Source organism: Pseudomonas sp. NFACC43 (assembly GCF_900119645.1).
Taxonomy (GTDB): Bacteria; Pseudomonadota; Gammaproteobacteria; order Pseudomonadales; family Pseudomonadaceae; genus Aquipseudomonas.
In genome coordinates, this window is record NZ_FPKK01000023.1 from 1 (window position 1) to 55138 (window position 55138).

Below are 55138 nucleotides of genomic sequence, written 5' to 3' on the forward strand. Positions count from 1 at the left end.
AATCTGTTGACTAGCAGTCTGACTCCACAAGCACCCACACGAATTGCTTGATTCAGTTGTTAAAGAGCGGTGGGTTGAGCCTTTCGTCTCAACCGAGGCGCGCATTCTACAGCGCCCCGCACATCTGTCAAGTGGTTATTTTCAGAAGTTTTCAAAGTTTCCTTTGCAACTTCAACCACTTGCGCTTTCGATCTCTCGTCAGCGGGAGGCGAATTCTACAGCGTTAGCCGCTGCTGTCAACACCTCTTTTCCAGCGTCTTCGATCGTGAAGATCGAAGTGCCGACGGGACTTGACTGCAACCCCTGCCGACCCCTTCCGGACTTCGATGATTTGAAGTCCTGCACACCCGAAAACTTCATAACTTATTGAATCGCAAGAAGTTTTCCGTTTCGACTGCGCCGGAAGTGGGGCGAATTATAGAGACTCAGAATCTGCCGTCAACCTTTATTTTCTTTTTTAATCAATGCGTTGCAACAGCGAGCGAAAACGCATCCCAAACCACCTTCTTATAATAGAAGAGAAGTCAAACGACACCGGCTTCTCTAAAGGCCGCCACCGCCGCCTCATCCAACCCCAACACTCGTCGCAGCACCTCAAGCGTATGCTCGCCTAATAAAGGAGGCGCGCTTCGGTATTCCACTGGCGTCTCGGACAGCCGAATCGGACTGGCGACCTGTGGCACCTTACCGGCCAACCCGTGAGGCAACTCGATCGCCAGCCCACGAGCCTGAACCTGCGGATCAGCGAACACCTGAGCCAAGTCGTTGATCGGTCCGCAGGGGACGCCAGCACACTCCAACTGAGCGACCCATTCGGCGGTAGTCTTGAATACCGTCGCCTGACGAATCAGTGGGATCAATATCGACCTGTTCGCCACTCGCTGCTTGTTTGTCGCAAAACGGGGGTCGTCAGCCCAGCGTGGCTGGCCGGCGACCTCGGCAAATTTGCGGAACTGACCATCGTTGCCCACGGTGAGAATGAAATCGCCATCGGCGGTAGGAAAATCCTGATAAGGCACGATATTCGGATGAGCGTTGCCCAAGCGCTTCGGCGCATGACCTGTCGTGAGGTAGTTCATTGCCTGGTTAGCCAGGCAAGCTACCTGTACGTCCAGCAAAGCCATGTCGATGTGCTGTCCGCCACCGGCGTGATCGCGGTGGGCCAACGCCGCCAGGATGGCGGCGATGGAATAGAGTCCGGTCAGGATATCCGTCAGCGCGACACCGACCTTCACCGGCCCCGCGCCCTCCTCGCCTTCGGGGCGCCCAGTGAGGCTCATCAGCCCCCCCAACCCCTGGATCATGAAGTCATACCCGGCACGCTTGGCATAAGGACCAGTCTGACCAAATCCAGTAATCGAGCAGTAGATCAACCGTGGGTTGATTGCCTTCAGCGAATCGTAATCCAGGCCATAGGCAGCAAGCCCACCCACCTTGAAGTTTTCAATCAAAATATCGGACTTGGCCGCCAGCTCCCGCACGAGCTTTTGCCCCTCGGGATGCGTAAAGTCGATGGTGACCGATTGCTTGTTGCGATTGGCGGACAGGTAATAAGCCGCCTCGGTCGTATTCTCACCATTCGCATCCTTCAAGAAGGGCGGCCCCCAGGCACGCGTATCGTCGCCATTGCCGGGGCGTTCGACCTTGATAACCTCAGCCCCCAGGTCCGCCAGGATCTGTCCGGCCCACGGCCCGGCCAGCACCCTCGATAAATCCAGTACCCTCAGGTGCGAAAGCGCGCCCATGGCCGTCTCCTTATCAATAGAACGCCTGGATACCGGTTTGCGCACGCCCCAGAATCAGAGCGTGAACATCGTGCGTACCTTCATAAGTGTTCACCACTTCCAGATTCACCAGATGACGAGCGACCCCGAACTCATCGGATATGCCATTGCCGCCCAGCATGTCCCGCGCCATGCGGGCAATCTCCAGCGACTTGCCACAGGAGTTGCGTTTCATGATCGAGGTGATCTCCACCGCAGCCGTACCCTCATCCTTCATGCGACCCAGGCGCAGACAGCCTTGCAAGGCAAGAGTGATTTCGGTCTGCATATCGGCCAGCTTCTTCTGGATCAGCTGATTAGCCGCAAGAGGACGGCCAAACTGCTGACGATCCAGCGTGTATTGGCGAGCGGTGTGCCAGCAGAATTCAGCGGCCCCCAAGGCGCCCCAGGCAATCCCGTACCGCGCCGAGTTGAGGCAGGTGAAAGGCCCCTTCAAGCCCCGCACATCAGGAAAGATGTTCTCTTCCGGAACGAATACGTTATCCATGACGATTTCACCGGTGATCGAAGCTCGCAACCCGACCTTGCCATGAATGGCCGGCGCGCTCAGCCCCTTCCAGCCCTTCTCCAGCACAAAACCACGGATATCGCCGGCGTCGTCCTTGCCCCAGACGACGAATACGTCGGCGATCGGACTGTTGGTAATCCACATCTTGCTGCCCGTCAGGCTGTAGCCGCCTTCGACTTTGCGCGCACGAGTAATCATCGCGCCCGGGTCGGAGCCGTGATTTGGCTCAGTCAGACCGAAGCAACCGATCCACTCGCCGGAGGCCAGCTTCGGCAGATACTTCTGCTTTTGCGCCTCGGTACCAAACTCATTGATCGGCACCATGACTAGCGAGGACTGCACACTCATCATCGAGCGATAACCGGAATCGACACGCTCCACTTCGCGAGCGATCAGGCCATAGCTGACGTAATTCAGCCCACTGCCACCGTATTGCTCGGGGATCGTCGCGCCGAGCAACCCCATGTCACCCATCTCACGAAAGATCGCCGGGTCGGTTTTTTCATGACGGAACGCCTCCAAGACCCGCGGCGCAAGCTTCTGCTGGGCAAACTGCTCGGCAGTGTCGCGAATCATGCGTTCTTCTTCAGTGAGTTGCTGGTCCAGCAACAATGGATCGATCCAGTTGAAGCTCGCTTTAACGGCCATGACAAAACCTCGCCAATCGAGTGAGAAATCGTGGATTGATCCTAGGCGCGGTTTCCTACCAGAGCAAACGAGGATTCCGCATGCTGTTGTGCTAATTTCTCACTCCGTAAACGCCAAAGACCTCGTTTACAACAACCATCAGTGAGGTGAGCGTATATGCGTCGGAAGATCCCCAGCACTGCCGCCTTGGTCAGCTTCGAGGCGGCCGCACGTCATGAAAGCTTCACCAAGGCCGCGCAAGAGCTTTCTCTTACCCAAGGGGCCATATGTCGACAGATCGCCAGCCTGGAGGATTTCCTAGGAGTGGAGCTGTTCCGGCGATCTCGCCGCGGCGTCAAACTCACCGAAGCCGGTATTTCCTATAGCCGTCGGATCGCTACCCAACTGGACGCAGTCGAGCGCGACACGCTTTCGGTGATGGGGCACACCGGCGCGAATGTAATCGAGCTGGCGGTAGTGCCGACATTCGGCACTCAATGGCTACTACCGCGCCTGAAGGACTTCCAGCAGCAACACCCGGAAGTCACCGTCAACCTGACTAACCGCACCCGTCCATTTCTCTTTGCGGACACCGAATTCGACGCGGCTATCTATTTCGGCGATGCAGACTGGTCCGGTACCGAGTCCCACAAGCTCATGGGTGAAAATCCGATGCCGGTTTGCAGCCCCGCTCAGCTGGGTAATCAGACTCACCTGACAGCGGAAGCAATCGCCGAGCTGCCGCTCCTCCAACAAACCACCCGCCCATACGCATGGCGCCAATGGTTCAATGCCCAGGGCCTCAACGTCGCCCGAGACCTGACAGGACCGCGTTATGAACTATTCTCCATGCTTGCCCAAGCAGCCATGCACGACATGGGGATAGCCTTGATTCCACCCTTTCTCATACAGCGCGAGCTGGCGGAAAAACGCCTGGTCGTGGCCAATCCCAACGCGCTGTCGAGCCTCAAGGCGTATTACTTGATGATCCCCGAACGAAAAGTGGAATCGGCATCCTTGCGTGCTTTTCGGGATTGGCTGGTCAAACAAGCGAGGAGCTATCAGCTTGATATACAAGGAAAAGTGATATAACCGAGTCCGGTAGTAAGCTAACCAAAAGCGCTACAGATATAAGTTTTTGTCGCATACAGTCAATCTGTTATGAAATCGGTACAGTAGTCTCAGAACCGTTCAAATACGTGGCTTTGAGCCATATTGCGCAACCCATGTGTGCTCATTCATCCAGCTAATGGGAAGTTTTATCGATTTGCGCCTGAATCCTTGAAAAGCACGGCCTGCACGGGATCAAGCCTAGTGATTGCGACATTCAGTCACAGGGTGACTTGTAGTTAATTTTTCGTCACCAGTCATAATCCCTTGATGGGCTGAATTTTCGCCTGCAAAATGCCGCGCCCCGCCTGATTCGGCGGGATCGTGCTGATCCGCCGCCCCAGCAGCACCATCCGAAGTGCCTGGGCTTACTCAATAAGATCACGCAGGAGATTTGACGTGCACATTGGTGTTCCTCTCGAAACCCAAACGGGTGAAACACGGGTTGCTGCTACCCCGGAAACCATCAAGAAGTTGATCGGCCAGGGTCATAAAGTCACTGTTCAAAGTGGCGCGGGCGTCAAAGCCAGCGTTATCGACAGTGCCTACGAAGCAGCAGGCGCGACCATTGGCAGCGCCAATGACGCATTCGGGGCCGAACTGATTCTCAAGGTGGTCGCTCCCAGCGACAGCGAGCTGATGCTGATCAAGAGCGGCACCGTTCTGGTGGGTATGCTCAATCCATTCAACAACGACATCATTGCCAAGATGGCCGAACGCGGCATTACCGCTTTCGCCCTAGAGGCCGCGCCACGGACCTCCCGCGCCCAAAGCCTGGATGTGCTGTCGTCCCAGGCGAATATCGCTGGCTATAAAGCGGTGTTACTGGCGGCTCATTACTATCCACGCTTCATGCCGATGCTCATGACCGCCGCAGGCACCGTGAAAGCGGCGCGGGTGCTGATCCTGGGCGCCGGCGTGGCCGGGTTGCAGGCGATCGCCACCGCAAAGCGTCTGGGCGCGGTGATCGAGGCTTCGGACGTAAGGCCTGCGGTCAAGGAACAGATCGAATCCCTCGGCGCCAAGTTCGTCGATGTGCCTTATGAAACTGATGAAGAGCGTGAATGCGCAGTCGGTGTTGGCGGCTATGCCCGCCCCATGCCGGCGAGCTGGATGCAGCGCCAGGCCCAGGCCGTGCACGAGCGCGCCAAACAGGCCGACATCGTCATCACCACCGCACTGATCCCGGGCCGCAAGGCACCGACCCTGCTGAGCGCGGAAACAGTCGCACAGATGAAACCCGGCTCGGTGGTCATCGACCTCGCCGCAGCCCAGGGTGGCAACTGCCCGCTGACGGTGGCTGACCAGGTAGTCGTCGAACATGGCGTGACCATCGTCGGTCCGACCAACCTGGCCGGTGAAGTCGCGGCTGACGCTTCGGCGCTGTACGCCCGCAACCTGCTGGACTTCCTGAAGCTGGTCTTCACCAAGGAAGGTCAGTTCGACGTGAACCTGGAAGACGACATCGTCGCCGCGTGCCTGATGTGCCGCAATGGCCAAGTCATCCGTAAAAACGCCTAAGCAGGGATTCAGACAATGGAAGAGCTTATCTCCCCCGGTATCTACAACCTGATCATCTTCGTGCTGGCGATCTATGTCGGTTACCACGTGGTCTGGAACGTTACACCCGCGCTGCACACGCCATTGATGGCAGTCACCAATGCCATCTCGGCCATCGTGATCGTCGGCGCCATGCTCGCCGCTGCGCTGACCGTCACACCACTTGGCAAGACCATGGGCACCCTTGCCGTGGCCCTGGCCGCAGTTAACGTGTTCGGTGGTTTCCTGGTCACGCGCCGGATGCTCGAGATGTTCAAGAAAAAAGCCCCGAAAGCCGTAAAAGAAGAGGCGCCCAAGTAATGAGCATGAACCTGGTAACGACGCTCTACCTGATCGCGTCCGTTTGCTTCATCCAAGCCCTCAAAGGCCTGTCGCACCCCACCACGTCCCGCCGCGGCAACCTGTTCGGCATGCTCGGCATGGCCTTGGCGGTACTGACCACTGTCGGGCTTATCTATAAGTTGGGCGCCGAGCTCGCAACCGCAGGCATCGGTTACGTCATCGTCGGTCTGTTGGTGGGTGGCACCGCCGGTTCCATCATGGCCAAGCGTGTCGAGATGACCAAGATGCCGGAACTGGTGGCGTTCATGCACAGCATGATCGGCCTGGCAGCGGTGTTCATTGCCATCGCAGCTGTCGTCGAGCCTCAGTCTCTGGGCATCGTCAAGCAGTTGGGCGATTCGATTCCGGCCGGTAACCGCCTGGAGCTGTTCCTGGGTGCAGCCATTGGTGCAATCACCTTCTCCGGTTCGGTGATCGCCTTCGGCAAGCTGTCGGGTAAATACAAGTTTCGCCTGTTCCAGGGCGCACCGGTACAGTTTGGCGGCCAGCACAAGCTCAACCTTATCCTGGGCCTCGCTACGCTGGGCCTGGGCCTGACCTTCATGTTCACTGGCAACCTGGGCGCCTTCGCCCTGATGCTGGCCCTGGCATTCGTGCTGGGCGTGCTGATCATCATCCCGATCGGCGGCGCGGACATGCCGGTAGTGGTGTCGATGCTCAACAGCTATTCGGGCTGGGCAGCGGCGGGGATCGGCTTCTCCCTGAACAACTCGATGCTGATCATCGCCGGCTCCCTGGTGGGCTCCAGTGGCGCGATCCTGTCGTACATCATGTGCAAGGCCATGAACCGTTCGTTCTTCAACGTGCTGCTCGGTGGCTTTGGCAACAGCGCCGATGCCGGCGGCCCGGCGGGCTCGAAAGAGGCGCGCCCGGTGAAATCCGGTTCTGCCGACGATGCCACGTTCCTGCTGACCAACGCCGATACGGTCATTATCGTCCCGGGTTACGGCCTTGCGGTGGCTCGCGCGCAACACGCACTGAAAGAGCTGACCGAGAAGCTGACCCATCATGGAGTGACCGTGAAATACGCAATCCACCCGGTAGCCGGACGCATGCCCGGACACATGAACGTCCTGCTGGCCGAGGCCGAAGTGCCCTATGACCAGGTGTTCGAGATGGAGGACATCAACTCCGAGTTCGGCCAGGCAGACGTGGTGCTGGTGCTGGGCGCCAACGACGTCGTCAACCCGGCGGCGAAGAACGATCCGAAGTCGCCTATCGCCGGCATGCCGATCCTCGAGGCGTTCAAGGCCAAGACCATCATCGTCAACAAGCGCTCGATGGCCAGCGGGTACGCTGGCCTGGATAACGAGCTGTTCTACCTGGACAAGACCATGATGGTGTTTGGCGACGCCAAGAAAGTCATCGAAGACATGGTCAAGGCAGTCGAATAAAACCTGCGCGATCCACCCAAAACGCCCCGACTTGTCGGGGCGTTTTGATTTGTATCAAGCCCATTCGTTACCGATCCGGTAATAATGTTTTGCCTGAAACGCCCGTAATAGACGCCTCAAATGCGACTTTTGTAGCGGGACGGGCACGGAGTGAATTCACTAGACTGCGCATCCTGCTTCCAGCCCGAGATAGCCCCCCATGTACCAAGATCGCATCCGCCTGCCTTCGTTGTCGAATAAAGTGATGAGCGCTGCTGACGCAGCTTTGTTGATCGAGGACGGCATGACCGTAGGCATGAGCGGCTTTACTCGCGCTGGCGAAGCGAAGGCCGTGCCTCACGCCCTCGCCGAGCGTGCCCGGATCTCGCCGCTCAAAATCAGCCTGATGACCGGAGCGAGCCTGGGCAACGACCTGGATAAACAACTCACCGAGGCCGGTGTACTGGCGCGACGCATGCCCTTCCAGGTCGATAGCACCTTGCGCAAGGCGATCAATGCCGGCGAGGTAATGTTCATCGACCAACATCTTTCCGAAACCGTCGAGCAACTTCGCAACGCTCAGCTCAAACTGCCCGATATCGCCGTTATCGAAGCGGTGGCTATCACCGAACAGGGCCATATCGTACCAACGACGTCAGTAGGCAATTCGGCCAGCTTTGCCATCTTCGCCAAACAGGTAATTGTCGAGATCAACATGGCCCACAACCCGAACCTGGAAGGGTTGCACGACATCTATATCCCGACCTATCGCCCAAGCCGCACCCCCATCCCCTTGGTAAAGGTCGATGATCGTATCGGCAGCACCGCCATTCCGATCCCGCCCGAAAAAATCGTTGCCATCGTCATCACCAATCAACCGGACTCGCCTTCCACCGTTCTGCCACCGGACAGCGACACCCAGGCCATTGCCGATCACTTGATCGATTTTTTCAAGCGGGAAGTTGCCGCCGGACGCATGACCAACCGGCTCGGACCGTTGCAGGCCGGGATCGGCAACATCGCCAATGCGGTGATGTGCGGCTTGATCGACTCCCCGTTCGAAGAACTGACCATGTATTCCGAAGTGCTGCAGGACTCTACGTTCGACCTGATCGACGCCGGCAAGCTGAGCTTCGCATCGGGCAGCTCCATCACCCTGTCCAGCCGTCGCAATGCCGATGTGTTCAGCAACCTCGAGAGATACAAGGACAAGCTGGTCCTGCGACCGCAAGAGATTTCCAACCATCCGGAAGTGGTACGCCGCCTGGGCATCATCGGCATCAATACCGCGCTGGAGTTCGACCTGTACGGCAACGTCAACTCCACCCATGTCTGTGGCACCCGGATGATGAACGGTATTGGCGGATCGGGTGATTTCGCCCGCAACGCACACTTGGCGATCTTCGTCACGAAGTCGATCGCCAAAGGAGGGGCAATCTCCAGCGTCGTGCCGATGGTCAGTCACGTGGACCATACCGAGCATGACGTCGATATCCTGGTCACCGAGATTGGTTTGGCCGACCTGCGGGGCCTTGCGCCACGGGAGCGGGCACGGCAGATCATCGACAATTGTGTGCATCCCTCCTATCGTCAGGCCTTGAACGAATACTTCGAAGCTGCCTGTGCCCTGGGTGGGCATACGCCACACATCCTGCGTGATGCACTGCGCTGGCACCTGAACCTGGAAGAAACCGGGCGCATGTTGGCGGTTTGATACAGCTGGAATACCGGTGTCGCGAGTACAGTTTTTGCTGGCCATGAAATTCAATGCAGTCCTGGCAAAATCTGTACTGCTGTACCGGTGTTTTCCTACAAGGTATTCCTACCAGAGCGCCGAAAATGACCAAAAACGCACCAAATAAGTGCGAACAAGTACAGTTGCCTCAATATTGACCAGCACACCCCTATTTAACAGTTAACTGGTCTCGCACAATACAGATGAACTGTATCTACAGAGACTGGCCAAACGAGAGGATCATGGGCACCAGTCAAGCCACTACCTGATCCCGCCAAAAGCGGAAGGATGTCAACCATGGAACGTACACTCAGTTCCGAGCTGTTTTTTGAAGACAAAGCTGCAAAAAACCAGGCTTCCCTGCCTCTTCGCGTTATCGCCAACCTGATGCTGTGGCAGCGTCGCATTGCCAGCCGCCATCAACTGGCTCGTCTGGATTCGCGCCTGCTGGCCGATGCCGGTATCAGCGAAGCACAACGCTACGAAGAGCTGAGCAAGCCGTTCTGGCGCTAACTCAGCGTCGCTGGCCCTGACCCGTCGGGTCCACCGCCAGCATCGAATTGAACAAACAAAACCCGTCGCGGGAAACCGCGACGGGTTTTGTCGTTTAAAGGCGTTTAGATTCACTGAGACCTCGAACAAAACAGTTTTAATAAATTGCACGACAGACCAGTACAGTCAGAAGAGTGGAAGATTAAAGCATCCAAATCTTTTGAGAGCTGCCATCTCTCCCGTTCTGACTTAATATCTGGTTGACCGTGGCGAAGCGAGCCGAGCCTGCGTCTGCTCAGGTACCTGCATCGGCGTCACCCCATAACACAAGGAGTTTCATCATGATCCGTCTTCGCCTGCTCAGCGCCGCGACCCTGCTGGCCATAGCCGCCCAAGCCAATGCCAGCAGTTTCATCGTCACCACCGATTCCATCGTAGGCGCCCTCAAGGCCACGTCCGACGTGACCTCCGATGCCACCTCCTCGCTGCGAGACAACAAAGTCGTTCAGGCGGCCCGTGACGACGCTGCCAGCTTCGTGGCCAGCGAAGGCGCAATCCGCGGCGTCAAGCTGGAAAGCGCGCTGGATTACATCCGTCAGCAAGCCCCACAGTTGAAAGCCACCGACGCGCAATTGGCCCAAGCCATATTGGTGATCTGAGCTACATGAAACATCGGGACGCCAAAGGTGTTCCGATGTTTCAGCGCTGGCTCTGGCCCGCCGGTTTGCGCTAGCCTTCAGGTTCGTCATCAACCGTCGAGTCCCATGCGTTTCCATTCGAATCTGTTCGTCACCGCTGTCTTCACCACTGTCTGCTGGTCCGTTCCGGCCCATGCCCTGGATGTCTCCACCCAACAATTGGTCGCCAGCGGCTACGCCACGAGCATGGTGACCTCAGCGCCCTTCGACCATAAAATAGTCGCCGCCGCCCGCGACGACGCCGCGGCATTCATAGCCAGCGACGGGCAATTGCGAGGTGCACGACTGGAATCGGCCCTGGGTTACCTGCGCCAGAACCAGCCAAAACTTCATGCCAGCGACCTTGAACTGGCACAGGCAATTCTCGTCCAATAGTCATCCTTATCTTTCGGAGTCGTTCCATGCGTAGCCCGCTGATTGCTGCCGCCCTTGGCCTGTTGGTATTGGCCGATATGGCCCAGGCGCATACCCTGGTAGCCACCAGTAACATCATCGTCCGCGCCTCCCAGCGCTCGATCGATTTCACCTCCGATACCACCACTTCCATCCGTGACTCGAAAATCGTGCGCGAAGCCCATGACGATGCCGCCAGCTTCGTTGCCAGCAACGGTGAGATCCGTGGCGCACACCTCGAGGCCGCTTTCGATACCCTGCGTGCCCGCGTGCCGGAAGCCCGCGACGCCAGTGACCAGGTTCTCGCCGAAGCCATCCTCGCATTGTGAGGCGGCTCGCCGCCTGGTTGACGACCGGGGTGCTGCTGCTCATGGGCAGCACCGCCCAGGCCGGCCTGCAACTGCACCTCAATACTGAAGGCTTGAGCCCGGCAGAGCAGCAGGCCAGCCAGGCGCTGCTCGATGAAGCCATGCAGGCCTTGCCGCCGCGCTTCATTGAACAGTTGGATCGACGCATCGATGTCGGCTGGACCGACCAGATGCCAGCCAATGCCTATGGCCAGGCCGCGCTGGTGTCGCAGCTCGACCTCAACAGCAATTTGCTCGAAAGCCTCACTGACGGCAGCGCTGCCACGCAGAAGACCCACCGTCCCCACGGCACCGTTAGGCGGGAATTGCTCGCCACCGTCCTGCATGAGCTGACTCATATCTACGACCGCGCGCGCTTGTGGCCCGATGCCGAACGCACGCAGATCCAGCGCTGTACCCGTCGCACCGCAAGTTCCGGGCTGATCGGCCTGCCTGACAATTGCCGAGGCCAGAACGACCGTCGCTTTACCCTCAGCGATGATCCGCGCCTGCTGGATCTCGCCGGCTGGCCGCAATATGTCGGTCGTCGCGGCGAACGCGAACAGCACAACCGCCAGGTCGCCCGCAGCCCGGATCTCTACGAGACCAGCAGCCCCAAGGAATTTGTCGCGGTCAACATGGAGTACTTCCTCCTGGACCCAAGCTACGCCTGCCGCCGGCCCGCCCTGTATCGCTATTACCAGCAGCATTTCGGCTGGGCTCCTGCCGCCAGGGATACCTGCGCCAAATCGTTCGCGTTTCTCAACGCCGGCAATGATTTCGCCAGGACGCCGCTGGGCAAGGTCGATCCGGAACGCGTCTACGCCGTCGACTACCTGCTGGCCGAAGCCAACCAGAACTGGGTCAGCCGTTGGGGGCACAGCATGCTCCGGCTGGTGATCTGCGCACCGGATCGCCCCCGTGGGCCGGATTGCCGGTTGGATCTGGACCAGCATCTGGTGCTGTCGTACCGGGCGTTCGTGGGCGACGTACAACTGTCGAGCTGGGATGGACTGGTGGGCAAGTACCCTTCGCGCCTGTTCGTGCTGCCGCTGGCCCAGGTGATCGATGAATACACCAAGACTGAACTGCGCAGCCTGGCATCGGTGCCCTTGAACCTGTCGCGTACCGAAATCGAGGAAGTAGTCGAGCATGCCGCCGAAATGCACTGGAGCTACGACGGCAACTATTACTTCCTGTCCAACAACTGCGCCGTGGAAAGCCTGAAACTGCTGCGCAGCGGAAGCGACAACGAGCAACTCAAGGGGCTGGACAGCATCATGCCCAACGGCTTGCTCGAAGTGCTCAAGGGTCGCGGGCTTGCCGACACCAGCGTGCTCGACGACCCCAAGGAAGCGTTGCGGCTGGGTTACCGCTTCGACTCATTCCGCGAACGCTACCAGGCCATGTTCGAAGTGTTGAAAAAGCACTTGCCCATCAAGCAACAGACGGTGGAGGACTGGCTGGCCCTGGACGCCGCAGAGCGTCGCGTGTGGTTCGAAAAGGCCGACCTGCGTACCAGCGCAGCGTTGCTGCTATTGGAACAGGCCAGCTATCGTCGTCAGTTGCTGCTGGCTCAGGATGAAGTCAAGCAGCGTTACCTGGGTGCCCGCGAACTTCAGAACGGCGGTATGGAAAGGGCCAACGCTACGCTGCAACAGATCCTCGCCAATAGCGGCTTCCTCAGTCGTCCTGCAGAACTGCTGGGCAGCAGCGGCTATGGCTTGCCACAACCCAGCGAATGGCAGCGGCTGGAATCGGAAAGCAGCCTGCGTCAAAAGCAGCTTCAGACACTGACCGGGGATCTGGACAAGGAAGTCAGGGCCTTGCTCGAGCCAGGTCGGGCCGCAGAAATCAACGCGAACGAAGCCAACGTCAAGGCCATCGGCGAGCATCTGCGCAAACTGCACAAGGCCGGCGGCGGGCTGGAGTTGCCCTGATTATGTGACGCTCTGAAAGGCGTCGAATCTCAGGCTAAGCCAGTCATCTGTCCGTGCTTATGAAAAAAGGGTTCAGAACCAGGTCCTGAACCCTTTTTTCATGACCAAAAACCGCTCCAATCAGCTGAGGCGTGCTTTCTGCACTCCGTCGGCCAGGGCGGCACACAAACTCAATACGCCATCAATCGCCTGCTCCGGGGTGTCGGCGCTGGCGATATGGTCGATCAGTGCGGAGCCCACCACGACACCATCAGCCAACCGCGCAATAGCGGCGGCTTGCTCAGGCGTACGAATGCCGAAGCCGATGCTGATTGGCAAGTCGGTGTGCCGCCGCAGACGTGTGACGGCCTCTTCCACATGCTCCAGCGTCGCGGCACCAGCGCCGGTCACGCCCGCCACCGATACGTAGTACACGAAGCCCGAACTACCGTTGAGCACCGTAGGCAAGCGCACATCGTCAGTAGTCGGCGTGGTCAGGCGGATGAAATCCAGCCCAGCCGCCTGGGCCGGCTCGCACAGCTCGCTGTTGTGCTCGGGCGGCATGTCCACAACGATCAGGCCGTCGACCCCACTGTCCAGTGCCTCGCCGATGAAACGCTGCACGCCATAACGATGGATCGGGTTGAAATAACCCATCAGCACCAGAGGGGTCTGGGTGTTGTCCTTGCGGAACTCGCGAACCATCTGCAAGGTTTTGGCCAGATCCTGCCGAGCCCCCAGCGCACGGATGTTCGCCAACTGAATAGCCGGGCCGTCGGCCATTGGATCGGTGAAGGGCATGCCCAGCTCGATCACATCAGCGCCGGCCGCAGGCAGGCCCTTGAGAATTGCCAGCGAGGTGTCGTAGTCCGGGTCTCCGGCGGTGACGAAGGTCACCAGGGCGGCACGGTTCTGTTCCTTGAGTTCGGCAAAACGGGTTTGCAGGCGGCTCATCAGTGTTTCTCCTGCTGGGACTGTTCCATGTGGTGCATTACGGTTTGCATGTCTTTGTCGCCACGACCGGAAAGGTTGACCACCATCAGGTGGTCTTTCGGCAGGTTCGGCGCGCGTTTGAACACTTCCGCCAGGGCATGGGAGCTTTCCAGGGCCGGAATGATCCCCTCCAGGCGGCAGCACTTATGGAACGCATCAAGGGCTTCGGCATCGGTGATCGAGGTGTACTGGACACGGCCGATGTCGTGCAACCAGGCGTGTTCAGGGCCGATGCCCGGGTAGTCGAGGCCGGCGGAGATCGAATGGGCGTCGATGATCTGGCCGTCTTCGTCCTGCAGCAGGAACGTGCGGTTGCCGTGCAACACGCCGGGGACACCGCCGTTCAGGCTCGCCGCGTGCTTGCCGGTCTCGATGCCGTAGCCCGCCGCTTCGACGCCGATGATTTCGACGCTCTTATCGTCCAGGAATGGATGGAACAGGCCCATGGCGTTGGAGCCGCCGCCGATGCAAGCCACCAGGCTATCCGGCAGACGGCCTTCCTGGGCTTGCAGCTGATCGCGGGTTTCCTTGCCGATCACTGCCTGGAAGTCACGAACCATGGCCGGGTACGGGTGCGGGCCGGCCACGGTGCCGATCAGGTAAAACGTGCTATCGACGTTGGTGACCCAATCGCGCAGGGCCTCGTTCATCGCATCCTTCAGCGTGCCGGTGCCGGCGACCACCGGGATCACCTCGGCGCCGAGCAGCTTCATGCGAAACACGTTGGCCTGCTGGCGTTCGATGTCGGTGGTGCCCATGTAGATCACGCAGTCCAGACCGAAACGCGCGGCCACGGTAGCGGTCGCCACGCCGTGCATGCCAGCGCCTGTCTCGGCGATGATGCGTTTCTTGCCCATGCGCCGCGCCAGCAGGATCTGGCCGATGCAGTTGTTGATCTTGTGGGCGCCGGTGTGATTCAGCTCTTCGCGCTTGAGATAGATTTTTGCGCCACCGCAGTATTCGGTCAGGCGTTCGGCAAAATAGAGGGGACTTGGACGACCGACATAGTCACGCTGGAAGTAGGCCAGTTCCTCGAGGAACGCAGGATCCTGCTTTGCCACTTCATATTCGCGGGCCAGATCCAGGATCAGCGGCATCAGGGTTTCGGCCACATAACGGCCACCGAAGGCACCGAACAGGCCGTTGGCGTCGGGGCCGCTGCGAAGGTTGAAAGGGGTCGTAGGCTGGGTCATCGGGGCGCTCCAGGCAATGCGTAGAAGAACAATGAGCCCACTCTACCCCTGACATGCCACGCTGAAAACCGATAAGATCGCCACAACCTGTCAGGAAATCTCACATATCAAATGAGTCATGACCTTCCTCCACTCAATGCCCTCAGGGCGTTCGAAGCCACCGCCCGCTTGAACAGCGTAAGCCAGGCGGCCGAGCAGCTTCACGTTACCCATGGGGCCGTCAGTCGGCAACTGAAGGTGCTGGAGGAGCATCTGGGCGTCAGCCTTTTCGTCAAGGAAGGGCGCGGCCTTAAACTCACAGATTCCGGCGTTCGCCTACGCGACGCCAGCGCCGAAGCCTTCGAGCGGCTACGTACCGTTTGCGCCGAACTGACGCGAAGCACGGCGGATGCGCCTTTCGTATTGGGATGTTCGGGCAGCCTGCTGGCGCGCTGGTTCATTCCGCGGCTGGGCCGGCTCAATGCCGACCTGCCGGACTTGCGCCTGCATCTGTCCGCTGGCGAGGGCGACCTGGACCCCAGGCGGCCGGGACTGGATGCCTTGCTGGTGTTCGCCGAGCCACCCTGGCCAGTGGACATGCAGGTGTATGAACTGGTCAGCGAGCGGATCGGCCCGGTGATGAGCCCCCGTTATGCCGGCTTCGCTCGTTTACAGGCCGCACCGCCAAGGGCCCTGTCGGACGAGCCGTTACTGCATACCACCTCACGCCCCCAAGCCTGGCCGACCTGGGCACGACAAAACGGCCTCGACCCACAAACCCTGAGGTTGGGCCAAGGTTTCGAGCATCTCTATTATCTTCTGGAAGCTGCTGTCGCAGGGCTGGGCGTGGCAATCGCTCCCGAGCCGCTGGTCGCCGAAGATGTGCGCGCCGGACGCCTGGTCGCGCCATGGGGCTTCGATGAAACCCCGGCGCGACTGGCGTTATGGCTACCCAAGCGGGCGGCGGATGGCCGGGCGCGGCAATTGGCCCAGTGGCTCAGGCACGAGTTGAATCAACCGGCTCAGTGACCGCGTTTGCACAGCAGATAGGCGGCGAGCAAACCAATCGCCCCCACCGCGACACCTGCCGTGGTCCATGGGTGCTCCTGGGCGTAGTCACGGGTAGCGAGCCCGGTTTCACGGGTTTTCACCTTGACTTCCTCGTAGGCGTCGCTGAGCAGATGACGAGAATGTTTCAGCGCATTTTCGGCATTGGCCTTCAACGACTTGAGGGTCTTACGCGACTCGTCCGAAGCGTCGTCCTTCAGGGTCTCCAACGACTTGAGCAGACTCTCGATCTCCGCTTCCATGCTTTGCAACGAGGCTTTACGTAATGAAGTGCTGGCCATGGTGGCTCTCTCCTGCAGTGGTTGAGTGCGTGTGAAGTTGGGACTGCGAGGGTTTGTGAAAGTGCAGTAAATCTGAACTTCGAAGCGTAAACGGCACCACACGTAAGGCGAAAAATCGCTGCTAGGCTGTTAAAGACAACCAAGGAGAACGTCATGAGTGATCATCACACCTATAAGAAAGTCGAGCTGGTCGGCTCGTCTGCTACCAGCATCGAAGATGCCATCAACAATGCCCTGGCCGAAGCCAGCAAGAGCCTCAAGCACCTGGAATGGTTCGAAGTCACGGAAACCCGTGGTCATATCGAAAACGGCCGGGCCGCGCATTTTCAGGTGACACTCAAAGTCGGGTTCCGGATTGCAAATAGCTGATGAAGCTGTGAACTTGCACGCTGGCGGAGTGCCATAGGGAATGGCGATGCGCTATCCGACAAGCGCATCCGCTTTCTCGATACCAGCCCAGTCTGATCCGACCAAGGAGTGCGAGCGATGAAAAAGTTGATGGTGGCCCTGGGGTTACTGAGCCTTGCAGGTTCTGCGTTTGCGGCCGGTAAACCCTGCGAAGAGCTCAAGGGCGAAATCGCGGCGAAGCTTGATGGTAAAGGCGTGTCAGGTTATTCGCTGGAGATCGTTGATAAAGGCACAGCGTCCGATGGGGAAGTCGTCGGCAGCTGCGAAGGTGGTACAAAGGAAATCGTCTATAAACGTTGATTTCGCGTGTATGCAAAGCCGACGCATTGCGTCGGCTTTTTCATGGGCGCGATTCAGCCTTTCATGACCTGGGCCAGCACTTCATAGGAACGCAGGCGGTCGGCATGTTCATACAGGTCGCTGGTGAAGATCAGTTCGTCTGCCTGGGTCTGCTCGATCAGCACCTCCAGTCTGGCGCGGATCTTCTGCGGTCCACCCACCATGGCCAGGCCCAGGAAGTCGCCCACCGCTTCCTTCTCGTGGGGCAGCCACAGACCATTCATGGTTTCCACCGGAGGGCGCTGCACCAGGCTCTGGCCACGGATCAACGCCAGGATGCGCTGGTACACCGAGGTCGCCAGGTAATCGGCCTGTTCGTCAGTGTCCGCCGCCACTAACGGTACGCCAAGCATCACGTACGGCTTGTCGAGCGTCGCCGACGGCTTGAAATGGTTACGGTAGATGCGAATCGCCTCGTGCATGAAGCGCGGTGCGAAATGGGATGCGAAGGCGTAGGGCAAACCGCGTTCACCGGCCAGCTGCGCACTGAACAGGCTCGAACCCAACAGCCATACCGGCACGTTGGTGCCGGTACCGGGCATGGCGATGATCCGCTGATCGGGAGTGCGTGGGCCGAGGTAGCGCATCAGTTCGGCGACGTCATCCGGAAAGTCATCCGCACTGCCGGAGCGTTCGCGGCGCAAGGCCCGGGCGGTCATCTGGTCGGAGCCTGGCGCGCGCCCCAGGCCCAGGTCGATCCGGCCAGGAAAAAGGCTCTCCAGCGTGCCGAACTGTTCGGCGATGACCAACGGCGCATGGTTGGGCAACATCACTCCGCCGGAGCCGACGCGAATGGTCGAGGTACCCCCTGCCAGATAACTCAGCAGCACCGCTGTCGCTGAACTGGCGATGCCATCCATGTTGTGATGCTCGGCCACCCAGAAGCGTGTATAGCCGAACTTTTCCACGTGCTGCGCCAAATCCAGGGAGTTGCGCAAGGACTGGCCGGCGTTGCCGTCCGCACGGACAGGGACCAGGTCGAGGGTTGAGAATTTCACGTCGGACAGCTGTTTCATGGGCCAGGATCTCCAACGGCGCTGGGGCTTTTCCACGGGCAAAAGCCTGCCGTTTACTAAAGGTGTGTTCCATGCAATGTGGGCATATACCCGAGTTTCAATAGCTGGATCGAATTTTCCTACTAAATTGGTCAGCTAATCGACAGGATGAACTTTATCGACCGGTCTATCCTCACAACCCTGACAACGGAAAACACCCTGGCGCGAATTCCTCGCGCCGGTTCTTGAGGAGGCAAACATGGCTATCGTTAAGAAAGCATCGGCACACTGGGAAGGTGACCTGAAAACCGGCATCGGCTCCATCTCGACGGAAACCGGCGTGTTGCGCGAAGCCCCTTATGGCTTCAAGGCGCGCTTCGAAGGCGGCAAGGGCACCAACCCTGAAGAATTGATCGGCGCGGCCCATGCGGGCTGCTTCTCCATGGCGTTTTCGATGATCCTGGGGGATGCCGGGCTCAAGGCCGACAGTATCGACACCAATGCCGAAGTGACCCTGGACCAGGTCGATGGCGGCTTTGCGATCACGGCGGTCAAGCTGATTCTCAAGGCGAAGATCCCCGGCGCGAGCCAGCAGCAGTTCGAAGAACTGAGCAACAAGGCCAAGGAAGGATGCCCGGTCTCCAAGGTGCTTAACGCCAAGATCACCCTGGACGCGACGCTGGTGGGCTGACGCGTGGAAACGGTCGCAGCCTTCAGGCGATAAAGGCTGCGACCTTGCAGGGTATCTGTCAGCCCCGCTCAAATTGTGGTCGAATGCACGCCAGCAGTTTCAGCGCCCAGGCAGTGCGCGCTGCAATGAGGAATTCGAGCATGAAACGACTTGCCCTGATGGTCATCGGTTGCGCATTGGCCTCATCGGCGCTCGCCGCACCCAGGTCCTGCGAAGAACTGAAGGTGAAAATCGAAGCGAAGATCCAGGCCAACAACGTGTCGTCCTACACCCTGGAAATCGTCGCCAACGAAGAAGTCCACGACGAGAACATGGTGGTGGGCAGTTGCGAAAATGGCACCAAGAAAATCATCTACCAGAAGAACGACCGTTAGAACACTTCAGGGGATACAACGGGCCTGGCGATCCTCGGCCACGATTTCCCGCCTGGCGTTATAGAGCCGGGCGCTTGGGGTGTAGGCCAGGTTACGCGCTTCCAGGCGATAGCGCTGGCCCGCCTCGAAATGATCGTACCGCACGGTCAGGTAGCACAACCGTTCTTGCGGCTCGCTCAGCATTCCCAGGCCACCGCCGCTGAACACTTCAAAATCGAAGCGCGCTTCCAGTTCGTGACTGCCCGGCGAAACCTGGAAGAAGCGTCCGTCCTGCAGTCGCTGACCATCCAGCTTCTCGGCCATCAGCACCTTGCCACCTGGCATGGGCGTCGAAAAATCGATCCAGGCCATGTTCGGATCAACCGCAGGCAACGGGCTCGTGGCGCAACCGCCCAGAGCAGCGAGGGCGAATAACAGCATATGAATGCGCATGATCCAGGCTCTGTTCGAAAGTCTTGAGACGAAGGTCAAGCAAGGCCGAAACAGCCGAGCAAGCGCAGTGTAGTGGAGTCCATGAGCATTGCGAGGCAGTTTTCAACGCAGCATGAACGAGTGTCAGGGCTTTGCGTACAGAGCCGGGACCTGGGCAGTCAGGCCCTGGGCACAGCGCCGATCAGCTTTGTTGGCAGCCCGCCGGCGTACCTTGACCTACCACTTTGCGCTGTTGGTCATAAAGCTTGGCCCAGGGCCGAAATCCAATGTTGCCGGCCTGCAATTGATAGCGCTGGCCTGCGTTGAAATCCTCGAATTTCACATTCAGACGGCAATCGCGCCACAACGGCTCGGCATCCGGGCCGATGTTGCCGGGCTCGACGGCGAACTGATAACGCACCGTCAGCTCATGGCTGCCGGGCTGCACTTCGAAATAGCGTCGGTCGACGGATGTCATGTCATCGACCTCCAGAGCCTGCAATGCGGTGTTCTGCTGGTTTCCCAGGTCGATCCAGGCTTGGGACGGATCAGGGTCAGGCAGACCGGCACAGCCGGTCAGCAACAACAGGCCACTTGTCAGCATCAAGACGCGCATAGCGAAGCTCCGGGCAGGCGGGATAGTCTTGTTAGTCAGACTTTTCCCAAGGTGATTCCAATTGATCAGGCCGCGTTCAAGCCATCGGTTACTCGACCGCGTTTTCCGGATTTTGTTTCCAGGCCTCCTGCTTTTGTTACTCAACGGTTGCTCCAGCGCCGGTTACTACAGCCAGCTCGTCGGTGGACAGCTGCGGCTGCTGCAGGCCCGCGAGCCTATCGACCAGGTCATCGCCGACCCGGCGCGCGATCCCCAACTACGGGCGCATCTGGTCCAGGCCCGGGCAGCCCGGGAGTTCGCCAGTTCGCACCTGCACCTGCCCGAGAACCAAAGCTATCGCCTGTATGCAGACATTGGCCGGCCATTCGTAGTCTGGAATGTCTTCGCCACGCCTGAATTTTCCCTGGCACCGCAAACCCACTGCTTCCCCATCGCCGGTTGCGTGGCGTATCGCGGTTACTACAGCCAGGGCGCCGCCCGTGGCGAGGCCGCGCTGCAGCGCCTGAAGGGCATGGACGTGGCGATTGGCGGTGTAGAGGCCTATTCGACGCTAGGCTGGTTCGACGACCCGATCCTCAGTTCGATGATGCACTGGGGCGATGAGCGCCTGGCAACGCTGATCTTTCACGAATTGGCACACCAGCGCTTCTACATAAAGGACGACACGGAATTCAACGAGTCCTTCGCCACCTTCGTCGAACAGGAAGGCACTCGCCAATGGCGGGCGAGCCGCGGGCTGGCGCCGGACACCGGTAAACGAATGCGTCAGCGCGATCAATTCATCCAACTGGTCCTCGACACACGTCAGCGGCTCGAACAGCTCTACACCCAACCTCTACCGGCCGAGCAGATGCGCCAGCGCAAGGCCCAGGAGTTCCAGCGCCTGCGCACCCACTATGAACACCTGCGCGACAGCCAATGGGCGGGTGACAAATACTTCGACGCGTGGGTCTATGCGCCGCTGAACAACGCGCGACTGTTGCCGTTCGGATTGTATAGCCGATGGGTGCCGGCTTTTGCGGCATTATTCAAGCAGGTAGACGGCGATTGGCTAGCGTTTTATACCGAGGTCGAAAAGCTGGGCAGGCTTGGGGCTGAAGAACGCAAAGCGGCACTGGAGGCGCTGATGGAGCAGGCCACTTCGCGAGCGAGCTGACTTCGCATTCGGTTGTTGGCAGTCATGCTTTGGGCTTATAGCCAAGCCTTTGTAGACCAGATGACTGGCGAGAACAGACCCGCCAAATGCGGTCATTGCCGAACCAGCATCCCGGCTCATTGAACATAAATGCAGACGGGCACAGTGCAAGCGCCATGCTCGCCCGTTACGGTGATGTATTTGATAAGGCTGTTTTCCGGAATCCTTATGCTGATAGGAGCCTGGGGATAACTCACGCTGTCATAGCCGCGCGTGGGTTCAATGGACACCGGTGAACGGCCTTTCTGGCTGACTTCAATGGGTACTTTGCTTCTGTTCCAGACCTGCGCCGTCACCGGCTTCGTGACATCCGGAGGCTGGACAGTAGCCGCAGGCGTTTCGCCTTCGGGTAGGCCGGCGGGTGCAACCGTTGTATCAGCATGGGTAGGTTGCAGGTATGACGCAAAGAGCAGGACCACCCAGCAGTGTCTTTTGACGTCCATTTCCGGTTCCCTTGATCAGGTTGGAAAGTGCACAAAGCCAACGCGCATCATGGCCTCGATTAAACAATCCGTTTGACCGGCCGTCACCTGTAAGAACTAACAGGGCCTCTAGCGGAAAACGCGATCTTTCCAGGGTCTGGAAACCCTGAAGCTCCAAATGGAAAACCTGCACGTAGCTGGCGTGCAGGTGCACATTGCAAAGACCTGAGCTTGGCAACACCCAGGTCGTAGCCGGTCCTATGCCGTTTTCACGTTCATGGTGATCTTCGCGGTAAACACCTTCACATTCCCTTCATCAAAGATATCCACAGGAACGATCTTGTCTCCGGCTGTCTCCCAATCGATGCCATTGCCATCCGCAACGGCGCGAACATCTGATTTAGCTTTCGCCAGGTATTGCACCGTCATGCCCTTGGGAATCCATCTGGCGCCCGAAGGGATGGAGGCGTCGGTCATCATCCCGCCCGCCAATTCGGCGGCGTTGCACAGCGCGATGGCGTGTACCGAGCCCAGGTGGTTGGTGATTTCCTTGCGAAAGGGAACATTCACCACCGCATGCCCCTGGCTCAGCTCGGAAATTTCGGGCGCGATAGTGCTGAAGTAGGGCGCCATCTGACACGCCAGCTGACTGAACGCAGCGGGACCAACGCTGTTAAACATGCTTAGAGCCTGGCTCATAGGATTTTCCTTTTGTTAGTTATAGAATAATATTCTGTAACGGAACAATATTCCGCATTTTCCAGGCTTGTCAAGCATCACTTTCCTCGCCAATCGATGTACCTTTACGCCTCTGGCAACCCGGCATTTTCTTTATGCATTCAAACGATCTGATCGAACGCGCCTTCCCCGGCAGGCGAGGCGAGCTCAAGCGCAGCATTCTGCGCCAGGCACTGGCCTGCTTTAACGAGACAGGTATCGAAGCGACAAATATCGAAACGATCCGCGCGAAATGCGAAACGAGCGTGGGGGCGATCTATCACCATTTCGGTAATAAAGAGGGCATTGTCGCCACTCTGTTTTTCACAGCCCTGGAGGATCAAGGCGCCCTGCGCGACAGCTATCTGCAAAAGGCACAAACCGCTCAAGAGGGTGTCGTTGCCCTGGTTCACAGCTACGTCGAGTGGGTAGATGAGCATCCAGACATGGCGCGCTTCGTGTTCCAGAGCCGTTTTGCCGTTTCAAGCGGCCCGTTCCAGCAGCAATTGCTTTCGCGTAACAAACAGCGCAATAAGCAGCTACTGGAATGGATAAATGTGGAAGGTCGTAAAGAGTATTTCCGCCATATTCCCGCCGAGCTCTTGCCGTCGCTCATCATCGGTGCTGCAGAAAACTATTCGCGGGCCTGGCTTTCCGGAAGGGTCAGCAAGAGCCCTCGTGAATACAAGGATCTTCTGGCAGAAGCAGCCTGCAGAGCCATCATCTGATCTGCAGGCTTGCCTGCGCCTGCTCGGCAATCTGGTTTCTTTCCGTTGTTGCCTGGCCGTGTCACGCGGTGACGGACGAGCACCTGAGGAGCATGCCTGTCACCCGCGCATGAATGCCTGGTGCAACGCTTCCAAGGTCTGGAAGTGGAACGCCGGGTTTTGCGCGCTCAACTCTTCATGGCTTCCAAACCCATACCCCACCGCTGCCGCATCCAGCCCATTGCTGCGGGCACCAATCAAATCGTGCTTGCGGTCACCGATCATCAGGGTATTGGCCGGATCCAGGCCTTCCTCAGCCATCAAGTGAGCAATCAACTCGACTTTATTGGTACGGGTGCCGTCCAGCTCACTGCCGTAGATCACCTTGAAATGCCGGGCAAAGTCGAAGTGCCGGGCGATTTCCCGGGCGAAGACCCAGGGTTTGGAGGTGGCGATGTACAGCTGCCGGCCCTGCTCGCCCAGGGTTTGCAGTAAGGGCATCACGCCGTCGAAGACCCGGTTTTCGTACAGCCCGGTGACCTTGAAGCGCTCGCGGTAGAAGTTGACCGCTTCCCAGGCCCTGGCTTCGTCGAAGTCATAGAACTGCATGAATGCCTGCAGCAGCGGTGGACCGATGAAATGTTCCAGGCGAGAGAGGTCGGGCTCGTCGATGCCCAGTTTGCCCAGGGCGAACTGGATCGAACGGGTAATGCCCTCGCGCGGGTCGGTGAGGGTGCCGTCGAGGTCGAAGAGTACGGTCTGGTAATGCATGGCAATTCCTGGGGCAGCGTCACGATGTTTGCGAGAGCAGGCGCCCTCGCCACAATGGAAGGTTCGAACGACTCAGGCCTGGTCGTAGCCTTCGGCCAGGTGCAGATCCTTGAGTTTTACGTAGTTGGCTGCGCTGTAGGTGAAAAAGGCGCGCTCCTTGTCCGTGAGTGGCCGGGCCTGCTTGACCGGGCTGCCCACGTACAGAAAGCCGCTTTCCAGGCGTTTGCCCGGCGGTACGAGGCTGCCGGCGCCGATAATCACGTCGTCTTCGACAACCGCACCGTCCATGACGATGCTGCCCATGCCGATCAGCACCCGGCTGCCCACCGAGCAACCATGGAGCATGACTTTGTGGGCGATGGTCACATCATCGCCCACCAGCAAGGGGAAGCCATCGGGGTTGAAGGGGCCGGCGTGGGTGATGTGCAGCACGCAGCCGTCCTGGACGCTGGTGCGGGCACCGATACGGATGCGGTGCATGTCGCCGCGAATGACCGTCAGCGGCCAGACGGAGCTGTCTTCGCCGATTTCGACGTCGCCGATCACCACCGCGGTGCTGTCGACAAAAGCGCCACGGGCGAGCCGCGGGGTGTGATTCTGGTACGTGCGGAGGGTCACGATAGGCTCTCTCTTCTGTATTGATAGCTGCGGTGAGGGGCGATTGTAATTAAGATGGGGCCATGTTTCTTCCAGCCAAGGTGCCCACCGTGAGCGTGAACAACCCTCTTTTGCAGCCCTACGACCTGCCGCCATTCTCGGCGATCCGTGCCGAACATGTGCAACCGGCCATCGAACGGATCCTGGCTGACAACCGTGCCGCCATCGCTGAAATTCTCAAGACCCAGGGCAGCCAGCCTACCTGGGCCGGCCTGGTACTGGCCATGGACGAGCTCAACGATCGCCTGGGCGCGGCCTGGAGCCCGGTGAGCCATTTGAATGCCGTTCGCAACAGCCCGGAACTGCGCGAGGCCTATGAGGCCTGCCTGCCGGCATTGAGTGCCTACTCCACGGAACTGGGTCAGAACCGCGAGTTGTTCCAGGCCTACGAGGCGCTGGCCAACAGCCCCGAAGCCGCCAGCTTCGACGTGGCACAGAAAACCATCCTGGAACATTCCCTGCGTGACTTCCGCCTGTCGGGCATCGACCTGCCGCCCGAACAGCAGAAGCGCTACGCCGAAGTACAAAGCAAACTGTCCGAACTGGGCAGCCGTTTCTCCAACCAACTGCTGGATGCCACCCAGGCCTGGACCAAGCACATCACCGAGGAAGCCGCCCTCGCCGGCCTGACCGACTCGGCCAAGGTGCAAATGGCCGCCGCAGCCCAGGCCAAGGAGCTGGACGGCTGGCTGATCACACTGGAATTCCCCAGCTATTACGCGGTGATGACCTACGCCGAAGACCGCGCCTTGCGCGAAGAGGTCTACGCCGCGTACTGCACCCGGGCGTCCGACCAGGGCCCCAACGCCGGCCAGCACGACAACGGCCCGGTGATGGAGCAGATCCTCGACCTGCGCCAGGAACTGGCCCAACTGCTGGGCTTCGCCAATTTCGCGGAGTTGAGCCTGGCGACCAAGATGGCCGAGTCCAGCGATCAGGTCCTGGGCTTTCTGCGCGACCTGGCCAAGCGCAGCAAGCCGTTTGCCGCGCAGGACCTGGAACAGCTCAAGGCCTATGCCGCCGAGCAGGGCTGCCCCGACCTGCAAAGCTGGGACAGCGGTTTCTATGGTGAAAAACTGCGCCAGCAACGCTACAGCGTGGCCCAGGAAGCCCTGCGCGCCTACTTCCCGATCGACAAGGTACTGAGCGGCCTGTTCGCCATCGTGCAACGCCTCTATGGCATCGAGATTGCCGAACTGAAGGGCTTCGACAGCTGGCATCCGGACGTGCGCCTGTTCGAAATCAAGGAAAACGGCCAGCACGTCGGCCGCTTCTTCTTCGATCTCTATGCCCGCGCCAACAAGCGCGGCGGCGCCTGGATGGACGGCGCCCGGGACCGTCGCCGCACGATCGATGGCGTGCTGCAGAGCCCGGTCGCCAACCTGGTGTGCAATTTCACCCCGGCCGACAGCGGCAAGCCGGCGCTGCTGACCCACGATGAAGTCACCACGCTGTTCCATGAGTTCGGCCATGGCCTGCACCACCTGCTGACCCGCGTCGAACACGCCGGTGTGTCCGGCATCAACGGCGTGGCCTGGGACGCGGTGGAGCTGCCGAGCCAGTTCATGGAAAACTGGTGCTGGGAACCAGAAGGCCTGGCACTGATTTCCGGCCACTACGAAACCGGCGAGCCGCTGCCTCAGGACCTGCTGGAAAAAATGCTCGCGGCGAAGAACTTCCAGTCGGGCCTGATGATGGTCCGTCAGTTGGAGTTCTCGCTGTTCGACTTCGAACTGCACGCCACCCATGGCGATGGCCGCAACGTCCTGCAGGTGCTCGAAGGTGTGCGCGACGAGGTGTCGGTGATGCGTCCGCCGGCCTACAACCGCTTCCCCAACAGCTTCGCCCATATTTTCGCCGGCGGTTACGCGGCGGGTTACTACAGCTACAAATGGGCGGAAGTCCTGTCGGCCGACGCGTTCTCCAAGTTCGAAGAGGACGGCGTGCTCAACCCCGACACGGGCCGCGCCTTCCGTGAGGCGATTCTGGCCCGCGGCGGTTCCCGGGAACCGATGGTGCTGTTCGTCGACTTCCGTGGCCGCGAGCCATCGATTGACGCACTCTTGCGCCATAGCGGCCTGAGCGAGGACGCGGCAGCATGAGCGAGGGGCCTGTGATCACGAAGAAACGCTTTATCGCCGGGGCGGTCTGCCCGGCGTGCAGCGAGCCGGACAAGCTGATGATGTGGAACGAAGACGGTGTACCGCATCGCGAATGCGTGGCTTGCGGTTATTCCGATACGCTCAACGAACAAGGCCTGTCGGTGCCCAAGGAACTGGGTACCCGGGTCAATACATCGGCGCTCAAGGTGCCCGATGCGAAGGTCCAGGCGGTGCAGTTCTTCCCCAATCCCAAGTTGAAGAAAAAGACCGACTGAAACGTCATGTATCACCTGCGGGCCGTCCGGGTCGCAGGCGATACATATATACCGCCAACCCGCGCGCCTTCCTGCCCAGACTGTCCCTCCAGTCCAGACAGAAAGGTTCCCCATGCGCGACGATGACAATCCGCTGTTGCAGGCCCATGACCTGCCGCCCTTTGAGCAGATCCAGGCCGAACATTTCCTGCCGGCCCTCGAGCGGATCCTTGCGCAAAGTCGTGCCCAAGTGGCCGCGATCATCAAGACCCAAACGCCGTTTCCCACCTGGGATGACCTGGTGTTGGCCATGGACGAAATCCATGCGCGCCTGAAAACCTTCGACTACGTCCTCGATACCCTGGCCTCCACCCGAACGGAAGACGCCTGGACCCAGGCCTCACTGGACTGCCGGGAGCGGCTACACGACTTCCAGCAATCACTGGCGAGGAATCCCGATCTGTTGCGCCTCTACCGACAATTGGCGGACAGCCAGATCGCCAGGCACTTCGAACCCGCGCGAAAGCGAGCCCTGGAAAAGATCCTGCAGCGTTTTCGCCAGCAAGGCCTGAACGGCTTGCCGGACGCTGTCCAGGCAGACTTGAACGCCTTGGAAAAGCGAATGCAGACGGCTCGGAATCTGTTTCTCGATCACTTGCACCAGGCCAACAAGGCCTGGAACACATCACTTGTCGATGAGGCTCAGTTGAGCGGCCTGCCACAGGGTTTCAGGCAGCGAATGGCGAACCAGGCACGGGAAGCCGGGCGCCCGGGTTGGTTGCTGACGCTCGATGATGAGTCGTTCGGCATCGTCACAACCTATGCCGACAGTCGCCTTCTGCGCGAACAGATCTACCTCGCCTACAGCACACGCGCATCAGATCGAGGGCCCCACGCCAGTCAGTTCGACAACGGCCCCGTCCTCTGGCAACTGCTGCAGGACCGCCGTCGCTATGCCAGCTTGCTGGGCTACACGGACTTTGCCCAGATGGCTATCGAGCCGGAACAAGCCGAGTCCACGGCGCAGGTCATGGCCTTCCTGCACGAGCAGCTCCAACGGCACCAGGACGCGTTCAGAGGAGATACCCAACAGCTCGAGGCATTCGCCGCCCGGCAAGGTTTCAGCGAGCTCCACCCATGGGATTACCCCTACCTGGCGGAAAAACTCCGCGAGCATACGACGGGCCTTTCAAGGCAGGCCCTGAGCGCCTGGTTCCCGATGCAATCTACGTTTTCACAATTGCTGCTGATCGCCAAGGACCTGTTCGGCGTGGAGTTCATCGAGCGCCGGGATGTGCCGACCTGGCATTCGGACGTTCGCCTTTTCGAAGCCAGGGAATGGGGAGAAACCATCGGCCATCTCTATTTCGACCCTTTCGAAGAGCCCGGCCGGGACGGTTATCCCAACACCACCACACTGCGCAATCGCCGCATCACCGCGGAGGGACGCCCCCGGCACCCGATCGCGGTCCTGCATGGCTGGTTGCCGCGCCCTGCCGACGACAAGCCGGTGTTGCTCAACCATATGCAGCTGCGCATCCTGTGCCATGAGTTCGGCCATTGCCTGCACCACCTGCTGACACGGGCAGAATATCGCGACATTTCGGGCATCACGGAACTCTCTCGCGATACCTGCGAGTTCGCCGGCATGTTGTTCGAGCAGTGGTGCTTCACCCGCGAGGGCCTGGTCCGCTTGTCGAGCCATCACCCGTCCGGAAAACCGCTGCCCGAGGAAGTCGCCGACCGGATACTGGCCTTCGTCGACACCCAGGCCAGCTGGGAAACCGCCGCGCTCTTGCGTAATGCGTTGTTCGATATCGAGCTGCACCGAAGCCACGGCGACGGGCGGACCGTCCAGCAAGTGTTCGACCAGATCAGTGCACAGGTGGGGCATCTGCCCACCACTGGCCAAGAACGTTGGCCCAACGCCCTGGATTACATGGTGACCGGCTACGCAGCCCGGATCTATGCCTATGTCTGGTCGAAGGAACTGGCCCTGAAAACGTTCCAGAGGTTCAAGCGCGACGGACTGTTCAACGGCACGACTGGCCGGGAGCTGCGTGAAACGGTCTTCGGCCCCGGCGATTCACGGCCGCTGTCAGAATCCGTCAGAGTATTTACCGGATCGGAGGCGATCATTGCCCCGGCAGCGTGAGATGCGGGGCCAGGGGTTGGGCCGTCGTAGTCGAGTTGACCCAGCTCTTGAGGGAGCAAAGGGCGAAGACGCTGGTACTGCAGTCACCGTTCGCCAACGCGGCGCGGAGCTTCTTGACGTCTGCGTGCATGACATAACGAATCCCGTCCTTGAAATGATGACTGTCACCAAAGCCACCTTCGGTCATTTCGTTCAAGGCATCCTCCTTGCTCCAGCCCTGCACCACCACCCGGTACATGGCAGCCACCAGCCCGGTGCGGTCGGAGCCGTGCTTGCAATGCATCAGCACGGCCCCCTTGGCTTCACCCGCCTGGATGGCCCGCAAGGCGCTGAGTATGTCGCTGTCATCGACATGATTGGTGCGGTAAGGCAGTTGCACACGGTCTATACCGGGCGTGGATAACCAATCGGCATCCGAGTCGGGCAGGAACGTGATGACCGTGCCGACCCCGAGCTTCGTCAATAACGGCACCGCAGAGCCATCCGGCAAGGCGCTGCGGTAGAGGGTTGGCGACATCTGATACAGGTCGTAGCGCCTCGCCACCGATCGAGCCCATTCGGCAGGCCGCGTCTCAACGGAGTCAGCCGCCTGGGCAGCGGGCTCGGCCAACGCGATAAGCAACGCCAGGCAGAACAATGAATGGAGCTTGAACATGTAGGGCGACCGGACCTGGAGGATTCGAGGCGTCCAGTTTCGGCCCCGGCCGGTTAAAAACCTGTCGGCCAGACGTCAAAGCCGTGTCAACGGATACCCGATCGGGTCTCGACTCGGCCGGGCTGCTCAATGGCACTGGTCTAAATGAATTCCAGCGAATACTGTATGTACATACAGCTTAGCGGAGTATCCCCATGTCAGCCTCTCTTCCACCCCGCGGTCGTGGCACCGCCGCCAACCCGCACAACCGCTTCGCGCCGAGTCGCTCGGTGGCCGAGGACGATGGCTGGTATCAGGAAGTACCGCCGACCCAAGGCACTGAAGTGCGCATCGAAATGGCGAAGACCATCATTACCCGCAACACCTCACCGGACATCGGTTTCGACCGCTCCATCAACCCCTACCGGGGTTGTGAGCACGGCTGCATCTACTGTTATGCACGGCCCAGCCATGCCTACTGGGACATGTCGCCCGGGCTCGACTTCGAGACAAAACTGATCGCCAAGACCAACGCCGCCGATGTGCTGGAAGAGCAATTGTCCAGGCGCGGTTATCAATGCGCGCCCATCGCCCTGGGCTCCAACACCGATCCTTACCAGCCGATCGAGCGCGAACAGCGCATCACCCGACAGATCCTCGAGGTGTTGCTGCGCTACCGTCACCCGGTGACGATCGTCACCAAGGGGTCGCTGATCCTGCGCGACCTGGACCTGCTGAGCGAGCTGGCCCGACAGCGCCTGGTCAGGGTCATGATCAGCCTGACCACCCTGGACGATGAGCTCAAGCGCATTCTCGAACCGCGCGCGGCGGCGCCCAAGGCTCGGCTGCGAGCAATCAGGGTCATGCGCGAGGCCGGTATCGCGGTGGGCGTGTTGTGTTCGCCGATGATTCCGATGATCAATGACAGCGAAATCGAAAGCCTGCTGGCCGAGGCCCATGCCGCCGGCGCGCAAAGCGCGTCCTATATCATGTTGCGCTTGCCGCTGGAGGTCGCACCGCTGTTCGAAGACTGGTTGCAGGCCCACTATCCGCAACGCGCCGCCCATGTCTTGAGCCTGGTGCGCCAGAGCCGCGGCGGCGAGCTCTACGACAGCCGGTTCGGGACGAGAATGCGCGGTGAAGGACCGTTCGCCGACCTGCTGGCCCAACGGTTCGCCAAGGCGCTCAAGCGCCTGGGCCTGGAGCGACGAGGGGGTTACGATCTCGATTGCGACGCCTTTTGTCCGCCGGGCCGACAGATGTCGTTGATTTGATTAAAGTTGACCTTGTGACATGGGCTGAGGATGATCGCACCTGCACTTTAGGTCATGCCTGTAATCCTTGTTCTAGAGCCATCGATTCAGTTTGAGTTAAGTTTCGGTCGCTACCTTGTCCATCGAGTGACTGACAGGTCGGGCAATTCGACCTGGACGTTTTTTAAACAGCCACTAGTGGCCACACAGGCCCCCGTCAAAGAGGATGAATCATGAGTGACAAGGATAAACAGCCGTTGGCTGCGTCGGCTTCAGCCCAACCCGAGGCGGAAACCGCCGATGCAGCGCTGCAGCATATTGTTGACGGCTTTTTGCATTTCCATCACGAGATCTTTCCGCAGCAGGAAGAGCTCTTCAAGAAACTCGCCACCGCCCAGAAACCTAGGGCGATGTTCATCACCTGCGCCGACTCGCGCATCGTGCCCGAGTTGATCACCCATAGTTCTCCAGGCGATCTGTTCGTGACCCGAAACGTCGGCAACGTCGTTCCACCTTACGGACAGATGAACGGCGGCGTCTCCACCGCCATCGAATACGCCGTGCTGGCCCTCGGGGTGCAGCACATCATCGTCTGTGGCCATTCCGATTGCGGCGCCATGCGCGCGGTACTCAACCCCGATACCCTGGAAAAGATGCCCACCGTCAAGGCCTGGCTGCGCCACGCCGAAGTGGCCAAGACCATGGTCCACGACAATTGCCCGTGCGGCGACGAAAAACAGACCATGCCCGTGCTCACCGAAGAGAACGTGATCGCGCAGCTGCAGCACCTGCGAACGCATCCTTCGGTGGCTTCTCGCATGGCCAGCGGCCAGTTGTTCATCCACGGCTGGGTGTACAACATCGAGACCAGCGAGATCAAAGCCTTCGATGCGGACAAGGGATGTTTCCTGCCGCTTGATGGCAGCCATCCGATTCCGGTGGCGACGCCCAAAGCGCGCTTCTAACCACTCCTAAACATCCTTGCATGGTTCAAGCCTTGCTGCTCTTCGAGCGGCCGGGCCTTGCCATGCCTGAAGAAAACTGCGGGAGAGTCGCCATGCGTGCTGCTCAATTGAAAGCTGTTCTGCCACGGGAGCTATTGGCTTCCGTGGTTGTGTTTCTGGTGGCGCTGCCGTTGTGCATGGGCATCGCCATTGCATCCGGCCTGCCGCCAGCCAAGGGGCTGATCACCGGTATCGTCGGTGGCCTGGTGGTGGGTTTCCTCGCCGGTTCCAAGCTGCAGGTCAGCGGGCCGGCTGCGGGCCTGGCGGTGTTGGTTTTCGAGCTGGTGCGCCAACACGGTGTAGGCATGCTCGGGCCGATCCTGCTGCTGGCCGGTTTTCTGCAATTGCTGGCCGGGCGCTTTCGCCTGGGGTGCTGGTTCCGCGTAACGGCGCCGGCGGTGGTGTACGGGATGCTGGCGGGTATCGGCGTGCTGATCGTGCTGTCCCAGGTCCATGTGATGCTCGATGCGGCACCCAAGCCGTCGGGCCTGGATAACCTGGCCGCGTTCCCTGGCGCGGTGGCCCAGGCGTTGCCGTCCTTCGGCTGGCAGGCCGGATTGCTCGGGCTCTTGACGATTGCAGTGATGTGGCTGTGGGAAAAACTGCGTCCCCACAGCCTGCGCTTCATTCCCGGTGCTTTGCTGGGTGTCGGCCTGGCGACCGCCGCCAGCCTGCTGCTGGCTTTGCAGGTCAAGCGTGTGGAAGTGCCGGCGAACATGGCCGAAGCCATTGATTGGCTGCGCCCCGCGGACCTGCTGAACCTGGCCGACCCCGCCGTACTGATCGCCGCATTCGCAGTGGCCTTCATCGCCAGCGCCGAAACCCTGCTGTCAGCAGCCGCCGTCGATCGCATGCACAGCGGTGAACGTGCCGACTTCGACCGCGAACTGTCGGCGCAAGGTATCGGCAACATGCTGTGCGGCCTGCTCGGCGCCCTGCCGATGACCGGCGTGATCGTTCGCAGCTCGGCCAACGTCCAGGCCGGCGCCACCACGCGGATGTCGACGATTTTCCACGGCCTGTGGTTGCTGCTGTTCGTGTTGTTGCTATCCAGCGTGCTGCAAAGCATTCCGGTGGCGAGCCTGGCGGGTGTGCTGGTGTACACCGGTTTCAAACTGGTGGACCTCAAGGCCTTTCGCGGCCTGGGCCGTTACGGCCGGATGCCGATGTTCGTTTACGCCGCGACGGCGTTGGCGATCATCTTCACCGACCTGCTGACCGGTGTGCTGATCGGTTTCGGCCTGACCCTGGCGAAACTGGCCTGGAAAGCCTCGCGCCTGAAAATCAGCCTGATCGACTTGCCCCAGGACGGTGAGATGGAACTGCGGTTGGTGGGTGCGGCGACCTTCCTCAAGGTGCCAGCCCTGACCCAGGTGCTGAACACCATTCCAGAAGGTGCGACGGTGCATGTGCCGCTCAACAACCTGAGCTACATCGACCACTCCTGCCTGGAACTGCTCGAAGAATGGAGCCGGGCCAATGCCAGCAAGGGTTCGAAGCTGCTGATCGAATCCCGCGGGCTCAAGCGCAGGCTGGAGGGGCGATTGCGCACGACCGTGGGGGTTGGCGCGGCTTCTGCCTGACACCCAGGAAATCCTGTGGGAGCGAGCATGCTCGCGATAGCGACGTGTCAGCCAGCTGCGAGGTGGCTGGTCCAATGCCATCGCGAGCAGGCTCGTTCCCACAAAGATTTAAGTTGCCCTGATGGATCAAGCCGCCGGCTGGTCCAACTCCAGCCCCACGCCCAGGCGCCGGGACATGCACGGCCAGCGCTTCCAGGCCGCGCCGGTTTCCGGGCTGCTGAGCTTCTCGCGGTAGCTCTCTACCGACTCCAGTGCAAACGTCTCGTCGTTGAGCATCTCATCGAACGTGTGATGCACCACTTCATCGAGTTGGTTGGCGAATTGCTCACCGATCAGCTGGTGAGCAATCAGATTGGCGACCGTCATGTCCAAGGGGATCAGTGGCTGGCCGAAATGCTTGATGTACAGGTCGTTGACCTCTTCGACAAACCGGTGCGCCAGGTAGGCTTCGTCCAGCAGGCTGTCGAGCCCGACGTGCCCGGCCATGATGGTCGGCGGCTGGAGGAAGTACTGTTCGGCGATCTTCAGTACCGGTTTGATCTGCGACTCGATACCCGCTTCCCTGGCGACCTCGTTGGCGGCGTCCAGCAGGTCGGGGACTTCGTCGATATAGGCGGCGACAAAACGCGCCAGGACGTCGTTGGCGTTCGCGTCCGGCAATTGAATGGCACGGTGCAGGTTCGGCAGTTGCTCCGTCAATTGACGGGTCAACTGGCCGGTCTCGGCTTCATGTTGTTGGGCTTTTTGGATCTGCTCGCGCAATGCGGCGGTGTTCATGACAACTCCAGGAAAACAAAGGCAATGAAATAGGGAAGACATAACTTAGCTGGCGTAAAAACACTCCTAAGACCCATTTGTCATAAATACCCCTTGCTTGATGCATCGGCGCTATATCGATTTGCCATCACTCAGGTTCGCATCCTTCTCCATTCGCGGGCTCGGGCGCAAGTCCCGTCTGTTTCAAGCGATTTACGCCATCGCGTTGCGAGGTTGCAGTCGCTGTCTATACTCGGGTTGGAATGGAGTTAGCTGATGAACCCGATGTTAGGCAGCAAGGCAACGGCGCAATGAGTTCGTAGTCTGATGTAGCCGCTCCCTTGCCGAAGGCGTGACGCCTACGGGATAACAAGAACGATAAGGGGAACCCGCAATGATGCGACATCCACATGTATGGATGGGCCTCCTGTTGTGTTCGATTTTCAGCCAGGCACAAGCGGCCTGGACTGTGAATATGGCGCCTGGAGCGACACAGATCAGCAATGCAGTATTCGACCTGCACATGACCATCTTCTGGATCTGTGTAGTGATCGGCATCATCGTCTTCGGGGCCATGTTCTGGTCGATGATGATGCACCGCCGCTCGACGGGCCAGAATGCGGCCCACTTCCACGAAAACACCCGCGTCGAAATCCTCTGGACCATCGTGCCGTTCCTGATCCTGGTGGCCATGGCGGTTCCCGCCACCGCCACGCTGATCAAGATGTACGACTCCAGCGAATCGGAGATCGACATCCAGATCACCGGGTATCAGTGGAAATGGCACTACAAGTACCTGGGCCAGGACGTGGAGTTCTTCAGCAACCTGGCCACCCCCACCGAACAGATCCATAACCAGAGCGCCAAGGGCGAACACTACCTGCTGGAGGTCGACAAGCCGCTGGTGCTGCCGGTCGATGCCAAGGTGCGCTTTTTGGTGACCTCCGCCGACGTGATCCACTCCTGGTGGGTGCCGGCCTTCGCGGTCAAGCGCGATGCGATCCCCGGCTTCGTCAACGAAGCCTGGACCCGCGTCGACAAGCCCGGCCTGTACCGTGGCCAATGCGCCGAGCTGTGCGGCAAGGACCACGGCTTCATGCCCATCGTGGTGGAGGTCAAGAGCAAGCCCGACTATGAAAAATGGCTGGGCGAACGCAAGGCCGAAGCCGCGCAGCTCAAGGAGCTGACCAGCAAGGAATGGACCCTCGAAGAACTCAAGGAACGTGGCGACAAGGTCTACCACACCACCTGCGTGGCCTGTCACCAGGCTGAAGGCCAGGGATTGCCGCCGATGTTCCCGGCGCTCAAGGGGTCGAAGATCGCCACCGGGCCGATCAAGGATCACCTGAACATTGTCTTCCACGGCAAACCCGGCACCTCCATGGCCGCGTTCGGCAAACAGTTGTCGGAAGTCGATATCGCCGCGGTCGTGACCTATGAACGCAACGCCTGGGGCAACAACAAGGGCGACATGGTGACGCCCAAAGAAGTGCTGGAACTCAAACAGGCGCAAAGCCAATGAGCCGGCCTGACGTGTGTTCCCGCAACCGGGCGGGGCTCGTTGCCCCGCGCCGTCCAGCCCATTCGTTCGAAGGAGACAGGACATGAGTGCTGTGATCGATGACCACGGTCATGCCGGCGCCGACCACGCCCACGGCCCCGCCAAGGGCCTGATGCGCTGGGTACTGACCACCAACCACAAGGATATCGGCACGCTGTACCTGTGGTTCGCATTCTCCATGTTCCTGCTGGGCGGCTCGTTCGCCATGGTGATCCGCGCCGAGCTGTTCCAGCCCGGCCTGCAGATCGTGCAGCCGGAATTCTTCAACCAGATGACCACCATGCATGGCCTGGTGATGGTCTTCGGCGCGGTGATGCCGGCCTTCGTCGGCCTCGCCAACTGGATGATCCCGCTGATGATCGGCGCGCCGGACATGGCCCTGCCGCGCATGAATAACTTCAGCTTCTGGCTGCTGCCGGCGGCGTTCCTGATGCTGGTGTCGACCCTGTTCACCCCCGGGGGCGGGCCGAACTTCGGCTGGACCTTCTATGCGCCGCTGTCCACCACCTACGCACCGGAAAGCGTGACGTTCTTCATCTTCGCCATCCACCTGATGGGGATCAGCTCGATCATGGGCGCGATCAACGTGATCGCCACCATCCTCAACCTGCGCGCCCCCGGCATGACCCTGATGAAGATGCCACTGTTCGTCTGGACCTGGCTGATCACCGCGTTCCTGCTGATCGCGGTGATGCCGGTGCTGGCCGGCTGCGTGACCATGATGCTGATGGACATCCACTTCGGCACCAGCTTCTTCAGTGCCGCCGGCGGCGGTGATCCGGTGCTGTTCCAGCATGTGTTCTGGTTCTTCGGCCACCCCGAGGTGTACATCATGATCCTGCCGGCCTTCGGTGCCGTCAGCTCGATCATCCCGGCCTTCGCCCGCAAGCCGCTGTTCGGCTACACCTCGATGGTCTACGCCACGGCGGCCATTGCGTTCCTGTCGTTCATCGTCTGGGCGCACCACATGTTCGTGGTGGGCATTCCGCTGGTGGGCGAGCTGTTCTTCATGTACGCCACCCTGCTGATCGCCGTGCCCACCGGGGTAAAGGTGTTCAACTGGGCCAGCACCATGTGGCAAGGCTCGCTGACCTTCGAGACGCCGATGCTCTTTGCCGTGGCGTTCGTGATCCTGTTTTCCATCGGTGGTTTCTCCGGGCTGATGCTGGCCATCGCACCGGCGGACTTCCAGTACCAGGACACCTACTTCGTGGTCGCCCACTTCCACTACGTGCTGGTGCCCGGTGCGATCTTCGGCATCTTCGCCTCGGCCTACTACTGGCTGCCGAAATGGACCGGCCACATGTACGACGAAACCCTCGGCAAGCTGCACTTCTGGCTGTCCTTCGTGGGCATGAACCTGGCCTTCTTCCCGATGCACTTCGTGGGGCTGGCGGGCATGCCACGGCGGATTCCCGACTACAACCTGCAGTTCGCCGACTTCAACATGGTCTCGTCCATCGGCGCGTTCATGTTCGGCACCACGCAGATCTTCTTCCTGTTCATCGTGATCAAGACCATCCGTGGCGGCGAGCCGGCACCGGCCAAGCCGTGGGATGGCGCCGAAGGACTGGAATGGAGCGTACCGTCGCCGGCGCCGTATCACACCTTTACCACGCCGCCGGAAGTGAAATGAGATGACTCATGCAACCCCTGCGGGAGCGAGCTTGCTCGCGATAGCGGTCTTCCCGGCACACCGCGTCGCCTGCATCGCGAGCAAGCTCGAGCCCACAGGAATACGGATGAGGAACGAGGATCATGGCTGATTCGATTTCACTGAAAAAACTGGTCACCCGGCTGTTGCTGGTGGTGGTGGCCATGTTTGTCTTCGGATTCGCCCTGGTGCCGATCTACGACGTGATGTGCAAGGCGTTCGGCATCAACGGCAAGACCGGCGGACAGTACGAAGGCGAGCAGACCGTCGACGAGTCGCGGCAGGTGCGCGTGCAGTTCCTGTCGACCAACGCCGTGGACATGGTCTGGGACTTCTACCCCAGGGGCGATGAGCTGGTGGTCAAGCCCGGGGCGGTGAACGAAATGGTCTTCGTGGCCCACAACCCCACCGACCGGCCAATGAGTGCCCAGGCCGTGCCGAGCATTTCACCGAGCAACGCGGCGGCCTATTTCCACAAGACCGAATGCTTCTGTTTTACCCAGCAAGTGCTGCAACCCGGCGAGCGTATCGAAATGCCCATGCGCTTCATCGTCGACCGGGAAATGCCCAAGGAAGTGAAGCACCTGACGCTGTCCTACACGCTGTTCGACATCACTGCTCGTCATCCACCGGTGGCCGTAAACACTGACCGATAGCGTGCCCGATAAGGAGAACAATAAATGGCAACTCATGAGCACTATTACGTTCCGGCCCAGAGCAAGTGGCCGATCATCGCCACGGTCGGGATGTTCGTCACGGTGTATGGCCTGGCGACCTGGTTCAACGACCTGAAAGCCGCGCGCCCGGATTCCCACGGCCCGCTGATCTTTTTCGTCGGTGGCCTGTTGCTCGCCTACATGCTCTTCGGTTGGTTCGGCGCAGTCATCAAGGAAAGCCGCGCCGGCCTGTACAGCGCGCAGCTCGACCGCTCGTTCCGCTGGGGCATGAGCTGGTTCATCTTTTCCGAAGTGATGTTCTTCATCGCGTTCTTTGGCGCCCTGTTCTATGTGCGCATGGTGTCGGCGCCGGGCCTGGCCGGCGAAGGCAGCAAGGGCCTGTCGGAGATGCTCTGGCCGAACTTCGAATACGTCTGGCCGCTTTTGAACAACCCCGATCCGAAACTCTTCCCGCCGCCCAAGGACGTGATCAGCCCCTGGGGCCTGCCGCTGCTCAACACCGTGTTGCTGGTCAGCTCCAGCGTCACCGTGACCATCGCCCACCATGCCCTGAAGAAAGGCCATCGCGGCGCGTTGAAACTCTGGCTGGCGATCACCGTGCTACTGGGGTGCGCGTTCCTGGGCTTCCAGGCCGAGGAATACATCCACGCCTATAAAGAGCTGGGCCTGACCCTGGGTTCGGGGATCTACGGTGCGACGTTCTTCATGCTCACCGGCTTTCACGGCGCCCACGTCACCATCGGCACGATCATCCTGTTCGTGATGCTGATGCGCATCATGCGCGGGCACTTCGACAACGAGCACCAGTTCGGCTTCGAGGCCGCGAGTTGGTACTGGCACTTCGTCGATGTGGTGTGGATCGGCCTGTTCATCTTCGTCTACGTGCTCTGAGACCACCGTCACCAAGGCGCGTGAGAGACCAACTGGCCGCTGAAGAAACCCCAGGCGATCAAGCCGACGGTGACAGCGGCCAGGCCGACCCGCACCGCCAGGGCGATGACCAGGCGATTGGAATCGCTTTCGTCCTTGACCAGAAAAAACAGGCCACTGAACAGGCTGGCAATCGTGGCAATCAGCATCAGGACGATGGCTGCTTTGAGCATCAGGAACACTCCGGGGGGACGCGATGCACGTGAGTATAGCTATCTCGTTCGACAGCTTTGGGGCGGCGCCATGAAAGGCTTCCGGCCAGGCATCGTGCCGTCGCTGGTAGTGGCCGTGCTGGTGCCGGTGATGGTGTGCCTGGGGTTCTGGCAACTGAGTCGGGGCGAACAGAAACGCGTGCTCATGGACACCTATGCCGAGCGCCGGGTGGCGCCGCCGATGGCCAGCGTCGAACTGCCGCAAACCCAGGATCCGGCCTTTCGCAGGGTCAGCCTGCACGGCCAGTTCGACGCCGCCCACAGCATCCTGCTGGACAACCGCCAGCACGACGGCAAGGTGGGCGTCGAGTTGCTGCAACCTTTTCTCGACCAGGCGAGCGGACAGTGGCTGCTGGTCAATCGTGGCTGGCTGCCCTGGCCCGACCGCCGCACCCCACCGGTCTTCAGCACCCCCGAACAACCGGTGAGCCTGCAGGCCTGGGTCTACGTCGCGCCGGGCGCCACCTTCCAGCTCCACGCCGACCCGGTGGATGCGCCGTGGCCGCGACTGGTCACCGCCATCGAACCGGACAAGCTCTGGGCCGAACTGGATCGCCACGGCTTCGCCTATGAACTACGGCAACAAAGCGGCCCCGGCGCCTACCGGACCGATTGGCCGGTGGTGGCCATGGGGCCGGAAAAACACCTCGGCTACGCCGTGCAGTGGTTCGCCATGGCGGCGGCGCTGTTCGGCCTGTTTCTTTATCTTGGATGGCATAACGCAGGGAGACACCATGGGAACCACCATGAATCCAACCAACACGTCTGAGGCCGCCACCGCGCGCAATCGGCGCAAAGGACGCGTGCAGTTGCTGTTGATCGTGCTGGGGGTGATCGGTCCGATGATCCTGGCCACCGGCATGTACAAATTCCAGTTCTGGGTACCGGAAAGCCGCAGCTACCACGGCGAGCTGATCGGCACCGGCCAGACCCGCGCCGAGATCGGCGTACAGGCCGACGAACAGCGCTGGCAGATCCTCGTCACCGCGCCGCAGGAATGTTCGGTGGACTGCCGGCAGCTGGTGTACCTGGCCCGGCAGGTGCAGATCGGCCTGGGCCGCGATGCCTCCCGCGCCAGCCACGCCCTGGCGGCCGCCCAACCGCTGGATGCCGAATACGACGCCCAGCTGCAGCGCGAATACCCGCAACTGCAACGCTACCCGCTGGACCTGCCGGCCTATCAGAAAGGCGCCCAGGGTTCCGGCGGTGCCCAGCTGTGGATCATCGATCCCCACAGCAACCTGGTGCTGCGCTATGACGCCCGGGTCAAGGGCAAGGACCTGCTCAACGACCTGCGACACCTGCTGAAACTGTCGAACATCGGATGAGGGCATCGACATGGCCAAACCAGGATTTCGCCTCGCGCTGTTTGCCACACTGCTGGCACTGATCGTCGTATTGCTGGGCGCCTACACCCGACTGACCCACGCCGGCCTCGGTTGCCCCGACTGGCCCGGTTGCTACGGCTTCATCAGCGTGCCCAAGAGCGAAGCCCAACTGGCCCATGCCGAACTGCACTTTCCCGACGCGCCGGTGGAAGCCCACAAGGGCTGGAACGAGATGGTCCATCGTTATTTCGCCGGCGCGCTGGGGTTGATGATCGCAGTGCTGGCCGCCCGCGCCTGGATGGACCGGCGTCGTCCCGGCCAGCCGTTGAAGCTGCCGCTGTTCCTGCTGGCGGTGGTGTTCGCCCAGGCGGCGTTCGGCATGTGGACCGTGACCCTGAAGCTCTGGCCCCAAGTGGTCACCGGACATCTGCTGGGTGGGTTCGCCACCTTGAGCCTGCTGTTCCTGCTCACCTTGAGATTGTCCGGCGTACTGCCGGCGCTGACCGTGCCCAAGCGCCTGCAACACTGGGCCACCGCCGGGCTGCTGCTGGTGATCGGCCAGATCGCCCTCGGCGGCTGGGTCAGCTCCAACTACGCCGCCGTGGCCTGCATCGATTTCCCCACCTGCCACGGCCAATGGCTGCCACCGGCCGACTTCGCCAACGGCTTTCACCTGACCCAGCACATCGGCCCGAACTACCTGGGCGGGCAACTCGATAGCGACGCCCGCACCGCCATCCACCTGACCCACCGCATCGGCGCGTTGCTGGTGACGCTGGTGCTGCTGGGCCTGGCCTGGCAGTTGAAGAGCGTCGGCATGACCCGGCTGGCCGGCCTGGTGCTGGCGGCCCTGGCGGCGCAAATCACCCTGGGCATCAGCAACGTGCTGTTCCACTTGCCGTTGCCGGTGGCCGTGGCCCACAACGCCGGGGGCGCCGCACTGCTGCTGACCCTGGTGCTGGTCAATTATCACGCCCGCACCAGCCTGGTCCGGGTCAAGCATCAGGTCCCGCTGCGCTGGCGGTTCAACCCGCATAAACACGGCGTCGCCCCCATTACGATAAAAGGAGAGATGCCATGGCAACCTTGACCGGTGAACGCCACAGCCAGGCGATCTGGCGCGATTACCTGGAGCTGACCAAACCCAAGGTCGTGGTGCTGATGCTGATCACCTCCCTGGTGGGCATGTTCCTCGCCACCCGCGCCGGCGTACCGTGGACGGTGCTGGTGTTCGGCAACCTGGGCATCGCGTTGTGCGCCGGCGGCGCGGCGGCGGTGAACCATGTTGTGGACCGGCGCATCGATGCGGTGATGGCCCGTACACACAAACGACCACTGGCCGAAGGCCGGGTCTCGCCGGCCGCGGCCCTGACGTTCGCCCTCGCCCTGGCGGTGGCCGGACAGGCCTTGCTGCTGGCCTTCACCAACCCGCTCACGGCGTGGCTGACCCTGGCTTCGCTGCTGGGTTATGCGGTGGTCTATACCGGGTTCCTCAAGCGGGCGACACCGCAGAACATCGTCATCGGCGGCCTGGCCGGCGCGGCGCCACCGCTGCTGGGCTGGGTGGCGGCCACCGGGCATGTCAGTGCCGAGCCGCTGCTGCTGGTGCTGATCATCTTCGCCTGGACCCCACCGCACTTCTGGGCCCTGGCGATCCACCGTAAAGAGGAATACGCCAAGGCCGATATCCCGATGCTGCCGGTGACCCATGGCGAGCACTACACCAAGGTGCATATCCTGCTGTACACCCTGGTGCTGCTGGCGGTGAGCCTGATGCCCTTCGTGATCCAGATGAGCGGCCTGCTCTACCTGATTTGCGCCCTGGTACTCGGCGCGCGGTTCCTGCAATGGGCCGTGGTGTTGTACCGTGGCAGTCGGCCGCACGCCGCGATCAACACCTTCAAGTACTCTATCTACTACTTGTTCCTGCTGTTCATCGCCCTGCTTGTCGATCACTACCTATTGTTGAGCCTATGACCCGAACCCAGAAAACCGTCTTCATCCTCGCGGCCGTGATCGCACTGATCCTGGGCCTGACCATCAATAAGGTGCTGTCCGGCAAAGGCCAGGGCGACCCGACGGGGTTGATCGACGCCGGCATCATCCTGCTGCCCCAGAGCCGCAACCTGCCGGACGTGAAAATGACCGACCAGGACGGCCAGCCCGTGTCGATGGACGGGTTGAAAGACAAATGGAGCCTGCTGTTCTTCGGCTACACCTTCTGCCCGGACATCTGCCCGACCACCCTCGCCCAACTGCGCCAGATCAAGAGCGAACTGCCGCCCGAGGCGGTGGATAAGTTGCAGATCGTACTGGTGAGCGTCGACCCGAACCGCGACACGCCCAAGCAGCTCAAGCAGTACCTGGGTTACTTCGACCCGCAGTTCAAAGGCCTGACCCCTTCCTCCATCGAAGACCTGCAAAAACTCGCCAACGCCGTGAGCATTCCCTTCATCCCGGCGGACACCAGCAAGCCCAACTACACGGTGGATCACAGTGGCAACCTCGCCGTCATCGGCCCGGACGGCAGCCAACGCGGCTTCATCCGCGCCCCGTTGAACAACCAGAAACTGGTGGCGCAGTTGCCGGAAATGCTCAAACACAAATAGAGTCCCAGGGGCATGCCGCTCAACCAAGCCATGCCGATCCCTTGCGGTGAGGAAGTCCCTTGTGGCGAGGGGCTTTATCCCCGCTGGGCTGCGCAGCAGCCCCCCAAAAAGCTGAATGCGATCTACACGGCACAACGCGATGGCTGGGTTCAGGGCGAGGGGCGAGAGACCTCCAGCCCCCAATCTCTCTTGGGAGCGGGCTTGCTCGCGAAAGCGGCGGCTCAGCTTGCATCAATATTGAATGTGCCGCCCTCTTCGCGAGCAAGCCCGCTCCCACACCGGATGCTGGTGAACACAGTCTCTGCAACAGCCCCCAATCCCGGTGGGAGCGAGCCTGCTCGCGATGAAATCGACACGGTTCCAGACCAAACCAAGTCCCCCGCATCACCGATAAACCCGGTTCCTACAGCCCCCACCTACACACCTCCACCAACCCACGAATCCTTGCGTCTTTGCCTACAACTGCGCCAGAATCCGCCCGCTTGTGCGCCTTGTCCCCTGGGCTCTATTGTCGTTCCTGCCACTGCCCATCAGTGGTCGGGTTTAGTAGCCCGGTTCACATCACGGTTGCACAAGTCTCATCGACAGGCATTAGCCTATTCTCGATGGTGGCTGTGCGCATGGCGCCTTCGGGCGCGCCGGGTTTGGTGTGATCACCGGTCTACTAACTTGCGCACAGCCGCCTCCATCCGTTTAGTAGCGAAATGGTGCGGCCCCATTAGAGGATCACACCAATGTTCAAAGTAACTCCGAACCCTCCAGAAACAGACCCCACTACACAGTCCGCAAAAGCCAAGGCCAAGCAGCAAGCAGAAACCACCAAACGCGTGCTCGATCACTACTTGCTGCCGAAGCCGGATCAATCCAAAGACGAACCAAAACCGGGACAGGTTTTCACCGTTGTGAAAGGCCTCGATAACGAGTGCATGCTCGCCAACCTCAGTGAAACGCTGGCTTCAGCAGATGCCATGGTCACTGATCTGGCATTCGACCTGGATGGCTCGCGGCGCCATTTGGCGCTGGGGATTCAGCAGTTGATTGAGCTGAGTTCGTTGTTGGCGAATCGGGTGTTGGATAATGTGGAGCCGGGGCGGTAGGGAAACGGTCCCAATGAAAAAACCCGGCATTCTGTGCCGGGTTTTAGTGCGTTCGTAGATGCAGATGGCTGAACTTATATTTTGCATAAATTTCAGATCGCAGTTACCACCAAAAGCTCTATCATTCTCCCCCCGAAAATGGATCGGATATTTGTTTCGCGCAACTCCCATTTTGGAGTTTTTCCATAGTCTAAAATCGCCCGATGAAGACACCCAATAATGCTGCTGAAAACCTCAGGTTCACCATTTGCCATCTTAAGAGTGCATGAGTTCGAGTTTGCAATCGGTCGAATAAGGGCAACCCCGGGTATTTCATTTACTGAGGTGTATGTATCTACGTGGTCCATTTCAGGTGATTTTAATATGCCTATCACCACGTTCTCAGTGGCAGCAGCTGCTAAATTCTGATAGCTCATGAAGAACGATTTACCACTTATCGTTACGTATACCCTAGCGAAATTGATTGGGTCGACGCCGTAATCGCCCAAATAGCCTGCAGCAATGCACCGTTCAAAATCACTAGCACCTTCACTCTCAAGGATTTCTAGTTGCTCCATACCCCATGATCTTAAGACGTCTTTCGTAGCCTCTGGAATGTCTAAGTCCCGCTTCGCAGATGCGGGTAGATAGTCTATGTATCCAATAAACGCATCTGAGCTTCCGGCCGCAATTGATGCAGGTAGCCCGCCCACAGTGCGAAGTCCTAAAAGCATTTGAGCCGTCGCAGGATGCGTTGATATTGCTGCCATTCCAATAACGGTATCATCTGCTCTTTTTATTGGACGTAATCTATGGTGATTTCCATCTATATACTGCCGCAAGGTAATATCTTCACGATTTGATAAGAAGCTGATGCGGTTGAGCAATTCTCGTGATTTCTTGATATCTGCACATCTGCCGTCATGGACCTGAACAGGGGAGTTACCCGTAACAAAGACTCGCACAGGAACGTCGAGGCCAACAGTGAGCGTGGAAATGAATTCTTCAAGAGTGCATTCAAACTCCTTCGCGCCTGAATAATTAGGCTTAAGCTTAATCGAATCCCCAAACGATAAAATTTCGGGCTTCAACCTCGCCGTGACTTTTGTAGATATATTTGAGGAAAACCCGTTGACTCTTCCGCTCCGAAGAATCGGGCGAAGGGAAACACCTGAATTAAAAACAAGTGTATTTACGTCTGCGAGCCCTTTGTCCCAGTATCTACTTGAAACCTCGACGAAATCTGAAATCATGAAAATCGAATAGAAACCAACCCCAAAACGGCCAATTGATCGAAATTTTGATGCACGGAGACCCGGGAATTCAGCTTGAACTAGTGAGGATTTCCAAAAGCTATTTCCAAAATCGAGTAATGGCCCTGTCATTACTCTACGAGACATGCCAGTTCCATTGTCTTCAACAGACAACTTTCCGTCTTCAGTGAAACGTACGATAATTTCTCCTTCAAAACCAGGCTCTATAAATCTCCGAGCTACAACAGCATCTCGGGCATTCTGTATCATCTCTCGCAAAACGATTGCGAAAGTATGTATCGGCGACCCCTTGCCATAGAGGTTTTGCCCTCCGAGCTCTTTAACCAAAGACTCTACATTACTAACATGTGGCTTAGCCCCACATGGCATCCACCCTTCTACGCGTAAATACCGAACTAATTGTTCAATAGATTCTGCACCACTAACTCTTTTAACCTTGAATTCTGGAGCTGTCTGTCGAGCGCGATTGCGAAGTAGCTCATTGGATGAAGCGATTTCGTGAGCAACAGTGGAAACTGCATCGTAGGCCACCCACCAGGCAGTCGCATCGCTCTCCAGGAACGGCCGGCTGGATGTGTAGATTACCGCCGTATTACGTTGATCACCTGTGTCGGGCGAGGGGCCCATCATTCGGTTTTGAGCTTTCCAATGCTCCAAAGATACCCCTTGACGTTTTATTAGAGCATATAAAAATAACGGCGCTCTTGCCTGATTGATGTGAGCCGCGTCAGCGCACCGTAACAGACACGCTATCTTTACCGGATCTACTGACCAATCTGGCGGAAGTGGAAAAGGTGCATTGAACTGCTCTCCCAATGAAATTGAAAGCGCTTCCGTGTTCCAGTGGTGGCTGGACGCAATATTTCCCGCGAGTGGGCCTAATTCCGTGCGGAGAAGGATATCATCGATCAAATACATAGTCTGACCAGTATCTGGATGCTTCCAACCAATCTCCAGGAGCTTCTGAGCCTGATGAGCATGCAGAGCACGAAGCGCAGTGAAGTCCGCAGCAGCTTGGCGCGCGTCATCTGTCAGATTTGGCGACTGGTCACATTCGTGTGCGTAGGCATCCCTCCATTCAACAGAAGCCCGTACACCTTCGCGACCATTCTCATATGCTTGCCAACACATCGCCGAATCATGGAGTAACACGGACAAACCAAAAACGAATCCTTCTAGCGGGTTTAGTGGATAATTATCACCCGCTATTAAATCAGCAGTTTCCCAAAGAGCATCTAGGTGCGTAACGTCATGTACGGTAAGCCCAGGCAAAACATGTGCGATTCTCTCTACAATAGGCTTTACATTTTCTCTACATGCCATTAGGGCCGCTCGGAGCCGCGTACGGTGCGACTCCAAGGGGTCATCTGAAATCGGAGCAAGCGAAGACTGCCACAATCCGGTCTTTTGGAATCCATCAGCCATTTGCTTCTCCCACGGTTTTTTATAGATTGTGCGCGCTTCGTTCGAAGCACACATCAACTTGCTTCACTTAGCGTTTCTGCACTCAAAATTCTGCTGATACTGAGAGCCATAATTTTCCATTACAATATTACTCGACTGGACATCTAATTCCTACGAGGAGCAGGTACCTCTCACTTACTGTTATTACAAAAAAAGAGGACAGAATTATTTCACAAATGGAAAGTCGGGCCCTTCAACCATCATCGGAAAAAGGAGTAATACCTCTGCTGTACCCATTACGCACACCAGAAGAAAAGAAGCCACCGCATTCAGACTTACGTGCGCAGCCATCACACTCTGGCACGTACTCGTTCTTCCAATCGCTGATGGACTTTCGGTAGTACGGAAGCACATCGTCGTTCACCAAGCACAACTGGTGGTTGTAGACAGATACGTTCATTCGATAAGCAGCCAAGATGCCTACAGCTTCGCTCAGAACGTCTCGGTAGTCTGCGGGGTCGACCCACAAGGCGTCCAGGTTGGCCCGGGTGAAGCCAATCATTTCCAGTCCCATCAGCGTCACGTGATCAACGAAGAGTAGATTTCGTGCGATGTACTCGCACAGTTGCGGCAGACGGCTGATCGACTGTTTGTGCAGGACGATTCGAATTTCAACCTTCTGGTTCAGCCGCTTGAGGTTGAGGATGCCTTGAACCGTTTCGTGAAATGCTCCAGGTGCCTGCACGATGTAGTCATGCAAGTCTGGATCATCAGAGTAAAGCGGGATCCCGATCATGATGTCGGGATGATCGACCTCTGCGTACTGGCGAGCAAATGACTCATCGGCGAACGTGCGCCCGTTTGAGAGCACATGCACGACAGTTCTGGGGAGGTAGGACTTCATCATCCGAATGAGATTGATGAATCGAGCCCCGGCCAGCGTTGGTTCTCCACCTGAGAACCCTACCTCGGGTGTTTCTCCGGGGATCAAGGGAATCAGTGCTTCGAGCTCATCGAGGATCCAGCTGTCGTCAATGTTCTTGGGTGGTTGAGAGCACATGAGGCAATAGTGGTTGCACTGCTCGGTCACCAACAACGAGTTATGTCTGGAATTGGCCCTGAAGAGCACCCGAATCGCCTGACCGTCCAGCCGAATGATGTCCCCGTGCCCCAGGTAGTTATAGTCGTTGGGCAGTAAGGTAAATGAACTCTTCCCTTCCAGCTCCTGCACGCGCCATTCAAGACCTTCGGGAACCAAATAGTGCAGGTAGCCTTCAGGCAATTCCTGTTCAGAAACCAAAAATGCTCGCGTTGCCCGCAGCACCATTGGGATCGCCGGATTGGTGCTGACCTGCAGTAGCAATGGACGATCCTGGACTTCGACCAGTTGGATTCGCCCGACTTTCCCAGCGAGTTTCAGCATGCGTTAGCCCATTGCATGAAGAGGCGGCGAGTAGAGGCGTCTGAGTTCATCAGGCCGATAAGGTGTTTGAAGATCGACATGTTCCGCTTGCAGAACGAGGACTCAGCCTTTCTGCCTAGAACGTCCTTGAATATGGCGTGATGGAACACTGGTTCGGCGCCGCAGTAGGGTTCAAAAGCGCAGTCGGAACACATTGGCGCGCTCAGAGTGAATGATTGTTCCAAGGCATCGAGCAGTACATCGGAAAGAATGATGTCTTCGTAGCTGTCAGTCAGGATATTGCCCAATCGGAACGTCTGATCCCCCATTTCTGCAAGCATTCGACTCTCGTCTGAGGCATAGACTGAACCGTCATAGTTGAAGACGATCGCTGCGATACCAGCCCCTGCAGGATTCATCAGGTCGACGTAGCCTGGGTCATTGCTGGTCAGCATTTTCTTGAGAATCAGGGATGCATAGTGCTCAACGAAAGGGATGCCGGCTTTGTTGAGTTCAAGGATGTAGGCAAGCCCTTCCTTATAGAACTCCAGCCACCGCTCCGTATCGTAGGTCATGAATTTGCGTGTTTTTATGGCGAAGCCATACGGAGAAAGCGCCCGCAGGAAGATACCGTTGAAGCCAAGTCGAACGTACTCGTCGATGATTTCTCTGACACGAGGCAGGCTCTTGTCAGTGGTTGTCATCAGAGCGCTAACTTTGTCCACGCCCAGGACATTGCGAGCCTTGGCCAAGCCTGCTTCGAAACGTTCGAAACTGTCACGACCGACGCGTGGCCGATTTGCATTGTGCAGGTCTGCTGGGCCATCGAGTGATGTCGAAAGGATAATGTCGTGTTTGCGGCAGAACGCGAGGAGGTCGTCGGTGAGCAGCGACAACGTGGTAGCAATGACGAACTCAAGATCACGCTTTTCCTCCAGGTTCCGTCGCTTTGCAGCCTCTACTACGTAGCGCACCATTTCGAAATTCAAAAGTGGTTCGCCGCCCTGGAACTCGATCTTGATCGCAGGATTGGGAGATCGAAAGACGAAATCCAAAGCCTTGTCCGCCATATCTGGCGTCATGTCGAAGGAAGTTTCACCATCCATTTGCCGCGAAACCTGGCAATAAGGGCAGCTGTGGTCACAGCGCAGTGTCACCACAAAGATGTGCAAGCTGGTGAACCCTGTCAGTCGCGATAGTCTCGTACGCAGTTTCAATGCAAGCAAATCGAGGGGCGCCTGCTCGTCGGCATAACGGATGAAATGCTTGGCGCGCAGCGATGCGAAGAGCGGATGCTCCGTTGCAAGATCTTTGGCGAGAAGGACGTGCAACTCTGGCTTTGCCACCTCCAAGTACTCGCCGGTCATGTTGGTAATGACGTAGTTATCACCTTCAAGACGGTCGAACTTGAACGGCAGCAATTCGTATTTGGAGCTCCGGGTATAGGCATCCACCCCCTGAAATTTACTCACTTGGGTTCAGCCTAGCGTTGGAGAAGGCCAGCCCTATTATGAGGTTGCGGATAGGGGCGGTTTCAGCCTGAAGCTGAGCACGCAACTGATAGTCGAGCACGTCCTTTCGGAACTCTTCAACGGCACGCTCAAAGGTTCCCTGCTCAGTTGTGATATTGCCAATCAGCGTACAGAGAATGTTATCGCCGTCGACTTTCAGGTCGAGAGTGAAGGCGTGCATAGCACGGTATGCCGCCTTCTGTATTGCTTCGGCTCCGTACAGCTGACTGTCGAAGGTCAGCTCCGCGAGGCCGGCCATTAGCGGCTCGAGTAATGCGAGCTGTGGGAACTATGGGACGCGTGTGATCTATGCGAATAATGGGCAGCGACCATCTGGCCATCTTCACCGCGCTTGAGGATAAAACTGAAGAGGTTGTCACCTTGGCGACCGGTGACCATCTGCTCGCCAACATTGACGATTGGCAGTGCCGCGACTTGGTTCTCAAGGGCAGTGCTTTCATCTGCCTTATCAGTGTTGGTCGTCGGAATGGAGGCCGATGCTTGGTTGGCGGTGACAGCGGCAGTCAGAGTGGCAAGGGGCAGCAGAAAATCACGCTTTTTCATTTCAACATCCCTGTGAATGGTGTGGTTATATATCACTATAGAGCCGTTTCGATTTAAGGCAAAGTGCCATTAATCGACTTTAGCACCCACATCTTCAAAAAGACCGTTACCCACAGCTGTGAAGCCCATAGAAAACGGAGACAAATTCACTTTGTCTCCGACGTAGCGATATCAGGCCTATCCTCCGCCAGCGCTGTGGACCGGTCGATCTCGACCGGCCCGTGACGCCGCTTTCCTGCCTTCTAATCGGCTACTTAACCCAAAGACTCCCTAACAGGCGTAGTCCCCCGCCCAATCAACCGCCCCAACACCCCACTCTCATCAAATAACGCCCCTTTCCCCGCCGCCGCATCAGAATCCGCCAGCAACGCCGCCAACCCCTCCGGCAACCCGACACTGACCAATACCCCTTCAAACTCAGCCTGTGGCAAATTCTGATAAACCACCGGCTTACCGGTTTTCTGACTGATCAACGCAGCCAGCTCGGTCAGTGTGTAGCTGCTATCCCCCGCCAGTTCATAGACTTTGCCCGCCTGTCCTTCGGTGGTCAGCACCACCGCTGCGGCTTGGGCGTAGTCGGCACGGGGCGCGGAGCTGATGCGGCCCTCGCCGGCGCTGCCGAGCAGGACGCCATGTTCCACGGCGCTCGGTACGTTCGCCAGGTAGTTTTCGGTGTACCAGCCGTTGCGCAGCAATACGTAGGGTACGCCCGAGGCTTTCAAGGCGGCTTCGGTATCGCGGTGTTCAGCGGCCAAGCCCAGGGTGGAGGTGTCGGCGTGCAGGACGCTGGTGTAGGCCAGGAGCGAGACACCCGCGGCCTTGGCGGCATCGATCACGGCGCGATGTTGGGCGGCGCGGCTGCCCAGTTCATTGGAGGAGATCAACAGCAGTTTATCGACGCCTTTGAACGCGGCAGTCAATGTGGCCGGCTGGTTGTAGTCGGCGGTGCGTACCACCACGCCCCGTGCGGCCAGGTCCTGGACTTTGCCGGGGTCTCGGACCAGGGCGACGATTTGCCCGGCTGGCACGCGTTCAAGCAGGGACTGGATAACGAGACGGCCCAGTTGGCCGGAGGCTCCGGTGATGGCGATCATGACAAATACCTTGATGGGGAAAGGACGAAAAGCCATCCTAGGGACCAAGGTAACTTTTTGTAAGTACGTACATAAAGGTAAGTATCGTGGACACAGCCACCGGAAATTCCGAGTCGTTCAGCGCCGCTGTTCGACGCGGCGATGTACTGAGCGCCGACTGCCCTTCTCGGGAGGTCCTCAAGCACATGACCAGCCGCTGGGGCGTGCTGGTGCTGGTCATCCTGCTGAGCGGAATGCACCGCTTCAGCGAGCTGCGCCGCAAGATCGGCGGGGTCAGTGAGAAGATGCTGTCGCAGACGTTGCAGGAGCTTGAAGCGGATGGGTTGGTCAACCGCAAGTCGCTGCCGGTGGTGCCGCCGCATGTGGAGTACCGCTTGACGCCGTTGGGGCGGGAGGCGGCGGAGCATCTTGAGGTGATGGTGAATTGGATCGAGGAGAAGATTCCGCAGATTATGGCGGTGCGGCGGGGTCGGTTGGGGGGCTGACCACCGCACCTCCAAGCCACATATCCTTGCGCCTTTGCCTACAACCGCACCAGAATCCGCCGGCTTCTCAGCCCTGCCCTCGAACTCTATCGTTTCCTTAACACTGGCCGAGCCGGCATCGATGACACTCAGGCATGCTAGCTCCCCTCGGGAAAGTCATAGGCCCGGCCGCATCCAGCTTTCGGCAGCTAGCTTTTTGGTGGCTCATGTTCACCGGTACACACCGTCTATATACTCAAATCATGGAACGTATCCAATCAATCAATCTCGCGCGGATAGACTGGTGTTGTACCGATCACGGTATGACGCGGGACGAGCTCGCCCGTGAGATCGGTATAGCACCTGCCAGCTTTGAAAAAGTGATGGCCGGCGAGACGGGACTGACCTTCAACCAGTTGCGTAAGCTGGCAGCCTTTTTCGGGCGAGGCACCTTGTTTTTCATGGAGCCAGGGCCGGTCAACGAGGCAAAGGTGCACTCGCCGCAGTTCCGCACCTTGAGCAATCAGAAACCGGAACTTTCGCACCGCCTGAAGCTGCTGGTTGAGCGAGTGGAGCGTCAACGCGCAGTGTTCCTTGCACTACGTGAGGAGCTTGATCCGACGGAGGTCGTACGCTTCTCGCCGCCCGACCTGGCAGGCCTGAGCATTCCTGACGCGGCCAACCGTGTGCGTGAATGGCTGGGGCTGGCGAACCGTAATAATTTCGACAGTTATCGTAAGGCCATCGAAGCGCGCGGCCTGTTGGTCTTCCGCAGCAATGGCTACACCGGTAAATGGCAGATTGCGAAAGAAAGCCCGATTCTCGGTTTTTCGCTCTACGATCCTGATTGCCCGGTAATCGTCATCAAAAAGCAAGATGCAGATACCCGCCAAAGCTTCACGTTGATGCATGAGTTGGGGCACCTACTTATTCATCGTGCAAGCTCGATTGACGATGAAGAGGATTTGTATTCGGCGAACGATGAAGAGCAAGAGGCGAATGCTTTTGCCGGCCATCTATTGGTCCCCGATCGGTTTCTATTAAGCATTCATGACGATGAGCGCCCTGTTGAGGCGGCCGAATTTGATGGCTGGCTGGAACCACAACGCAGGGCGTGGGGTGTGAGCGGCGAGATGATCCTACGGCGCCTGATGGATGCCGGACGTTTGCCAAGCGAAGCCTATGCCGCATACCGGCGGTGGAGCACGCAACGAGTAATGCCTGAAAAAGAGGGTGGCAGCCGAGAGCACCGCAATCGCGAACCCCGGCACATTTTCGGCGATGGTTACGTCCGCACAGTGCTGGATGCCATGAACGCTCGTCGTATCACTCTCGCCAAGGCAAGCAGCTATCTCGACAACCTTAAGATCTCGGACCTGCACAAGCTGGAACGCTTCTATGCAGGTGTTTGATGCCTCATCCATGCTTTACGCATGGGATAACTACCCTATCGCGCAGTTTCCGGGTCTTTGGGCATGGATGGCGGACCGAGTGATGCAAGGGGTGATTCGGATGTCCGAGGTTGCCGCCGAAGAGGTTGGACACAAAGCCCCGGAGTGCGTGACTTGGCTGAAGGATTCAGGTCTGCAAAAGATGCCTGTGACCGAGGCGATCCTGTTGGAAGCCTTTCGTATAAAAGGATTGCTCGAGATCGAAGAAGACAAATACGGTGCTGGGGTCGATGAAAACGATCTATACATCATTGCGACCGCGAAGCTCAATGGCTGCGAGTTAGTCACGGATGAGGCGTTTCAGCCTTCTGCGAACAAGCAAAAGCGCAATTGGAAAATTCCTGCTGTTTGCAACATGGAAAGTGTGCAAACCCCTTGGATCAACTTCCTCGACTACATCAAACGATCCCAAGCGGTTTTTGGGTGACTTCAACTGATTGAGTACAAAACGGGACAGATTTACTTTCAATCAATAAACCCGCCCCCTTCCCTATCAAACCACCGAAGCCTCAACCCCTCTGGAACGCCAGGCAAAACCCAGCACCATCAGCAGCCCCACCCCCGCCATCGCCGCGCCGGCCAGGGGGATCGCCGGGTAGCCCAGCCCGGCGTTGATCACCGCGCCACCCAGGGCCGCGCCGATGGCGTTGCCGAAATTGAAGGCCCCGATATTTACCGCCGAGGCCAGGTTGGGCGCGTCCTTGGCGGCTTCCATCACGCGCATCTGCAAGGGCGGTACCAGGGCGAAGCTGGCGATGCCCCAGACTAGGATGGCCACGCTGGTCGGCAGCGACCAGCGCATCAGCACCGTGAACGCCAGCAAGACGACGATGAGCACGCTCAGGGAAACGATCAGGGTGCGGTCTATCGAACGATCGGCCGCCCTGCCGCCCCACATGTTGCCCAGTGTCAGCCCCACGCCAAACAGCACCAGCATGGCGGTGATGAAGGGGGTGGATGCGTGGGTCTCGCTGCTCAGGATCGGCGCAATGTAAGTGAAGACGGTGAACATCGCCCCCGAGCCGACCACGGTGAGGGCCAGCGCGGCCAGTACCGGGCCCCGGCCGAGCACGCGGATTTCCGCCGCTGCGCCGCCGCTTTTCGGCAGGGGCACATCGGGCAGGGCGAACCACAATGCGACCATGGCCAGCACGCCGAGACCGGTGATGCCCCAGAAGGCCGTGCGCCAGCCGAACAGATCGCCAAACCAGGCGGCCAGCGGCACGCCGCCGATGGTCGCCAGGGTCAGGCCCATGAACATGGCGGCGACCGCTCCTGCGCGTTTTTCCGGGGCGACCACGCTGGCGGCGACGATGGAGCCGACGCCAAAGAACGCGCCGTGGTTCAGCGAGGTCACCACCCTGGCCGCCAGCAGGCTGTAGTAGTCGGTCGCCAGCGCCGACATCAGGTTGCCCAAGGTGAATATGGCCATCAACCCGATCAGCAGATAGCGCCGGGGGACCCTGCCGGTGGTCAGGGTC

At 59.1% G+C, this 55138-nt stretch carries 58 protein-coding genes (1 of these 58 cut by a window edge); 36 read left to right on the plus strand and 22 right to left on the minus strand.

The features are described from left to right. Positions 1–524: 524 nt before the first annotated feature. Positions 525–1745 (minus strand): CaiB/BaiF CoA transferase family protein, encoded by a 1221-nt coding sequence (locus BT179_RS25285; protein ID WP_072432232.1) that lies wholly within the window; start codon positions 1743–1745, stop codon positions 525–527. Between the two features lie 13 nt (positions 1746–1758). Continuing rightward, entirely contained in the window at positions 1759–2940 is a 1182-nt protein-coding gene (locus tag BT179_RS25290) for an acyl-CoA dehydrogenase (protein WP_072432233.1), read from the minus strand. A 156-nt stretch (positions 2941–3096) separates the two neighbouring features. Here BT179_RS25290 and BT179_RS25295 point away from each other — a divergent pair, with 156 nt between their 5' ends. The 10 genes from BT179_RS25295 to BT179_RS25340 all read left to right on the plus strand — a co-directional run bounded on the left by BT179_RS25295 (position 3097) and on the right by BT179_RS25340 (position 12909). Then, positions 3097–4011, plus strand: coding sequence for a LysR family transcriptional regulator (locus BT179_RS25295; protein WP_072398024.1), 915 nt, complete (start codon positions 3097–3099; stop codon positions 4009–4011). A gap of 417 nt (positions 4012–4428) precedes the next feature. Next, on the plus strand, positions 4429–5550 hold the full coding sequence (locus BT179_RS25300; protein WP_072432234.1) for a Re/Si-specific NAD(P)(+) transhydrogenase subunit alpha: 1122 nt from the start codon (positions 4429–4431) through the stop codon (positions 5548–5550). 15 nt (positions 5551–5565) lie between these two features. After that, positions 5566–5889 carry an NAD(P) transhydrogenase subunit alpha part 2 gene (locus BT179_RS25305; RefSeq protein WP_003187010.1) on the plus strand — a complete coding sequence of 108 codons (324 nt, stop codon included), beginning with the start codon at positions 5566–5568 and terminating at the stop codon, positions 5887–5889. After that, complete coding sequence (locus tag BT179_RS25310) at positions 5889–7325, plus strand: NAD(P)(+) transhydrogenase (Re/Si-specific) subunit beta (RefSeq protein WP_072398026.1); 1437 nt, start codon at positions 5889–5891, stop codon at positions 7323–7325. The genes BT179_RS25305 and BT179_RS25310 overlap by 1 nt, the downstream gene beginning before the upstream one ends. A 199-nt stretch (positions 7326–7524) precedes the next feature. Next, positions 7525–9018: an acetyl-CoA hydrolase/transferase family protein gene (locus BT179_RS25315; protein WP_072432235.1), complete on the plus strand. Its 1494-nt coding sequence runs from the start codon at positions 7525–7527 to the stop codon at positions 9016–9018. Between the two features lie 318 nt (positions 9019–9336). Then, positions 9337–9552 carry a DUF1127 domain-containing protein gene (locus BT179_RS25320; RefSeq protein ID WP_072398028.1) on the plus strand — a complete coding sequence of 72 codons (216 nt, stop codon included), beginning with the start codon at positions 9337–9339 and terminating at the stop codon, positions 9550–9552. 320 nt (positions 9553–9872) lie between these two features. Beyond that, on the plus strand, positions 9873–10190 hold the full coding sequence (locus BT179_RS25325; RefSeq protein ID WP_072432236.1) for a DUF2388 domain-containing protein: 318 nt from the start codon (positions 9873–9875) through the stop codon (positions 10188–10190). Positions 10191–10295: 105 nt separating this feature from the next. Then, complete coding sequence (locus BT179_RS25330; protein ID WP_072398030.1) at positions 10296–10604, plus strand: DUF2388 domain-containing protein; 309 nt, start codon at positions 10296–10298, stop codon at positions 10602–10604. 26 nt (positions 10605–10630) lie between these two features. Continuing rightward, the gene (locus BT179_RS25335) at positions 10631–10951 is read left to right on the plus strand and encodes a DUF2388 domain-containing protein (RefSeq protein ID WP_072398031.1); all 321 of its coding nucleotides are present in this window, start codon (positions 10631–10633) and stop codon (positions 10949–10951) included. Then, entirely contained in the window at positions 10948–12909 is a 1962-nt protein-coding gene (locus tag BT179_RS25340; protein WP_072398032.1) for a DUF7844 domain-containing protein, read from the plus strand. Before BT179_RS25335 ends, BT179_RS25340 begins: the two co-directional genes overlap by 4 nt. A gap of 120 nt (positions 12910–13029) precedes the next feature. On the opposite strand, the gene trpA is transcribed toward BT179_RS25340, so the two are convergent. Both trpA and trpB read right to left on the minus strand, forming a co-directional pair. Next, positions 13030–13842 carry a tryptophan synthase subunit alpha gene (trpA, locus tag BT179_RS25345; protein ID WP_072398033.1) on the minus strand — a complete coding sequence of 271 codons (813 nt, stop codon included), beginning with the start codon at positions 13840–13842 and terminating at the stop codon, positions 13030–13032. Continuing rightward, the gene (gene trpB / locus BT179_RS25350; RefSeq protein ID WP_072398034.1) at positions 13842–15074 is read right to left on the minus strand and encodes a tryptophan synthase subunit beta; all 1233 of its coding nucleotides are present in this window, start codon (positions 15072–15074) and stop codon (positions 13842–13844) included. Before trpB ends, trpA begins: the two co-directional genes overlap by 1 nt. Positions 15075–15185: 111 nt before the next feature. Between trpB and BT179_RS25355 the strand changes: the two genes are divergently transcribed. Then, positions 15186–16082: a LysR family transcriptional regulator gene (locus BT179_RS25355; RefSeq protein WP_072432237.1), complete on the plus strand. Its 897-nt coding sequence runs from the start codon at positions 15186–15188 to the stop codon at positions 16080–16082. On the opposite strand, the gene BT179_RS25360 is transcribed toward BT179_RS25355, so the two are convergent. Continuing rightward, positions 16076–16402, minus strand: coding sequence for an ElaB/YgaM/YqjD family protein (locus BT179_RS25360; RefSeq protein WP_072398036.1), 327 nt, complete (start codon positions 16400–16402; stop codon positions 16076–16078). The two genes, BT179_RS25355 and BT179_RS25360, sit on opposite strands and share 7 nt — an antisense overlap. Before the next feature lie 153 nt (positions 16403–16555). On the opposite strand from BT179_RS25360, the gene BT179_RS25365 reads away from it, so the two are divergent. Together BT179_RS25365 and BT179_RS25370 are read left to right on the plus strand one after the other, a co-directional pair. Further along, positions 16556–16771, plus strand: coding sequence for a dodecin (locus BT179_RS25365; RefSeq protein ID WP_072398037.1), 216 nt, complete (start codon positions 16556–16558; stop codon positions 16769–16771). Between the two features lie 117 nt (positions 16772–16888). Then, positions 16889–17110 (plus strand): DUF1161 domain-containing protein, encoded by a 222-nt coding sequence (locus BT179_RS25370; RefSeq protein WP_072398038.1) that lies wholly within the window; start codon positions 16889–16891, stop codon positions 17108–17110. A gap of 53 nt (positions 17111–17163) precedes the next feature. Here the strand turns inward: BT179_RS25370 and BT179_RS25375 are convergent, their stop codons facing one another. Further along, a complete protein-coding gene (locus BT179_RS25375; protein WP_072398039.1) occupies positions 17164–18165 on the minus strand; it encodes an LLM class flavin-dependent oxidoreductase in 1002 nt (333 codons plus the stop codon). Positions 18166–18403: 238 nt separating this feature from the next. Between BT179_RS25375 and BT179_RS25380 the strand changes: the two genes are divergently transcribed. Then, a complete protein-coding gene (locus BT179_RS25380) occupies positions 18404–18835 on the plus strand; it encodes an OsmC family protein (RefSeq protein ID WP_072398040.1) in 432 nt (143 codons plus the stop codon). A 140-nt stretch (positions 18836–18975) separates the two neighbouring features. Next, entirely contained in the window at positions 18976–19209 is a 234-nt protein-coding gene (locus BT179_RS25385; protein WP_072432238.1) for a DUF1161 domain-containing protein, read from the plus strand. A 6-nt stretch (positions 19210–19215) separates the two neighbouring features. On the opposite strand, the gene BT179_RS25390 is transcribed toward BT179_RS25385, so the two are convergent. Next, positions 19216–19641 (minus strand): PA0061/PA0062 family lipoprotein, encoded by a 426-nt coding sequence (locus BT179_RS25390; protein WP_072398042.1) that lies wholly within the window; start codon positions 19639–19641, stop codon positions 19216–19218. Between the two features lie 181 nt (positions 19642–19822). Further along, complete coding sequence (locus BT179_RS25395; RefSeq protein ID WP_072398043.1) at positions 19823–20236, minus strand: PA0061/PA0062 family lipoprotein; 414 nt, start codon at positions 20234–20236, stop codon at positions 19823–19825. 61 nt (positions 20237–20297) lie between these two features. Between BT179_RS25395 and BT179_RS25400 the strand changes: the two genes are divergently transcribed. Beyond that, a complete protein-coding gene (locus BT179_RS25400) occupies positions 20298–21392 on the plus strand; it encodes an aminopeptidase (protein ID WP_072432239.1) in 1095 nt (364 codons plus the stop codon). 116 nt (positions 21393–21508) lie between these two features. Here the strand turns inward: BT179_RS25400 and BT179_RS26650 are convergent, their stop codons facing one another. Further along, positions 21509–21874, minus strand: coding sequence for a hypothetical protein (locus BT179_RS26650; RefSeq protein WP_072398045.1), 366 nt, complete (start codon positions 21872–21874; stop codon positions 21509–21511). A 237-nt stretch (positions 21875–22111) separates the two neighbouring features. Continuing rightward, a complete protein-coding gene (locus tag BT179_RS25405) occupies positions 22112–22552 on the minus strand; it encodes a hotdog fold domain-containing protein (RefSeq protein ID WP_072398046.1) in 441 nt (146 codons plus the stop codon). A 134-nt stretch (positions 22553–22686) separates the two neighbouring features. Between BT179_RS25405 and BT179_RS25410 the strand changes: the two genes are divergently transcribed. After that, the gene (locus BT179_RS25410; RefSeq protein WP_072398047.1) at positions 22687–23298 is read left to right on the plus strand and encodes a TetR/AcrR family transcriptional regulator; all 612 of its coding nucleotides are present in this window, start codon (positions 22687–22689) and stop codon (positions 23296–23298) included. Positions 23299–23397: 99 nt separating this feature from the next. Here the strand turns inward: BT179_RS25410 and BT179_RS25415 are convergent, their stop codons facing one another. Then, complete coding sequence (locus BT179_RS25415; protein ID WP_072398055.1) at positions 23398–24048, minus strand: HAD family hydrolase; 651 nt, start codon at positions 24046–24048, stop codon at positions 23398–23400. A gap of 72 nt (positions 24049–24120) precedes the next feature. Next, positions 24121–24666, minus strand: a complete 546-nt coding sequence (locus tag BT179_RS25420) for a gamma carbonic anhydrase family protein (RefSeq protein ID WP_072398056.1) — start codon at positions 24664–24666, stop codon at positions 24121–24123. Positions 24667–24728: 62 nt separating this feature from the next. Here BT179_RS25420 and prlC point away from each other — a divergent pair, with 62 nt between their 5' ends. The 3 genes from prlC to BT179_RS25435 all read left to right on the plus strand — a co-directional run bounded on the left by prlC (position 24729) and on the right by BT179_RS25435 (position 29216). Next, entirely contained in the window at positions 24729–26807 is a 2079-nt protein-coding gene (gene prlC, locus BT179_RS25425; protein WP_177305137.1) for an oligopeptidase A, read from the plus strand. After that, positions 26804–27082, plus strand: coding sequence for a YheV family putative zinc ribbon protein (locus BT179_RS25430; RefSeq protein ID WP_024778466.1), 279 nt, complete (start codon positions 26804–26806; stop codon positions 27080–27082). The genes prlC and BT179_RS25430 overlap by 4 nt, the downstream gene beginning before the upstream one ends. 112 nt (positions 27083–27194) lie before the next feature. Further along, positions 27195–29216: a M3 family metallopeptidase gene (locus BT179_RS25435; protein ID WP_072432240.1), complete on the plus strand. Its 2022-nt coding sequence runs from the start codon at positions 27195–27197 to the stop codon at positions 29214–29216. Here BT179_RS25435 and BT179_RS25440 read toward each other — a convergent pair. Further along, positions 29197–29871, minus strand: coding sequence for a phosphatase domain-containing protein (locus BT179_RS25440; protein WP_072398058.1), 675 nt, complete (start codon positions 29869–29871; stop codon positions 29197–29199). The two genes, BT179_RS25435 and BT179_RS25440, sit on opposite strands and share 20 nt — an antisense overlap. 194 nt (positions 29872–30065) lie before the next feature. On the opposite strand from BT179_RS25440, the gene BT179_RS25445 reads away from it, so the two are divergent. The 3 genes from BT179_RS25445 to BT179_RS25455 all read left to right on the plus strand — a co-directional run bounded on the left by BT179_RS25445 (position 30066) and on the right by BT179_RS25455 (position 33690). After that, positions 30066–31124 carry a PA0069 family radical SAM protein gene (locus BT179_RS25445; RefSeq protein ID WP_072398059.1) on the plus strand — a complete coding sequence of 353 codons (1059 nt, stop codon included), beginning with the start codon at positions 30066–30068 and terminating at the stop codon, positions 31122–31124. Between the two features lie 212 nt (positions 31125–31336). Further along, positions 31337–32068 carry a carbonic anhydrase gene (locus BT179_RS25450; RefSeq protein WP_072398060.1) on the plus strand — a complete coding sequence of 244 codons (732 nt, stop codon included), beginning with the start codon at positions 31337–31339 and terminating at the stop codon, positions 32066–32068. 92 nt (positions 32069–32160) lie between these two features. Continuing rightward, positions 32161–33690, plus strand: coding sequence for a SulP family inorganic anion transporter (locus tag BT179_RS25455; protein ID WP_072432241.1), 1530 nt, complete (start codon positions 32161–32163; stop codon positions 33688–33690). A 126-nt stretch (positions 33691–33816) separates the two neighbouring features. Here BT179_RS25455 and BT179_RS25460 read toward each other — a convergent pair whose 3' ends face one another. Next, positions 33817–34467, minus strand: a complete 651-nt coding sequence (locus tag BT179_RS25460; protein ID WP_072398068.1) for a hypothetical protein — start codon at positions 34465–34467, stop codon at positions 33817–33819. A 373-nt stretch (positions 34468–34840) separates the two neighbouring features. On the opposite strand from BT179_RS25460, the gene coxB reads away from it, so the two are divergent. The 4 genes from coxB (at position 34841) to BT179_RS25480 (ending at position 39229) form a co-directional block, all read left to right on the plus strand. Next, a complete protein-coding gene (gene coxB / locus BT179_RS25465; protein WP_072398070.1) occupies positions 34841–35968 on the plus strand; it encodes a cytochrome c oxidase subunit II in 1128 nt (375 codons plus the stop codon). Positions 35969–36050: 82 nt separating this feature from the next. Beyond that, a complete protein-coding gene (gene ctaD, locus BT179_RS25470; protein WP_072398072.1) occupies positions 36051–37643 on the plus strand; it encodes a cytochrome c oxidase subunit I in 1593 nt (530 codons plus the stop codon). Positions 37644–37765: 122 nt separating this feature from the next. Continuing rightward, on the plus strand, positions 37766–38317 hold the full coding sequence (locus BT179_RS25475; protein ID WP_072398074.1) for a cytochrome c oxidase assembly protein: 552 nt from the start codon (positions 37766–37768) through the stop codon (positions 38315–38317). Positions 38318–38341: 24 nt separating this feature from the next. Beyond that, positions 38342–39229, plus strand: a complete 888-nt coding sequence (locus BT179_RS25480) for a cytochrome c oxidase subunit 3 (RefSeq protein WP_053149528.1) — start codon at positions 38342–38344, stop codon at positions 39227–39229. A gap of 8 nt (positions 39230–39237) precedes the next feature. Here BT179_RS25480 and BT179_RS25485 read toward each other — a convergent pair whose 3' ends face one another. Then, a complete protein-coding gene (locus BT179_RS25485; RefSeq protein ID WP_072398076.1) occupies positions 39238–39441 on the minus strand; it encodes a twin transmembrane helix small protein in 204 nt (67 codons plus the stop codon). 70 nt (positions 39442–39511) lie between these two features. Between BT179_RS25485 and BT179_RS25490 the strand changes: the two genes are divergently transcribed. From BT179_RS25490 to BT179_RS25520, 6 genes are all read left to right on the plus strand, one after another. After that, positions 39512–40249: an SURF1 family protein gene (locus tag BT179_RS25490; protein ID WP_072398078.1), complete on the plus strand. Its 738-nt coding sequence runs from the start codon at positions 39512–39514 to the stop codon at positions 40247–40249. Continuing rightward, entirely contained in the window at positions 40215–40808 is a 594-nt protein-coding gene (locus BT179_RS25495; protein ID WP_072398080.1) for a hypothetical protein, read from the plus strand. Before BT179_RS25490 ends, BT179_RS25495 begins: the two co-directional genes overlap by 35 nt. A 10-nt stretch (positions 40809–40818) precedes the next feature. After that, entirely contained in the window at positions 40819–41898 is a 1080-nt protein-coding gene (locus BT179_RS25500; RefSeq protein ID WP_072398090.1) for a COX15/CtaA family protein, read from the plus strand. Continuing rightward, entirely contained in the window at positions 41886–42785 is a 900-nt protein-coding gene (gene cyoE / locus BT179_RS25505) for a heme o synthase (RefSeq protein WP_072432242.1), read from the plus strand. Before BT179_RS25500 ends, cyoE begins: the two co-directional genes overlap by 13 nt. Then, complete coding sequence (locus BT179_RS25510; RefSeq protein WP_072432243.1) at positions 42782–43417, plus strand: SCO family protein; 636 nt, start codon at positions 42782–42784, stop codon at positions 43415–43417. The genes cyoE and BT179_RS25510 overlap by 4 nt, the downstream gene beginning before the upstream one ends. A gap of 734 nt (positions 43418–44151) precedes the next feature. Beyond that, the gene (locus BT179_RS25520) at positions 44152–44514 is read left to right on the plus strand and encodes a DUF6124 family protein (protein ID WP_072432245.1); all 363 of its coding nucleotides are present in this window, start codon (positions 44152–44154) and stop codon (positions 44512–44514) included. 92 nt (positions 44515–44606) lie between these two features. On the opposite strand, the gene BT179_RS25525 is transcribed toward BT179_RS25520, so the two are convergent. The 6 genes from BT179_RS25525 to BT179_RS25550 form a co-directional block, all read right to left on the minus strand. Continuing rightward, positions 44607–47192, minus strand: a complete 2586-nt coding sequence (locus BT179_RS25525; RefSeq protein ID WP_177305138.1) for an HD domain-containing protein — start codon at positions 47190–47192, stop codon at positions 44607–44609. A gap of 232 nt (positions 47193–47424) precedes the next feature. Further along, positions 47425–48594 carry a His-Xaa-Ser system radical SAM maturase HxsC gene (gene hxsC / locus BT179_RS25530; RefSeq protein WP_072432246.1) on the minus strand — a complete coding sequence of 390 codons (1170 nt, stop codon included), beginning with the start codon at positions 48592–48594 and terminating at the stop codon, positions 47425–47427. Continuing rightward, on the minus strand, positions 48588–50045 hold the full coding sequence (gene hxsB / locus BT179_RS25535) for a His-Xaa-Ser system radical SAM maturase HxsB (RefSeq protein WP_072432247.1): 1458 nt from the start codon (positions 50043–50045) through the stop codon (positions 48588–48590). The genes hxsC and hxsB overlap by 7 nt, the downstream gene beginning before the upstream one ends. Continuing rightward, positions 50038–50343: a His-Xaa-Ser system protein HxsD gene (hxsD, locus tag BT179_RS25540; RefSeq protein ID WP_072432248.1), complete on the minus strand. Its 306-nt coding sequence runs from the start codon at positions 50341–50343 to the stop codon at positions 50038–50040. The genes hxsB and hxsD overlap by 8 nt, the downstream gene beginning before the upstream one ends. Next, positions 50343–50648, minus strand: coding sequence for a His-Xaa-Ser repeat protein HxsA2 (hxsA2, locus tag BT179_RS25545; RefSeq protein WP_072432249.1), 306 nt, complete (start codon positions 50646–50648; stop codon positions 50343–50345). Before hxsA2 ends, hxsD begins: the two co-directional genes overlap by 1 nt. 254 nt (positions 50649–50902) lie before the next feature. Further along, on the minus strand, positions 50903–51742 hold the full coding sequence (locus BT179_RS25550) for an SDR family oxidoreductase (RefSeq protein WP_072432250.1): 840 nt from the start codon (positions 51740–51742) through the stop codon (positions 50903–50905). An 86-nt stretch (positions 51743–51828) separates the two neighbouring features. On the opposite strand from BT179_RS25550, the gene BT179_RS25555 reads away from it, so the two are divergent. The 3 genes from BT179_RS25555 to BT179_RS25565 all read left to right on the plus strand — a co-directional run bounded on the left by BT179_RS25555 (position 51829) and on the right by BT179_RS25565 (position 54084). Next, a complete protein-coding gene (locus tag BT179_RS25555) occupies positions 51829–52227 on the plus strand; it encodes a winged helix-turn-helix transcriptional regulator (RefSeq protein WP_072432251.1) in 399 nt (132 codons plus the stop codon). 242 nt (positions 52228–52469) lie between these two features. Then, entirely contained in the window at positions 52470–53618 is a 1149-nt protein-coding gene (locus BT179_RS25560) for an ImmA/IrrE family metallo-endopeptidase (protein ID WP_072432256.1), read from the plus strand. Continuing rightward, positions 53605–54084 (plus strand): DUF4411 family protein, encoded by a 480-nt coding sequence (locus BT179_RS25565; protein ID WP_072432252.1) that lies wholly within the window; start codon positions 53605–53607, stop codon positions 54082–54084. Before BT179_RS25560 ends, BT179_RS25565 begins: the two co-directional genes overlap by 14 nt. Positions 54085–54150: 66 nt before the next feature. Here BT179_RS25565 and BT179_RS25570 read toward each other — a convergent pair whose 3' ends face one another. Beyond that, positions 54151–55138, minus strand: partial view of an MFS transporter gene (locus BT179_RS25570; RefSeq protein ID WP_072398141.1) — the 3' portion only. 179 nt of this gene lie beyond the right edge of the window; only the last 988 of its 1167 coding nucleotides appear in the window; the start codon falls outside the window, past its right edge; its stop codon occupies positions 54151–54153.

What these genes read in the sequence shown, in the direction of transcription:
- BT179_RS25390 (WP_072398042.1), bottom strand. Translation starts at nt 19,641, where the DNA reads ATGCGCATTCATATGCTGTTATTCGCCCTCGCTGCTCTGGGCGGTTGC.
- BT179_RS25320 (WP_072398028.1), top strand. Translation starts at nt 9,337, where the DNA reads ATGGAACGTACACTCAGTTCCGAGCTGTTTTTTGAAGACAAAGCTGCA.
- BT179_RS25445 (WP_072398059.1), top strand. Translation starts at nt 30,066, where the DNA reads ATGTCAGCCTCTCTTCCACCCCGCGGTCGTGGCACCGCCGCCAACCCG.
- cyoE (WP_072432242.1), top strand. Translation starts at nt 41,886, where the DNA reads ATGGCAACCTTGACCGGTGAACGCCACAGCCAGGCGATCTGGCGCGAT.
- BT179_RS25480 (WP_053149528.1), top strand. Translation starts at nt 38,342, where the DNA reads ATGGCAACTCATGAGCACTATTACGTTCCGGCCCAGAGCAAGTGGCCG.
- BT179_RS25490 (WP_072398078.1), top strand. Translation starts at nt 39,512, where the DNA reads ATGAAAGGCTTCCGGCCAGGCATCGTGCCGTCGCTGGTAGTGGCCGTG.
- BT179_RS25440 (WP_072398058.1), bottom strand. Translation starts at nt 29,871, where the DNA reads ATGTTCAAGCTCCATTCATTGTTCTGCCTGGCGTTGCTTATCGCGTTG.
- BT179_RS25485 (WP_072398076.1), bottom strand. Translation starts at nt 39,441, where the DNA reads ATGCTCAAAGCAGCCATCGTCCTGATGCTGATTGCCACGATTGCCAGC.
- BT179_RS25410 (WP_072398047.1), top strand. Translation starts at nt 22,687, where the DNA reads ATGCATTCAAACGATCTGATCGAACGCGCCTTCCCCGGCAGGCGAGGC.
- BT179_RS25295 (WP_072398024.1), top strand. Translation starts at nt 3,097, where the DNA reads ATGCGTCGGAAGATCCCCAGCACTGCCGCCTTGGTCAGCTTCGAGGCG.
- BT179_RS25475 (WP_072398074.1), top strand. Translation starts at nt 37,766, where the DNA reads ATGGCTGATTCGATTTCACTGAAAAAACTGGTCACCCGGCTGTTGCTG.
- BT179_RS25560 (WP_072432256.1), top strand. Translation starts at nt 52,470, where the DNA reads ATGGAACGTATCCAATCAATCAATCTCGCGCGGATAGACTGGTGTTGT.
- prlC (WP_177305137.1), top strand. Translation starts at nt 24,729, where the DNA reads ATGTTTCTTCCAGCCAAGGTGCCCACCGTGAGCGTGAACAACCCTCTT.
- BT179_RS25325 (WP_072432236.1), top strand. Translation starts at nt 9,873, where the DNA reads ATGATCCGTCTTCGCCTGCTCAGCGCCGCGACCCTGCTGGCCATAGCC.
- BT179_RS25450 (WP_072398060.1), top strand. Translation starts at nt 31,337, where the DNA reads ATGAGTGACAAGGATAAACAGCCGTTGGCTGCGTCGGCTTCAGCCCAA.
- BT179_RS25510 (WP_072432243.1), top strand. Translation starts at nt 42,782, where the DNA reads ATGACCCGAACCCAGAAAACCGTCTTCATCCTCGCGGCCGTGATCGCA.
- ctaD (WP_072398072.1), top strand. Translation starts at nt 36,051, where the DNA reads ATGAGTGCTGTGATCGATGACCACGGTCATGCCGGCGCCGACCACGCC.
- BT179_RS25525 (WP_177305138.1), bottom strand. Translation starts at nt 47,192, where the DNA reads ATGGCTGATGGATTCCAAAAGACCGGATTGTGGCAGTCTTCGCTTGCT.
- trpB (WP_072398034.1), bottom strand. Translation starts at nt 15,074, where the DNA reads ATGACCCAGCCTACGACCCCTTTCAACCTTCGCAGCGGCCCCGACGCC.
- BT179_RS26650 (WP_072398045.1), bottom strand. Translation starts at nt 21,874, where the DNA reads ATGGACGTCAAAAGACACTGCTGGGTGGTCCTGCTCTTTGCGTCATAC.
- BT179_RS25285 (WP_072432232.1), bottom strand. Translation starts at nt 1,745, where the DNA reads ATGGGCGCGCTTTCGCACCTGAGGGTACTGGATTTATCGAGGGTGCTG.
- hxsA2 (WP_072432249.1), bottom strand. Translation starts at nt 50,648, where the DNA reads ATGAAAAAGCGTGATTTTCTGCTGCCCCTTGCCACTCTGACTGCCGCT.
- BT179_RS25355 (WP_072432237.1), top strand. Translation starts at nt 15,186, where the DNA reads ATGAGTCATGACCTTCCTCCACTCAATGCCCTCAGGGCGTTCGAAGCC.
- BT179_RS25415 (WP_072398055.1), bottom strand. Translation starts at nt 24,048, where the DNA reads ATGCATTACCAGACCGTACTCTTCGACCTCGACGGCACCCTCACCGAC.
- hxsD (WP_072432248.1), bottom strand. Translation starts at nt 50,343, where the DNA reads ATGGCCGGCCTCGCGGAGCTGACCTTCGACAGTCAGCTGTACGGAGCC.
- BT179_RS25385 (WP_072432238.1), top strand. Translation starts at nt 18,976, where the DNA reads ATGAAACGACTTGCCCTGATGGTCATCGGTTGCGCATTGGCCTCATCG.
- BT179_RS25455 (WP_072432241.1), top strand. Translation starts at nt 32,161, where the DNA reads ATGCGTGCTGCTCAATTGAAAGCTGTTCTGCCACGGGAGCTATTGGCT.
- trpA (WP_072398033.1), bottom strand. Translation starts at nt 13,842, where the DNA reads ATGAGCCGCCTGCAAACCCGTTTTGCCGAACTCAAGGAACAGAACCGT.
- hxsC (WP_072432246.1), bottom strand. Translation starts at nt 48,594, where the DNA reads ATGCTGAAACTCGCTGGGAAAGTCGGGCGAATCCAACTGGTCGAAGTC.
- BT179_RS25435 (WP_072432240.1), top strand. Translation starts at nt 27,195, where the DNA reads ATGCGCGACGATGACAATCCGCTGTTGCAGGCCCATGACCTGCCGCCC.
- BT179_RS25315 (WP_072432235.1), top strand. Translation starts at nt 7,525, where the DNA reads ATGTACCAAGATCGCATCCGCCTGCCTTCGTTGTCGAATAAAGTGATG.
- BT179_RS25290 (WP_072432233.1), bottom strand. Translation starts at nt 2,940, where the DNA reads ATGGCCGTTAAAGCGAGCTTCAACTGGATCGATCCATTGTTGCTGGAC.
- BT179_RS25550 (WP_072432250.1), bottom strand. Translation starts at nt 51,742, where the DNA reads ATGATCGCCATCACCGGAGCCTCCGGCCAACTGGGCCGTCTCGTTATC.
- BT179_RS25460 (WP_072398068.1), bottom strand. Translation starts at nt 34,467, where the DNA reads ATGAACACCGCCGCATTGCGCGAGCAGATCCAAAAAGCCCAACAACAT.
- BT179_RS25380 (WP_072398040.1), top strand. Translation starts at nt 18,404, where the DNA reads ATGGCTATCGTTAAGAAAGCATCGGCACACTGGGAAGGTGACCTGAAA.
- BT179_RS25365 (WP_072398037.1), top strand. Translation starts at nt 16,556, where the DNA reads ATGAGTGATCATCACACCTATAAGAAAGTCGAGCTGGTCGGCTCGTCT.
- BT179_RS25335 (WP_072398031.1), top strand. Translation starts at nt 10,631, where the DNA reads ATGCGTAGCCCGCTGATTGCTGCCGCCCTTGGCCTGTTGGTATTGGCC.
- BT179_RS25375 (WP_072398039.1), bottom strand. Translation starts at nt 18,165, where the DNA reads ATGAAACAGCTGTCCGACGTGAAATTCTCAACCCTCGACCTGGTCCCT.
- BT179_RS25395 (WP_072398043.1), bottom strand. Translation starts at nt 20,236, where the DNA reads ATGCGCGTCTTGATGCTGACAAGTGGCCTGTTGTTGCTGACCGGCTGT.
- BT179_RS25430 (WP_024778466.1), top strand. Translation starts at nt 26,804, where the DNA reads ATGAGCGAGGGGCCTGTGATCACGAAGAAACGCTTTATCGCCGGGGCG.
- BT179_RS25305 (WP_003187010.1), top strand. Translation starts at nt 5,566, where the DNA reads ATGGAAGAGCTTATCTCCCCCGGTATCTACAACCTGATCATCTTCGTG.
- BT179_RS25520 (WP_072432245.1), top strand. Translation starts at nt 44,152, where the DNA reads ATGTTCAAAGTAACTCCGAACCCTCCAGAAACAGACCCCACTACACAG.
- BT179_RS25495 (WP_072398080.1), top strand. Translation starts at nt 40,215, where the DNA reads ATGGGAACCACCATGAATCCAACCAACACGTCTGAGGCCGCCACCGCG.
- BT179_RS25405 (WP_072398046.1), bottom strand. Translation starts at nt 22,552, where the DNA reads ATGAGCCAGGCTCTAAGCATGTTTAACAGCGTTGGTCCCGCTGCGTTC.
- BT179_RS25370 (WP_072398038.1), top strand. Translation starts at nt 16,889, where the DNA reads ATGAAAAAGTTGATGGTGGCCCTGGGGTTACTGAGCCTTGCAGGTTCT.
- coxB (WP_072398070.1), top strand. Translation starts at nt 34,841, where the DNA reads ATGATGCGACATCCACATGTATGGATGGGCCTCCTGTTGTGTTCGATT.
- BT179_RS25360 (WP_072398036.1), bottom strand. Translation starts at nt 16,402, where the DNA reads ATGGCCAGCACTTCATTACGTAAAGCCTCGTTGCAAAGCATGGAAGCG.
- BT179_RS25565 (WP_072432252.1), top strand. Translation starts at nt 53,605, where the DNA reads ATGCAGGTGTTTGATGCCTCATCCATGCTTTACGCATGGGATAACTAC.
- BT179_RS25500 (WP_072398090.1), top strand. Translation starts at nt 40,819, where the DNA reads ATGGCCAAACCAGGATTTCGCCTCGCGCTGTTTGCCACACTGCTGGCA.
- BT179_RS25330 (WP_072398030.1), top strand. Translation starts at nt 10,296, where the DNA reads ATGCGTTTCCATTCGAATCTGTTCGTCACCGCTGTCTTCACCACTGTC.
- BT179_RS25310 (WP_072398026.1), top strand. Translation starts at nt 5,889, where the DNA reads ATGAGCATGAACCTGGTAACGACGCTCTACCTGATCGCGTCCGTTTGC.